Here is a 53,395-nt window from a genome sequence, read left to right as displayed (position 1 = left end):
AAGGGTCTTCTCATCAAGGCTCGCCATTGCTTGACTAGGGGGCTTTCGCCCCTAATTAGGGGCTTTCCCTACGGTGATTGAGCCTCCGCCTAATGACTTGAACCCATGGATTGTCCTCAAAGGGCATTGCCTCATTTTGGCTTGGCCTCTGGGGCTCTGGTGCACCAGAGGCACTTGGCACTGGAGCACTGGTGACACTAGGCACTGGTGCTCTGGAGGCTAGGTAGGCTTCCAATGCCTCATTCACAATATCACTCAAGTCCCTACCCTCATTGAGGGACTTTAGTACCAATGCCGTGTAGAGGCTTGGCTTGATATAGACTCGAAGAAGCCTGTAGCCGAGCTTCTTATAACCACGCTTGGGCATGCCCTCACCTTAACCACTAATGAGCTTAATTAGACTATCATTAAGGATCTCTGCGCCATTCCTCGAATTTCCTATCAAATTCCCTAATCAAGCCACCTACCTTATGATTAACATACTGAATATAGAGGTATGGGATTAAGGATATTAGTAAAATCAGTATTATAATAATGCCAAATATCATGAACTGAATTATTAGGTTTAACGGCTCATACGTTATTACAAGACGGGCTAAAAGGAGGAGTAGGAGAATATAGAGTAGTATTTCCGCTAGGAATATCATACCATCTACCCGCTCGCGAGCATTACGCCTTAACATTGATACATTAATGATTAAATCAATGAGGTCTCGATATAATTGAGCCAATTGTAGGAATTTATAGAATGGCCCTGACCTAATGGTGCTTGGGTCGTAATTAATATCCGCATCTTGAAGAAGTTGATATATTTTATCACTAACATCTAATGCATCCTTAATTATTACCGATAGATTTCTAATTATCCAATCAAGGGATATGATTATGAAACGGTTAGAAATATCCTGTATTTTAGGTATGGCCTTATTTAGGCGATTTTTATGCCATTGGGCTAATCGTGAAAGCCATTGTGTGAATTCCTGGAGGACATTGCTAATGGGCACGTTCATTGTAATTATAGCCTCATGATCTTATCCTTAATCACGCTCTTTACCGTGTAGTTTTGGTATTTCCTATACACGTACTCGAGGAGTGCAATCATTGGCGCGTCCTTCCACGTACCCACAATATTTATCGCCCTCAACCAACTGCGGGGTCGAAAACCAATGGCGTCAAACACCCTATGCATCGCCCCCTTTGCCTCGTGCTTCCCCGCGCTCGTTAATTCATAAACCACCCTGGTTGCCTCATGAGCAATGGGTTGGGTAGCATTGCCGGCATTAGAAGGTAGGATAGCTCGATAGGCTCCTCCCACGTATTGATTAATCCCTCATCACTGAGCCTCCTAACGGCATCCTCAATATCCCTTGAGTACGGCCCATACTTGCCCGGCTCAAAGGCTATGCCCTTGACCCCAGCCTCCATTACGAGGAGGAAGGCAATCTTCTGAAGCCTAGTGGCACCCCTAAGTTGCCCACCCGCCTGGTCGAGTATGAATAGTACCAAGTCCTCAGCAATATTACGGGCGGTAGTTCTAGCCATATTCTACTCATACTCTATACCCACAGGTTTATAATTTATACCTCATTAACAAAATAAAATTAAGTAGGGAACTCATGCCCTCACCTCGGGCATGATATTGAGAGACTCCCACTTGGCGATAGGTAGGCAAGGCATGGCCCACACTCATAAACCCCGGAATTATTAGTCGGCGTGATTACATAACCCTGGGGGCACTCTAGAGTATTATTAATGATTGGTGGTGACCAAGACCTAATGGCACTTGCCCAAGCCCTCGCCTGGGCAGTCCCAATGTAAATCATCATCATGTAGGCTAGGAAGCAATGGCAATCCCGAGGAATACGAGGCCGACAATTAGGCTAGGCTCTCCATTGCCCGGTTAGGGGCCTTCGCCCCTAATTAGGTTAGTACACCAACTGGCGGGCTTGGCGTGTGGACAATATAGATACAGTACCTATAGGGTGCTGGTACATTGCCAGCCCCGCATTGGTAGGGGTCTGGTGGTGGTACGGCTTGGCCATTGGCGAGGGCAATGGCTTGATGGGTTTTGGAGCCCAAGTCCACACGACCTCGACATAGTACTCATCACCACTCGTGTGTAGTACGGCAACCATTGTGGTCTCTGCCCTAGTCATTGCCATTATCCCGGCAATACTACCACTAATCCCCCTGGTAATCCCAATGAATAGTATCCCAAGGATTATTATTAGGGCCATACTAAGGACTACCCAGGGAATGAACTCACTAGGCATTTAATCACCTAATTGAGTTCGTACTATTCACTGCCGTTATTAATGCCTCGAGTAGGGCATTATTCTCGGCCATCGTTTGATTCACTGCCCTTAATTCCCAAGCCACTTGATTCATTAGGGCATTATTCATGACGAGCGTCTGGTTCAAGCCAATAAGGACTTGCCCAGTCTGGTTCAGGGCGTAGGCGTTGATTAGTGTTACATTACCCAGGTACTCGATAATGCCGAGAGTCCTATTCGCCAGGGTCGTATAATTCCTAGCCAGGGCATTGTACTGGCTGATGCAGAATATTGTGGTTGTCCTGTAGTACATGGCGATGTTGTAATTCGCAAGGCTTGAGGCCAAGCCTATAATGCTAGTACCCAGCTAGGATGGCTATTCCAATCACGAGCCATGCCCTTGCCCCATAGAGCTCCATACCACGGCTAAAGGCTAGGCCCTTTTAATTAGCCTCGCTATTACTGTGGATGGGCGTGAGGATGAGTATTTATGGGGTAATGTTTATAAGAAGCAAGTTCATATAGTAATGCCTCAGGTAATCCCTAAAGGGAATAGGAGCCCTGTAAACCTCGCCCTAGGGCGGAGAGGAGATCATCACTAGGTAGTTTTAATACTAACGGGCTCAAGGCAATCAATTGAGCCCGACTCAATAACACACCTTGCGTCAGCCCACATCCTCATTATTAGGGAGTAATCCTCTGGATTACCACCCAACTCCTCGAGGTAATTCCTAAACAAGGTAGGGAGTGGCCTTGTAAAGTCAGCCCTCTTTGGAACATGAACCTCCACGACCCTCTTATTCTCCATCCTCACGGTAATAATGAACTCCCTAACCAAGTAACCAGCCCTCCTAACCCCAAGCCTCTCGAGCCTGTCAATAAGCTCCTCGAGGCTACCAGCATGAAGGTTCGTAGCCCCACCGTGGCCACTCGTGACGGCCCTAACCCAGGCCCTGGCATCGCCAGGGTTTAAGACCTCATTAACGAAGACGAACTGGGCCCCAGTCCTCATGGCGTCAGCAATTAACTCGGCCTTGGTAATGGGCTTAGCCCCAAGGCCCGTACTGGCTCTAGTATTGAGGACGTTGAATGTCCTGATTGGTAGTACCTTGAACTCATCAACGTCCTGGACAGCCACGACCCTTACCCAGGGTGGGTAGGTATTCATTATAGCGGCTGTTAGTGTGGTCTTCCCACTACCCATTGGCCCGTAGACCAGGACTCCCCTTGGCTCCCCATCGATTGAGTAGGGCTTCACGCCTAGTGAAGCCAGGAGTATTTTACCGGCAGTCTCGGCATCAATCGTGCCACTGGCGATTAATCGGCCAGGTGCCAGGGCTTTTCTGGGTGCTTTCTGAAGGCTGTGGTGTTGATTGAGACTGGCTCTGCATGCATTGTTACCCTAAGCCTGAGGCCAGCGTCAGTGGCCATTCCCCTTGGGTTGTACATTGTGACTGAAGTCCTAGTCCTCTCGCTGGCCTTGTTTATAATGAAGGCATTGAATGTGAGGGCCTCCTCACTAGTACTAGCACTAGCCTCCCCAGTCAGGAGGCTTATGATTTTGGCAAGCCTAGTCCTCGGCTCGGCCAATTGGCACTTGTTGGGCGTGATGATTACTGGGTGGTAGGCGTCACCAAAGCCCCTGACCCTAATGAAGATTCTAGGCAATCCATCGGCATCGGGCGCGTCAATGGTTAAATCCTGCAATTCATCCCAGGCTAGTAATGGCGTGATTACTGAATACTCCAGCATGAACCTCCTGGTGATTTTCACCGCCTCATTGGCAAGTAGGTCAAGGTCAATGCCCCTCCTGGGCTTTGGTAATGCCCTCAGTATTAGCCTTGACTCACCCTCGAGCTTCTCCCAAGTGAGGCCTCGACTGAACCACTCGATTATTTTAGGCAAGTCAAGGCACTCGAGGTATTCTGGGTAGTTTAGGACATCCCTCAGGTAGAACCTAACACCCTCTGGTTGTTCAATATAGAGTATTTCAGTCGTCACCCCACTGGGCGTGACGACAGTGCCTAGGCTGTTGAGGCCCATTGCACTGGGCTTGTTCACCTTGAAGTCGAATGCCGTGTACATGGTAATCACCCTAAAGCGTGAAGAATGCATGTAATAAGAACCAGGCAATAATGCCAGTAATACCAGCCACTAGCGAAGCAGTCCTGTGGTCGAAGAGGCGTAGCCACTGGCGAAGCCGCTACCAATGATAGCGTAGTAAGCCTGTAGTGGTATGCCAGCGAGGGCCAGGCCGGAGTACTGGCTGGCCATGGTGAGGGCTTGGCTGGTTCCACTCGTGATTATGGTACCCATTATGTACCAGGTTAGAAAGCCACTGAAGCCGAGGCTAATACCGAGCATTAGGAGGGCGTAAACCATTACTAGGCGTTTAGTACTACTGACAGCCGTAATGTAGAGGCCAACTAGGGTATTAGCCCACGAGACGTACTTTGGAGCACCAAGCTCTTGGCGTCAATCCATAGTGGCCTTAAAAAGGCTTCAATTGGGCTTAGGTTCCTTAACGGCGTGGGGACTGGCTTGGTGAGGAGCTCGTTAAAGCTTGTAATGACCCTCAAGCCAACGCTTGAGGCTAGGCGATAGTCACTAATAGTCCTGGGTAGTACGGTCAAGCCGTAAGCCAATAAGCCAAGGGCCAGGGCGAGGTTCGGGTAGCCGGTATAAGCCATTACCAGGCCAAGCCTAAGCCGGCAAAGATGCCGATAATATCGAGTAGTGTGAGGCTTAGCCAGTGGTCCTTTGGGGTTAGGAACCAGAGGGTGAAGCCAATCATTCCCATCCCGAGGATTGTCGTGGGCCCAATCTGGCTAGGCCGAGGCCGGAGAAGACTATGAAGACTATGCTAATCATTGAAATAGCCTCCGCAAGGGCTGGGAGTAGGTCAGTATAGGTTTGAATATCATGATTAACCATATTAAAGAGCATTTGGAAGTACGCGTCTGGACTAGCCCCACCCTCCATTGTTTTGGCAGTCCACACCAGGCTAGCCTCTTAATGGCTCTTGAGAATGCTTCCCAGGCGGGGCATTGAGTATTACTTCAGCGTACTTCTCGTACTTCGTGCCCTTAGTAGCCTCGTACCAGCCTAGGATTGGGGCTTTCAAGGCAAAGCGTAGGTCATCAATGAGGCTGGACATTGGGTCTTGGTAGATTGGGCTTAGCCTCGGCATTACCTACCCACCGCAATGTCAATGAGTGGCCTTAGCCACTCGGGGCATGAGTCCCTAATGTCCCTCAGTAGGGCTATAATGGCCTGCTGGTTACTAGCGTACTTAGTAATGTACTCGAGGGCAATCGCCCTCGGGTCGTTCCCGAGGACTGCCCTGACGACGTGGACTAATTCGTTAATGTCTACTGCCGACTTCACGTACTCCCTATCCTTAGCCTCGCCAATCGCGAGGAGTTGGGAGTAGAGCCTGTACCTGGCTACAATATTATCACCAACAACCTCCTCCTGGCTCGGCATTGGCATTGGCGCTTGGGGCTGGGGTTTTGCCTTTAGTAAGTCCCCGAAGCCTGGCCTTTGGCTTGTACTCACGGGCTTGCCTGGCTATAGGCCTTTTAATTAGGCCCATGCCCCTTGACGGGCATACTAATTTAAGGGCCAAGTGGCATTAGTGATTAGCATGAGTGGGGAATTCGAAAGCCAGGCCTGGGGTGGTTAATCCTACTCACCATACTCAACCTACTCCCAATCATCCTAGCCACAACACCCCTTGGCGCCATCCTATTCAAGCTAGAAGTGGGGTTATGGCACTATATATTGGCTGAATTCCACCCAATAATCCTACCAAGCCCTGGCCTAATTAATTGGTGAGCCAATTACGCCCTAATGAGCTTGATAGGGCCTTTTATATTGAGTTCATAATATTCGCAAGCCTAGTCATTATAAGGCATGCCCTTACGGGTAGCCTCAACGCCTACGCCCTACTAGCCCTTGTGGGGCTAGCCCTCGGTATTTACTACCTCATACGCCCACCGAGGAATGGGTATGAGGGGTGGTGGGCGTTAATCCTACGCCTCGAAATCATACTAGCCACTATCGGCATCATAACCGAGGCATTACTACTCATAACAATCCTATAAGCCAAGTGAGGATTAGGACTTGATGGAGTGCGAGTTAGTACTGGTAAGGGCTAGGCAAGTCCTCGAGGACTACCTAAAAGCCTCGAGGATGGGGACTACGAGCATGCTGAACAAGCCCTTGAAGTATTGGCTAGGCTACTAATTAAGGGGCATTGAACAAGCCAATCGTGTACAGGGGAATCCTAGTAAGCGCCAGGGGTAGGGAATTGGCAGAGAGTGATTTAAAGAACCTCATTGCCCAAGCCAACTACCCACTCAACGTGCAGAAGACCTCGCACGTCGCATATTCATCCTAGAGCCGAAGCATGGCCAAGCCTGGGCCGTAACGGCATTCCTAATAGCCCTTAGGGCTGGCGTGATTGAAATGGGGCCAATAACACTAGCCAGGCCCTTCAACACAAGCATCGACCTGGGAAGGACGAAGATTGACCAAGCCCGTTATTACGGGCTTGGGGATGCCTTGAATGCCGCCATACCCAAGTTGCTAGCCGACCTACCCAGGGATTCGAGGAGGATTAGGGTCAGGGCTAGGGCTCATGGACTTGGCTTTGGTAATGAGTTGCGGGCCGAAGCCAAGGCCATTATCGAGGGGCTTGGCTTCCTGCATAGTTCTCGCTCAAGCCTCATACTCAATGTTGAGCCGTGAGGACTAGCTCCACTATAAAACTCCTCATTGGCCTGTTCCCAAGGTGGTTAATGGTTAGGTACAAGGCGAGTAGGTACCTCAGGGATGCAGAGGTTGTTAAGCCTAGGAAGCCCACTACTGGTGGCTTCATCCCAAGGCTCATTAATCCTAATTAAGCCAAGCCCCAAGCCTCAAATGAGCCTATGGCTCAAGCCCAATCCCAAGCCCAAGCCCAACAAGCCGAAATTAGGCGAGTAAGCCTTGGGGTCGAGTGGCTTGATATTGCCATGCAAGGTGGTGTGCCGAGAGGCAATTGGCTCCTGGTAACTGGGGAGCCTGGGACTGGTAAGTCAATTCTCGCAATACAATCGGCTGGGGCAAATGTGGATGCAATGCCAGTGGTCTACGTCTCCACGGAGACTAGGTTCAAGGACGTTATACTACAGGCTAGCCAATTCAATATTGACCTGAGCGACGCGGTCAGCCTTGCCGATGTATTGGCTGGTAAGGTCAAGGATGTTAAGACGAACCTCGTAGTCATAGACCTCTTTGGGCTTGCCAAGGAGTATAGGGAGCTCCTCAGGAGTGAGGAGGACAATAAGGCTAGGGCAAAGTCCCCACTTGATATGGATGTCGTGATAGCCTCGATTGAGAGGGCTTATGATGTCTTGGGCGTGAGTGAGGAGGGTAGGGTCACAAAGGACGTACTAGTCATCATCGACTCCCTAGCCCCAATGTGGGCCCATGCTCCCGCAATGGCTAGGTTGATTACGTATAGGCTCAGGCAGAGGCTGTATAGGAGTAATGTGACTGTAATAATGACTAACCAATTCGCGCCAACGACCGGGGAGACCTTTGGTTTTGGTGCTGAGCATATTGCTGATGCAATAATCCACATGTGGATTGAGGAGCCAGAGAGGAAGAAGGAGATTGAGAGGTGGCTCATTATTAAGAAGGCTAGACTAACGAATCATTATAGGAAGGCCATGAGGTACGAGATTGAGCCTGGTAGGGGATTAACGCTTTTGGAGCCTAGTATTGATGAATTGAGGAAGTCCTCAAGCCCCGCCCTTGGCGGGGCTCCTTAATGCCTTTAACACAATTGCCAGGACTGTATTAATGAAGGTTAGCAAGTCATTAATATCAGCAGTACTGAAGTACTTCATCCCAGCCATGGTCAATAACGGCTCGGGCTTAATTGTGAATCGGAACGTCATGAATAACGAGTCGAATGTTAGGATGTACTGGCCATTAAACTCCTTCAATTCAATGGTTATAGAATTATTATCACCAATCACCACCTTCACGTACTCGAAGGAATCATCACCAATTCTAGCGTCAATGTGGATTGGTATAGTCGTAGTCATATTGAATTTATACTTCTTCTGCTGTTCCTGTTGAGCCTCCATAAGGCTTGATTAAGGGCTTGGGAAGCCCCTAATTAGCCCAAGCCCAAGCCAAGCCCAATGGTCGAGTGCAGGCTTGAAAGGCTCGATGAGGAAGCAAGGAGGCTCCATTACGAAGCCTTGATTAGGATTACCAAGGCCTGGCTCCTTGATAGTGAAGTGAGGCTTGGTGAAATTAGGCAGGAGCTTGGGATAGGGACTAATAGGTTCGACCGAATACTCGATAGGATGGAGTATTGCGAGGACTTAAGGTGGATAAAGTGCGTGAGGGGCTCGGGCGGTAGGTTCAGGACTAGGTGCATGCCCACCCTAAGGGGCCTCGACGAGCTCGCGAGGCTCGGCCTACTGGCCCAGGTTCACGAAATCCTCACCCATTCGACGAGCTCGGGAGCGCCTCAAGGGGACTTGGCCTACTGGCCCAAGTCCTCGAACTACCATACCCACCAGAGTTAAGGGCTAGGTTTAATAAGCTAGCCCAATGCATTAAACAAGCCCTCACGAGCGGGCTTGTGGATTCCTGCACAATCACTGCCAGTGGCCTACTGTTGGTGATGGTAAATGTGAGTATGGGTATAGCGTTAAAGGCATTCCTCAAGGCTCTTGAGGACTGGGCCACTAGGCGTGAGGCTCCGCCCAGCGGGGCTAAATCCACGGGCTTAGTACCTTGATTATGACCAGTAACGCCAATGCGAGCACTAATAGTGTGTCGGCTAGGACTAGGACTGTGATGAGCTAGTGTTGAAGGGCACATCCCTGGGCAGTGTTAGGTAACTACCGAGTATCAGCAATACGAGTGTTGTCAATATTGGCGCAGTAACGATTAGGTAATTCGTGAAGGTCTCCATCGGCTTTATGAGGCCCATGATCACTAGGAATAGTGTCAATACTGCGACGCCAATACCGGTGATGTAGTACACCCAGGAAAACGGCCTATGAAATGAGCTAAGTGTGATGTAGTGATTATAAGTTATGGGCACTGCATTGGGGCCTATTTCAAGCGAGAACGCGAAACTCTTTGGTGTTGAGACCAGGATTTCCCATTTACTTATTGCGGGATTCTTGCGGAATATTTTATTCAATTCGCTCTTCATGTCTTCCACCTTGAAATCCATGTGTTCCTCATCAAGCAAGGCCCACACGTACTGCATCTGCGCATTCGGTGGTGCATTGAGTGTGGTTATTGAATCTTCAATCATGTAGCAAGATACGGCAGTAATGAAGCCACTATTTCCCCCAATGCCTGGGTAGGTGTATATGTGGGTTTGTGCACAATGGGTTTACGTAAATGAAACCTAACAGTGTAATACTTACCTGCATCAACATGCACCTCTATGCATACATAATTACTACTTGGGCTGAGCCCCAGTACATTCTGGATGAAGTCACCGGGTAGTATACTTAGAGCCTCATTGCCTGGGCCTGCAACCCTCTCAATCAATACGTGGCCGCCGTCTAACTTGGCGAGGTAGGTGCCACTATTATTACGCACCCTCTCGAAGCACACATAATCAGCGGGTTTATCACACTTGAATGTTAGGATGAGTTCCTCAAGGAATTCGCGGGTTCTAACCCTAATAAAGCGTTGAATGCGTTCAACAATGGGCATGCAACTTCCAAGCCCAGAGGCCGTACTATTCAAACACTCACCCCAGCACTGGAGGATTCCTCTAGGTATTTCTTAGCCTCCTTATAGAGCTTCTTATATGGGCCCCACATGAATAATTTATATGCCAACCTCTCCTCTGGATTATTACTCCTCCTCCATGACTCGATAACCCTCACGCACTCCTCAACATCCTCCCTCCTATTATTTAGGAGCGCGTACTTCAAGAATTCATACATCCTGGCAACCGCGGCATCGTAGGAATACGCAATAACCCCATGCGGAAGCCTAATGGGTTCTGCAGAAGCCTTGGCCCCAGGCATGTACAAGTACAGTACAGGGCAGGGGTATTTAAATCTAATCAACAACTACCCCTGCCAGGCAGGGGCATACTTATTGCCCCATTCCCCGCATCCCACGAATCCCTGACGAGCATTACTTATTAATACTACCACTAATACCCAAACCCCAGGTGATAGGCATGGGCCTCCTAAGGACAATAGGCCTAGTCCTCCTCGTAATATTCGTAATCCTACCTGCCCCGTTCCCCGCATCCCAGCATCCTAATCACTGGTCATCTCCTGTCGGCGCATGCCCCATTCTTGGGGCATCACTGGTCAGTCCCCACGGGGCTGGGTCCAGGCGGGGCGACAACCCCACCTGGGCTAGTGGTACTGTTGAATCGGGGTTAATAAGCCTTTCTGCAGAAAGACTTATTAACTTCTGTGGTTTGCTCTAAGACGTGTCTGCAGTAATTTACCTGGAGGGTACCGTAATAGCGGGTGGTAAGGAGGAAATTAGAATCTACGTGAAGAAGAGGTACTGGGATAAACTGAGGCCCCTGATTGGGAAGGAGGTAAAGCTCCTCATGGTGGTTGAGGATGCCCCACAGGACGCTACTCATTAAGAGGCCCTTGAGCTCTTTCAGCCAAGAGGAGCGTGAAGCCTTGGTTAGGGCCTTGAATAGGGTTGATGCATTGGGCAATCTATGGGCTAGGGGCTTCGAGGTATACCCGCCCGATTTAAGTCCTAAATTTGCCCATAACTTTAGGTATTTCAGGAGTGAAATTAGCTTCGATAATGGTGTTGCTAAGCCAAGGAGGTGGCTTGCCAGGGTTCACGCAATCTTCGACGTTGGTGTTGGCAGTGGTAAAAGGCCTGAAGCATTAGTAATTGACTTGGTTAAAGGCGTGTTGAGGCTCAGGGGCATTATCAAGGGCAGGGCAATTGTGATAAGCCTCACTGATGGTGAGGTCAAGTACATTAGGAGTAGGCTTAGTGAGAACGCTAAGCCGAAATTGGCCAATGCATGGACTGATGGTGAATACCTCTACATTGCCATTGTTTTCGAGCGTGAAGTCGAGCCAATCCAGCCCAGTGGTTACACCCTGGTGATTGATGTTAATTCATGGAGGCATGGGATTGCATACGCAATCATTAATAAGAATGGGAGGATTGCCGAATTCTCCAGCTAAGGCCAAGCCTGAGGTTGATCGACACGCTCTATAATGAGTCAGTTAGGCTCGAGCGTAAGTACGGAGCCCTCAAGAGGCTCGGGCTTCACAAGTCCATTGAGGGTAAGAAATTACGAAAGAGAATAAAAGCATTAAGACGCAAACTATTTGCTTACCTTAGGGACTTCGCTCAGAAGTCAGCCCATGAATTGGTTCAGAAGGCACTAACCTTAAGGGCTAGGGTCATTATTGATGACGTTATTGAGGAGTCTAGGCGTGAATTGCTTGAGGAAAATCTGTCAAATGGTTTGTCCAAGGTCTACATGTTATACCTAAGGAGATTTATCAACCTCCTAACTAACCAATTAGAGTGGTATGGTATTCCCTACGAATTCAGGAGATTACCGAGCACCATATGCCCAGTCTGTGGAAGTGAATTAAAACAATTACCCAACAGAGTAATGCTTTGTGAGCATTGTGGATTCAAGGCAGATAGGACTTAGTCCCAATAATGTGGGTGTTGAAGGAGCTACCTCAAGCCCTGGGTTGGCCAAAAGGCATTTAAATTAGTCTTGTAAAGAGGGAATAGCGGGGTGGGCTGGCCCCCATCGGCCTAGTGGCCAGTCATCACGGGTCAGCTCTGCACCCTTTCACTCACGCGGGCCTAGCCCCACCCCGCTTGCCATCAATGAGGCATTGCCTGGCTTATAAATTCAGTACCATTAATTTAAGCAAACGAGATAAGTCAGGGAGTGAACCCAGGGCTTGGCACAAAGGGCGTTTGGTTGACCGGCTCGGGCCAGGAGACAACGGCCTTGCCATTACTCCAGTAAATCCATGCATTGTATACTGCCTCCTCAGTATTTGCCGTATTGGGATTTACCCACTGTGGTGGGAGGTTCCTCGCAACCACAGTGAAGGCAGTGCTCGGGCTGGTAGCCAGGTAGTGCCATTCCAGTAGTAGAGGCTAGTACAATATTGGCGTTCGTGAAGTTCACCCACTCACCATTACCGTACCCACCAACTACGAGTTGAGTACCTAGGTTAGGCACAATCGTGGCATTACCCACTGGGTATTGGTAGTACCAGTTAATGGATTGACCATTGAGGGAGTAGCCGAAGTAGGCGATACCATTGGTGACCTTTATAATGAGCCAGGCGCAGGTGACCTGGGCTGGGGCGCTATAGAGGGAGAGTAAGTGTGATTGGCAGGTTATCACGCCATTACTCTCGGTGGTGCAGTCCCAGCTCGGTGGCGACCAAGTGGCCTCTACAAAGCCCGTGAAGCCTTGATAGGTTTGGTACACGTCTTGGAGCCAGTACCCATTACTCAACTCAGCGTTGAGTTGGATTGAGTATGCACTTGGTATTGCCGTGTTCACACAATAGTAGCCGGCGAGGGCAGTTGTGTTTGGCCCGAGGTATACCAGGCCGGCTGGGTAGTCCTGGGACAGGGCTAGGCCAGTGGTTGGGTATTGTGGTGATTGTGGGCTCGTTTGATTAGTGGCTTGGGTTTGGTGCGTGTGGGTTACTAGGAATAGTACTCCAGCCCCAATTACGAGGGCCAGAGGCAGGATTACGAATATTACGAGGAGGACTAGGCCTATTGCCTTTAGGAGCTTCATTGTTGATCCCCAGTACTTGGCAGGCCCAAGCCTTAAATAAGTATTCCAGCCAAGGGCTGAGTGGGCAATCGTTAGATTTATCACTCGTTGGCCATTAGGTTCCTCACACGAGGGGAAAGGAGGGAAAAAGAGGGGATTTTGATTTTGAACGCCCCTGGCCTAGGCCAGGGGTGCTTACCAGCCGAGGTTTATCGGCGATGGCGTTGGGTATAGGTTGCCGGGCATCAACAGGTCGTTGAAGTACTGGGCGATTGGGTTATTCGGCGCCTGAGTATTATCGATGTACCATATCGTCTGCCCGCCAGGCGAGCCGCTGTAGGTCGTCACGTAAGTCCCCTCAATCGTCGTTGGGGCTCCCGCCTCCACTTGTACCGTCTGGTACGAGCCGTAGACGCCGTAGGTCTGCGACTGTTGGCCAAGCGATTGCCCGGCGTTCGCCATTGCTTGGCCAGCGCCGTAGAGCCACTGCCCAGCAGCCTCGAGCCCACCACCGAGGGCACTACCTAACGCGGAGGTAGTGAGGGTAGCGAGCCCGCCAACGCCCTTAATGATGTAGTAGTCGGCCAGGCCTAGGTAACTGAGTACTGGGTTGCTCTGCGTGTTCTGTATTATCCAATTACTATCATCCTGGGTTGCGCTTATAATATTATTAGTGAGTCCCTGGGACTGCGTGATGAGCCACTGGCCAGCATTGTAAGTATTAGCACCAACCAACTTCAATGTATCGCCACCACCATCGAGCACTGCCGCCGCGTAGAAGCCAGTGCCCTTTATCAAGTCGGGTATGAAGCCTCCAGCCCAATTGTAGAAGGGTACATTAACAGTACCTGGATTTGGCGGTGCACCACCGCCGCTGCCTCCACTACCGTAGGTGAAGTAGGCTGTGGGTGGTTGGGTTGGTATTGTGAGTGTTATGTTTTGCTTCACTATTTGTGTGAATGATTGGGTGTTGGTGCTTGTGCTGGTGCTCGTGCTTGTGCTTGTGCTGGTCCTGCTTGTCCAGCCGACTATCTTGGGCACGAGCTTGGCAGTGACCTGTAGGCCGAAGCCCGTGTAGTTGAAGACTGCCGTCACGGCTGGTATGAATATGGCGTGGCTCCATTGGTTGGGGTTGTTATGGCTTGCCTCAAAGCCACTTGTTGGTATTAGGAGGCTTGGGTTCACGCCACAGAGGCCGTTTTGGCACATGCCCCTTGGCGTTTGCCAGGTGAGTAGGTACTCCGTGAAGTACTGTATTATTGGGTAGTAGTAGTTGGTGATTGTCCTTGTTATGGTGTTGGTTATAGTGTTCGTGACTACGTAGGTGTTCACTGGCGTCTTGACTTGGTAATTCTGTTTTTGTGGCGTGGTGGTCACGTGATTATTTATTGCGTAGTACGTGACCTTGTAACCATTACTGGTTGGGTCCACATTATAGACCGTCTCCCCAGTTTGAGTATTGTACTTGGCGACAGAGACACTATTGGTTCCGGCATGGACGGTGATTGAGTAGCCACCGTATAGGCTCCTTATCATGATTGCCAAGCCTGGCTTGGCTACTATGCTAGTGCCAGCGTTAGTATTATCGCCATTAGTCCTATTGTCCTTCGGAGCCGTAGGTCGTGGGTTCAAATCCCACCGGGGCCGCCACGGTATTTTGCTTATTTTTATAAAAGCCATTTAAAAAGACCAAGGATCTTCAATGAATTAACCATAAGTAGTCGATTCATAAAGTACTATGGCTCTATGATTAACTTTTAGTATAATCATGTTAGCATTTAATCAGTACTGTCAATGTTCAGCACTGGAGATTAGAGTTATATTCTCTTAATAATCCTTCGGCTTCGTCTTTTAAGTCTGTTATCCATTCGGTTCTCAATGCCCTTAGATACTCACGGCTCGAAAACCCGGTTTCAATATTTCGATTCCTAATCCTGCAGAACTCCCTAACGCCCTCAATTATTTCCTCATGCCCAGATCTTGGACTATCCATGCCATTAATCGTCTTCCTCGGCGCTTCAGACCATGGATCGATACATCCATTTAGAGCGTACTAAAACCCTGGCTATGGTATCAATCCTGACACCAACCTTAACCGAGTCATTATTGGTAACACTCCTCCAGTGGCAAGTCTGTACAGTGTCTCGATACCGTCCAAAGTGCATTAATTAAAACGCAGAGTCCCATTGAGTCAATCACGGCCTTAAGACCTCAGTCACGGCTGCCTAATAGACTAGAGTCTAATATTCTGATTTAACGTAATCCTCCTCACCAGGTATTCTTATCTACCCTGAGCACTTAATTTCAGGTGAAAAGTACCTTATTTCTATTCAAATTTAATCAATACATTACCTACATAAATTTTGATTCGCATTTACTATTTTAACTATGGAAGTTATAGACCTTATAATTTTCGTAATTACATTCATGGTATTCTCATTAAGAGTGCCGCAATCCTTTAGATAAATATACATTCTCGATTCCTCATCGACCTTGAAAGACCTAATATTACTGGCCATAGCTACACAGCAGGGAGTCCTCGTCTCTTCATCCGCAATTATTATACTATCGCCATTAATAATACCAGGGTTTGAATTCAATACTAACGGGTGCTCACTTAGGCAATTACATAGTCTTGAACAATCCTCAACAAATATTAACCAACAATTCATACAGGTTAATTTTCAGGAAAGAAAGAGAAAAATGATTTTAATTTTATGGGTTAATTTTGATGCCGTTGTTTTGTTAGGTTATTATGTTTCCTTGTTCGTCTACTTTGGCTATTACCTTCCTCACGGTCTTTCCGTCTGGCGTCTTGAACAACGCCATCACAAAGCCCTTCCTACCCTTAGGCTGAACCTTCCAAACCTTCGTAGGCCTCAACCTCCTACCCTCAACCTCATATTCCTTCTTTGCCAGGTCCTCTAGTGTGACCATATTGGTCAATAAGTTCATTGATTCGGGAGTATTTAAAAACATCGCTTGGGAATGCAACGGACGAATATATCGGTCTCAATACGCTAAATCTCACATAATTTCTTTACTAATATCAAATTTTATGATAATTATGCCAAGTTGAGATTAAACAATATCAAGCAGGGAGGTATATTAATAATACGTGAGTTAATACGATTATTCATTTAAATATGTTATTATTCAAATTTATTCGCTTAAATAATTCCACGCCTCCTGCTTCATCAACTATTTCACCACCGCTTATAAGTGCTGTGCCTAATTCACTGGCTATCTTCTTAACGATATCTTTACTTAATGCTCCACCATCATCACTGAGCATCTCGACAATTACCAGCGCTGGCGGTATTTCAGCCATTTTTGAAAGTATTAGGGACAATTCAGTATGTCCAAATCTGCGTCCAATTCTACCCAAGAGGATTGGTACATGTCCTGGTGCGTAGAACTCCTCATAGAAGACCTTACGGGCATCCATTACCTTACCCTCACTAATCATCTTAATCACATCGGCAAGTCTCGTGATTGTTAATGCCCTATCCCTATCCCTAATGCCCGTTGTTGTCTTCACGTGGTTAACGTATATTGAGAATGCTGGGTCATCACCATAGCCAGGCCTCTTCACTAACCCGTTAAAGCCTATTTTGCGTAATACATCGCTCATAAAGTCAAGACCTAATTGCCTACCTATCGAGTCCTCAGTCACAAAGCATATCAAACCACCGGCATTTTTCCTCATCCAGGTAATTACTGATGGTGTTACGTGGTCAGCCCTTATCACTGCGTCGACCTCATTCTCCCTATTGTCAGAATCATGAATGAATATTATCCTACCCTGCCTAAGTAACTCTAATGCCTTCTCGATCATATGCTCCTTAAACCTAGAGTTTAAGTTAATAAATTTAACTTTAAATCTAGGTTTATGAAACTTAATGCATTAATATGCTTATCTGAGACCATATAATTAATGGTTAGGGCATTAATCCTGGCTGGCGGCTTTGGAAAGAGACTTCAACCATTAACACTAGACAGACCAAAACCACTCATTGAGGTTGGTGGTAAACCAATACTTCAGTGGCAAGTTGAGTGGCTTAGTAGGCAGGGCGTTAAAGATATAGTTCTTGCCGTTGGTTACCTAAGGACTAAGGTCTTCGAGGTAATGGGTGATGGCTCCAGGTTCAGTGTTAGGTTATTCTATAGTGTTGAGGAGGAGCCCCTTGGTACAGGTGGTGCCATTAAGAATGCCATGAAGTTCCTTGAGGATGAGGTATTTATAGTACTTAATGGCGATATAATAACGAACCTATCGATTAAGCCATTAATAGAGCAGTTGAATGGTAATGTCATCTCAACGATAGCCCTCGTCCCCATGAGGAGCCCCTATGGGATTGTCCATGTTGACCATGAGGCTTCATAACGGAGTTCAGGGAGAAGCCATTGCTTGATTACTTAATAAACGCGGGTGTCTACGCCTTCACCAAGGACATCTTTAAGTACCTGCCTGAAAAGGGTGATATTGAGGTCACGGCATTCCCAAAGCTGGCGAGTGAGAGGAGGATTAGGGGCGTTATCTATAGGGATGTTTATTGGAAGTCCGTTGACACTGTTAAGGATGTTGAGGAGGTTGAGAAGGTAATAAGTGAGGTTTACGCCTAAACAGCGGGTGTTTTTAGGGCCTTTAATACCCTGACCTCCTTAATAACTGTGTATGGGTATTGACCATTCTCATCCTTCTCATACTTCTTAACCATATCCCAAACAGTTAATAGACCGACGCCTACGGCGAAGACGGCCTCCATTGCGGAGCCCGTGTTCGACATGTTGCGTGTGTCCACGGTAATCTCAACGCCATCCTCAATAACCTTGACATCGGTGTTAACGTAGGTTATGTAGTTAAGGTGCACGAGGGTAATACCTCCCAAGTCTTCTTGGTGGCCATTATCGACGCTGCCTTAGCCACGGTCACCACATCGCCTTTCTCCACCCTACCCTGCCTAATCAATTCAATAGTGTCCTCCCTAAGCTTTATGAAGCCCTTGGCCGATGCTTCGCCGTAATACGTGGGCTCGGTGGTAACGTCAAACATGGTTACAACAGGCGCGCCACCCGCATTATCCTCAAAATCACCTAGTGATAGGCCTACCCTATCCTCAGACTTAACCTTACTAACGACCTTAATGTCGAACATGCCATCAACACGACTAAAGCCGCAGGTCTGTACCTGCTTACCCATGAAGTTTGTGACCCACTCAGGCGTGCACGTCCTACTGCACCCCTTTATTGTATTCCAGGCAGCGAGTAGGCCGGTGAATAGGCCGAATAGTGTGTCCATCTCAATGCCGGTCTGGGCCTTTGTCCTGGCAAGAACGGCCATCCTAATACCATCCTTCTCATAGCGTACCCTAGCCTCGATATAGGTGATGGGTACTGGGTGGAGTAATGGTACGTACTTCCATGCAGTCTTCGTGGCATTTATTGCCGCTACCTTAGCTATGGCCGCCGCATTACCAAGACCACTGACCCCGGTCTTCATTAACTCGTTCATTGTGTCCTCATCAACCCTCAGGAAACCCGTGGCGATGGCCTCCCTGTATACGGGCTCCTTACTCGTAATATCAATCATCCTAACAGACATAACAAGGCATTATTAAACCTACGCCTATTTAAGCTACCCTCCTCAATGCATTAATTATTAACCTATAAACATCATCAACAACAAGCCTCAACTCCCTATCAGCATTAATAACTGGGTAATTATACATGGACGCACGCCTCAGTAGGATCTCCCTAACCCTACTAAGGAATTCCTTATCGACCTCGAAAACCTCAAGCTCACGCCTACTACTCAACCTGCTCACCACGGTATCAACAGGCGCGTCGAGAATTATTGTTAGGTCAGATTTGGGTACGAACCTATGAAGCTCCATCAACCACTCCTGTGGTAACCCCATAGCCCCCTGATACGCCAGTGTTGATTCCATGTAACGCTCAGTAATGACCAGGTAACCCTTGTCAAGCATTGGCTTAATCTCTCCATAGTAATGCTGAACTCTATCTGCCGTGAAGAGAAGGGCGTATATCGATGAATGAACCACGTTTGTCCTTGGCTTGAGAAGCCAATCCCTTATTAACCTGCCAATGGGTGATTGACTGGCTCAGCCGTGGTATACACCCTATAACCATCATTTTCCAACTTCTTCCTTAGTGCAGTTATTACAGTTGATTTACCGACACCATCTATGCCTTCAATAGCTACAAACATAGGCGTCCCTAAACAATTATTAGAAGGAATCACTTAAATAATTCATCCTAAGCAAGTAATAGATCGGCTATATTTAATATACTCGGCATCATTTATAACACATCGGCGGCTAAAATTCTAGATTTATTGCAGCTGCAATTCAATTACATAAACATGACTGCACTGCATTAATTCCTTCGCATCACTCGTCATTGTTAGTATGGGTTTTATCATCGCCGGTGCAATGCCTCTGATGTCAATTTATTAAGGGGAGGGGCAATTGATCGGGAGAAATCTTTATTAATAGCTGTTAATATTACGTGGTAATGAAGTCGAGTATCAACGTGGCAATAGCTGGTGTTGGTAATACGGCGTCAGCTTCGTCCAAGGACTTAAGTACTGCGAGGTTGAACCCAATCCTGTGGGACTTATATTCCCACGTATTGGGCCTTACGAACCAAGGGATATAAGGATTGTCGCGGCCTTTGATGTTGATTCGCGTAAGGTTGGTAAGGACATCGGTGAGGCGATATTTACGGAACCAAACAATGCGATTAGAGTAATTGAGGTTGGTAAACTAGGTGTTACTGTAAGGGCTGGCCCTCTACTTGATGGCATCGCCGAACAATTAAAGAACGCCTTTATACCAATTATCGAGGGTTCCGTTGAGGATGTTGTTAGGGAATTGGAGAGCACCAATGCGCATGTTCTCATTAATTACTTACCAACAGGTGCTCAAAAGGCCAGTGAGGCCTACGCAGAGGCAGCGCTGAGAAGTAGGACTGCCTTCGTGAATGCCATGCCCTCAGTAATAGCAACATCGAAGGAATGGCAGGATAAATTCGAAAAAGCCAAACTACCACTTGCTGGTGATGATGTCCAGAACCAACTAGGAGCCACGGTACTTCACAAAACCATAATTAGGCTACTGGCCTTAAGGGGCGTTAAGATAGAGGCACGTACCAACTAAACGTTGGCGGCACACCAGACTTCCTAAACCTAATGTACAGGAAGGGACAGAAGGAGAAGACGAAGACCGAGGCCGTGAAAAAGATGGCTGAGGGTGAGGACTTCGACGCATACATATCGCCGGTAGCTACATAAGGTTCCTCGGCAGTAGGAAGATCGCACACATGTTCATCGAGGCCCGCGGATTCGCAAATGTACCAATCAGGATAAAAGTTGACCTGGAGTCTACGACCCATTCAACAACGCCGGCATGATGATTGACATAGTCAGGACAGTAAAGCTAGCACTAGATAGGGAAATTAGTGGGCCTCTCATCAGTCTATCAGCCTGGGCCTTTAAGAATCCACCAGTTCACGCGCCACCCGACGTGGCATACCAATGGCTCGTGGAATTCATCGAAGGCAAAAGAACTAGATAGAAAGTATAATCAATTCTCTCTCCATATTATAGCCTTAAGTATCTTACTTAATGATGAACGTATGTAACGATCTATCGTGGACTTCGAAAGACCAAGTTCTTTAGATAACTCATCCATACTTATTGATCGTGGTATGTTGAAAAAGCCTCGTTCAAAGGCATACCTAAGCACCCTATACTCACTTGCGTTTAAAAATACATCAAGTCTTGATGTATTTGCCGCAATTAAATCCTCAATTTTTAAAATCTTAAGATTTTTATTAGCGATTTTGCCATAATTAGTAACTTCCTTAAGAAATTGATCAATAGATTCACGATTAAAAGCTAAGAAACCCCAGCGCTCAACACCATTAGTATAGTACGCATAAACCTCAAGAAGCCCAAGCTCCTGAGCCAGAAAACGAGTAGATAAATCTATATTACCTTTAACAATAACCTTAACATACTTAGGATAACCCGGGTTTATACCTATAAAATATATTATATCAATACCATGTTTACGTAATGAATTAAAGACCTGCCTTAAGTCATCCTTACGATTAATCCTCAATGTGGCGACCTCGACGACCTCGCCCCTAGAATAATCAAAACCGGCCTGCGTAACCCTATAGACCCAATCAAAATCTGTAAGATTTGCCGTCCAATCAATTTCATGAACATAGCTCAAATCTAACAATATTAAATTATGATTGATATTTCTCATAACATTGATAACGCGTAATCCCTAATTATTAAGTTTTTCTTCCATTTTACATAATTAACATAATTTTTTTTATAATTATCATACAACATGTTGCATAGATGCTTTATAATCATAGCACATTTTAATTAAATTGTATGAGTTCGTGGGATGTGATAAAAAGGTTTGACGAGGCAAGGTTAACTTTAGTTCACTATAGATGGACTGTTTTATCTGCAATGGGTGATTTCTTAGATGCAGGAGCGATAGTCGCTGGTGCGGTATCCACGATATACTGGATCTCAACATTTCATTTAACGTCACTTTTACTAGGAATCATTGCTGCGTTCAGCCCTAACGCATTTGCAGCATTTGTTGGAGCAATAATAGCAGGGCCTCTTGGCGATAGATATGGTAGAAAAACAATCTACACGTACGACCTACTTGCCTACTTCGTAGGTGCATTAATAATGGCTGCAGCCGTTAATTATATAATGCTTTTAATAGGATATATAATTGTAGGTATTGCTGTTGGTCTCGATGTACCTACATCTTGGTCGTTAATAGCAGAATATGCACCAAAGTATAAAAGAGGGTTTTTAATGGCATTTACCAACGTCTTTTGGTATATAGGACCCATAGTCATGCTCCTATTAGGTATAGCCCTTGAGCCTTATGGAGCATTAACCTTTAGGGTTGTTTTTGGCGTGTTGGCTGCTGTCGCAATAATAACCTGGATCCTTAGAAGAGGCCTAGTTGAATCACCTAGGTGGAGTTTAGTAGCTGGCAAGACAAACATAGTTCAAGAAGCTTTAAAGCAGCTTGGCGAACAAACAACCACGCAAGCAAATATTCATCAGGACGCGCAGCCTCAACAATCTCAATATAAGTATAGGTGGAGCGACATCTTTAAATATAAGAAGGGTTTAGCATTCATAATACCAATTTATATATTCTGGGGTGTACCAGCGGGAACATTTGGATTCTTCCTGCCTTACTTCTTTAAGGATATTGGATTCACAACAACCGCAATGGCTTATGTAGGTCAGATACTGTGGTTTATAACCGCAATAATAGGTGTAGTAGCTGTTTATATGCCACTATCCGATAAACTAAATAGGAACGTGATGTACGCAGTAGCTGCCGCCATATGCGCCGTATCATTTGCGGTACCCATATTCCTACCATTTAGTATATTATGGGTCGCATTACTTAACGTAATAGGATTCGGATTTGGACATGGTATGTGGCTTTGGCCGCAGACAAGGGTTTGGTCGACTGAATTATTCCCAACTGAAATAAGGAACAGTGCCCAGGGCTTTGCATGGTCTTGGATGAGGTTTGCCCTAGGTGTATGGAGTCTAATAGTACCAACTTTAATAAATATAATTGGATATAAAGCCATCGCTGCGGTGGCTACGGCATTCTTTATACTAAATATAATAGTAGGCTATTTATATGGACCTAAGTCACAGGGCAAATCATTAGAAGAAGTTCTGAGAGATTTCTATGGAGGCAAAATTCCATAAATAGATTAATAAAGTAATTTAAAAATTATTCTTAAAAATTGATAAATTTAAATTTCAATTATTTATATCTAACATGTTGCAGTCATGATTTATAAGGTACTTTATATCTTAAATTAAATGTGAAAGTAAAGGCGGCAATACTTCAGGAATTCGGTAAGCCGTTGAAGATAGGTTATGTAGATATTCCGGAACCGGGTGACGATGAATCAGTACTTATTAAAATCATAGGTGCTGGTATGTGTAAAACAGACATAAGGTTGTGGAAAGGTGAGGAACCCAGAGAGGGATTTAGAGCACCCTTCGTTCTTGGTCACGAAAATGCAGGTATTGTAGAAGCTATTGGTAAAAGGGTTAAGGGAATAAGCCTGGCGATAAGGTCCTTGTTTATGCGATATGGGCTGATTTAAATTGTAAATATTGTCGCATTGATAAGTGTATGGCGTGTAAAGGTCATGCTATTCCAGGTCAGTCATATTATTATGGTGGATACGCTGAGTATTTATACGTACCTAATTACAGGTACTTAGTTAAGATAGATATTGACCCAATAGAAGCTGCGCCCTTGACTGATGCAGGTCTAACCTCATACTCGGCAGTGAAAAAGGCGCTGCCTTACCTAAAACCGGATTCTGTAGTTATTGTTTATGGTGTTGGTGGGCTGGCTTCGTATGCAATTCAGTTTCTTAAGCACTTAGTACCCTATGTAAAAATAGTAGCTGTCTCTAGGAGTGATAGTAGCTTAAGTGGCTATGGAGTTAGGGCTCATTATGCCGTACATCCCAGTGATGCTGGTAAAGTAATTAGAGATTTAAATCCGGATGGTGCAGCCGTAATGCTCGATTTCGTGGGTAATGAGGATTCTGCAAAAATGATACCTTTATTAGAACCAGGCGGTGCCGTAATACTCGTCGGCATGGAGGGTAAGTCTTATCCAATACCCGTGTTTGAAACTACGGTTTGGCAGTACGTAGTTATTGGTAGTAATTATGGCTCCATAAGTGAGATGGAGGAAATGGTTAAATTCGTGAAGGAACACGGAATAAGGTCTTACATAGAGAAGGTACCTCTTGAGGAAGATGCTGTTAATAATGCTTTAAATAGATTAGCGGAGGGTAAAATATTAGGCAGATTTGTGATAACGCCGTAGGTGACCAACATGGGTGTTAGACGATTTTGGCTTGCTAAGGTTGGAGATCATGGCGAAGTTCCCGGACCCGAGGTTTATTGGATGCAGTGGTTTGATAGGTGGGTTAGGCTTTCCTTCTATTCATTAATTATCGACACGGATGATGGATACGTATTAGTTGGTACGGGCCTTGTTAGGGATTTAACGCTTAGAAATAAGTTCCTTAGGGAGTGGGCTGGTAGTGATAGATGTCGCTTCACAGTTAGTGATAATGAGAGAATTGAGAATGTTCTTAAGAGGCTGAATTTAAAGCCAGATGATATTGCGCACGTGGTAATAACGCCTGTTCAGGATTACACTGTGGGCAATATAGACCTATTTAGGAAGGCGAGGATTTATTTCTCGAGGAGGGGTTGGTTCGAGGATGTGGTTAACCCAAGACCATCACCATTCCTCAATAGGGACATTTACCTGCCAGGTATGTTAGGGAGTATTTGTTCGAGGAGGCTTGGAATAGGATTGTCCTCTTAAATGATGAGGACGTTGTAGTCCCCAGCGTTAGAGTAAAGTGGACTGGGTGTCACCATAGGAGTTCCATGGCTATAATACTCGAGACTAAGGATGGCGTTGTCAGTTACACGGATGCCGCGTTCACCATGAGAAACATAACCGAGAATGTACCCATTGGAATAGCTGAAGACATTTATGAATGCCTTGACGCCTATGAATACCTGAAGAGAATTAGTAAATACATAATACCAGCCTACGACCCAGAAAACGTAAATAGATACAAACAATGGGTCATTTAATATTCAAAATCACTTAATCCTCACTAATTCAATCTTTCTATTAAGCTCAACCCCAAAGCCAGGTCTTCTACTAAGTCTAATTCTTCCATTCTCCGGAACCGGTTCATTAAGTAATAGTGGACTAAATTGTGGAATTATCTCTGTGGCGTCTGGAGATACAACGAGGTATTCAGCAAATGGGCTATTAACCCTGGTTATTATAAAGTGATAACCATATACACTTGAACCGTGTGGTATTACGTATGTGCCATACGCTTCAGCAAGAGCTGATATCTTTATCATTGGCGTTATACCACCGACCCAGGTTATGTCTGGTTGAATGACATTGACCTTACCAACCTCAAGAAGCATTCTAAAGCCGTGAAGTGTTGATTCATGCTCACCACTAGCTAGTAATGTTGGTGGTAATATCTGAGCAAGAGCACCGTACGACCAATAATCATCTGGTATAAATGGCTCCTCAATCCAGTAAAGACCATATGGCTTTAGTTCATTTACGAGCCTCATCGCATACGGTAGATCGAGACTCATCCAACAATCATACATAAGTAAAAAATCATCGCCAAGCTGCTCTCTCCACTCCTTAAATATCTTCACATTTTCCCTCAATCCCTCTATACCATCAGCAGGTCCATGCTTAAGTGGTAACTTACCACCTATGAAACCTTTCCTCTTTGCAATATCGGGTCGAGGACCTGTGGCATAAAACACTATTTCATCCCTGACAGGGCCACCAAGTAAGTCATAAACAGGTAACCCTCTAACCTTACCTGCCAAATCCCATAGCGCAAGATCAACCGCGGATATGGCATTCATAACGAGCCCTCTTCTTCCATAAAATATCGTTGCCTTAAACATCTGATCCCAAGTCTTTTCTATTTCACCAACATACTTACCAACAACAAACCTCTTCAGGTGATTCTCTACTATCCAAGCCGCTGGATAGCCGCCAGTGCTCACGCCAAAACCTACCTCACCCCTTGAATCCTCAACCTCAACAACGAGCGAACCAAGTACATTTAAGCCCCATGATGCTCTACTAGCTCTATACTCTGGGTATATTGATATTGGCGTTGCTATGTAACCGAGTATCCAGTGATTAGTTGATTGATCATGGTAATCAGCACCACCGCCTTTAACGACGTAAGCTCTAACATCCTTAATTCTAAAAGTTTCAACCTCACCATCACCCATGCCTACTCACCTGGTGTGAGCATTATCTTGACGTATTTCGTGTACGTCCCTGTTAACTCCTCAAAGGATTCTTGGCCATGCTCAAGAGGCCTAATATCAATCCAACCCTCACGCGGATCAAAAAGCCCCTGCTCTAATAAATTAACTGCCTTCCTGAAATCCTCATCTGTGTATGAGAAGGAACCCTTTATTTCAATCTCATTCCTAACTATTACATTACCTGGTATCCTAACTTCATTATCATGTAAACCAACGAAAATAATCCTACCACCCTACGTACCGCGTTTATTGCTAATCGTCTCGTAATTTCGGAACCAACAGCATCAATAACCACATCAACACCCTCAGGGTATAACTCCCTAATTTCCTTTAATGCCTCATCACCGCTCTTTTCGACAAGTATTGCGGCTCCAAACCTACGAGCCCACTCAAGCCTGTTTTTATTAATTTCAACAACCGTTAAGTCCCTAATACCGCCAGCTGATAGAAGCTTTATTGCGAAGGCACCAACAGGCCCAGCCCCAAGAACCAAGACTGAGTCACCAAGAGCTGCACCCGATAATCTGACAGCCTTAATGATGTCGCTACTGGCTCAGCTAATGCACCCCTAATGGGATCGGTTACTGGGTATAAATTGTCATATGGCGCTAATACGTACTCAGCATATGCACCTGGATAATCAATGCCTATTATCTTCCTCTCAACACATAGATTCTTAAGACCCATCTTACAATACCTACAATGACCGCAACCAACAATTGGATTCACGGAAAACAACTTACCAACCACATCCTTAGGAACGCCAGGGCCTACGTCCTCAACAACGCCCGTAAATTCATGCCCCATTATTAACGGTGGTTTACGCAATTCGTTTAATCCTAAGAAACCAGACACGTCAGAACCACATATACCAGTATACTTTACCTTAAGAAGAACCCAACCAGGACCTGGCCTAGGCTTTTCAACGTCTTTAATCTCCATCCGTCTAATTGCAGTCCAAACAAGCGCTCTCATTGTAATTAAAAATACGTGTTAGGTAAATAAGTACATATACGCACATGTTGCATAATCGAACTATTAACGTCTTTTATAAAATTACGTATCTTTATCATTCATAAGGGTAAATTAAATCACATCATTAATGCATAGAATGGTATATGCACATCCTTAAGTGGTCCCTTAACAACTATACCATCTTCGGCTGTATCTCAACCTCTAATATCGTTGGTTGCACCGCTTGCCACCTCATCTTCCTAATGAATAGGTACCTCTTGAAGTCGCCCTCAGTTGTTTGGGCTAGTCCCATCACAAATACGCCAGCTGCTAAAAACTCCTCAACCCCATACCTGGAGATCACCTTGGCCCCCGTCGGTATTTCCGTAGTTATTATTGTGGTTACGCCGACCTCCTTCTCAATGCCCATCACCAACGCCCTAATGTACTCCCTAAGTACTTGTACGTCCTTCTCGAGCGTGACCAACGGCGCTATTGGGTCGATAACAAGCCTCTGAGCGTTTAGGGTCTTTGAATAATCAGCTATTGTGTAGACCAGAGACTTAGCTATGGTGATTGGGTCCTTCTCCCTAATCTTCTCGATAATGTCCATCTCGGGTATTAGGATCTCCATATAACCATTTTCCCTGAGCGCCTCAAGGTCCCAACCAAACCTCCTAACACCATTCATTAATTGGTCATACGTCTCATCAACCGATACATAAATGCCAGGCTCACCATACTTATAAATACCATTTATTAGAAATGATAATGAGAGTAGGGTCTTACCTGTTCCTGTCTCACCACTTATTAAGTATGTCCTACCCCTAATTAACCCACCACCGAGTACCTCGTCAAGCCCAGGGATTCCCGTTGGCACCAAATCGTAGTATAATGACATCGAACAAATAACATAGTTTAAGTAATATAAAGATTGCGGACAAGCAACATTTTAAGTTAATCAAGGCGCTGGGGAACCGGCCTTACTTAAGCTCTATCACGTATTTACTGAATATGCTTCTAAACTTCTCCGTAGTTATTATAGGCCTGCCGTTAACCTCAATGGGTTCCCTAGCGGCGGCACCTTTAGGTAATTCGGCAACCTCTGGGCGTATCTCTCCTCGAACGTAGGTACGTTTGGATTAACCAGGAATATACCAATTGGTATCCTACCATCACTCTCGTAGGACTTAGCCAGTGCCTGGGCGGCCTTCTGCGGAAGCTCCTCAGGCTCTTAACCATTGGGTCCCAACCCTCCTCCTGCAGGTCATAAACCCTCTTGTTGTAGTAATCATACGTGTGTATGTTGTCATAAGTCACACAGGGCTGTAGGACATCAATGAACGCGGCGCCCTTATGGAGTATTGCCTTCTTTATCAACTCCTTTAGGTGCTGAACCCTCGCAGCGTAACCCCTGGCTATGAATGTATAACCAGCGGCAATGGCAAGGCCTATTGGGTTAACTGCATCCTGTATGTTAGGCTTAGGAAGCGCCTTGGGCTGCAGGTTCCTAGCCAATGTCGGGCTTGCCTGTCCCTTCGTTAAGCCGTAGACCGTGTTGTCATGCATTATGACGACCAGGTCCACATTCCTCCTACCCAGGGCCACGAAATGCGCAGCACCAATGCCCAGTAGGTCTCCATCACCCACATTAACAACCACCGTTAGGTCCGGGTTAGCGAGCTTAATGCCTTCGGCATATGGTAATGCCCTACCATGCAGCGTATGCACCCCCGTCACATTTATGAAGTGCGGCGTTTTACCCGAACAACCTATCCCGGAGACGACGACGGTCTTCTCAGGCTCAAGCTGTAAATCAGCAAAGGCCTGGTACATGGCCGAGAGTATTCCGTAATTACCACATCCAGGGCACCAATCAACCCAGACATTTGTCTTATAGTCATTTATCGTTAACTTTATCTTACGCTCCATAGCTCACCACCTCCCTCGTACTACCCCTCAATACGTTTTTCACGGCATTCACGAGCTCATGAACGTACATGGGCCTCCCCGTATACTTAACTATCGACTTATTGATCATGATGCCGGTATTCATAGCCACAAGCTTTGATGCCTGGGCCATGTAATTATGCTCCACGGCAATGAGGTTGTTAGCCCCAACCTCGTTGGCAAACTTCGTGAGTGAGTTTCTTGGGAATGGTATGAACATCCTAATGTGGTAGTAGCCAGCCCCTATCCCCTCCTCAGTCAACTCCTCAACAGCCTTAACAGCAACACCCTTCACAAACCCCCAACCGACCAGCAATATGTCTGGTCTATCGGGGCCGAAGTATGAGTACCTCCTCTCCTCGGGTATCTCCCTATCTATTATGTCGAGCTTACTCATCCTCTTATTCATCATCCTAACCCTATTGATTGGGTCCTCATTGATATGTCCATACTCATCATGCTCATCGCCCGTGTACCACATCACGTAATCGCCTAGGAATGCCCTCGGCGATATGGGACTTGACAAGTCAAACCTCTTATACTCCTTGAGACCCCTCGGCGCTAGTACACCCCTGGTTATCCTCACGTTGTCCAGGTTTGGCATCGGTATTGTGGCTATCGTATTTGCCAGGAACTTATCAACAAGGTGTATGACAGGTACTTGATAGGTTTCTGCATAGTTAAATGCATCTATTGCATCGTAGAATGCCTCCTCATGATCACCACTGGCAAGCACTATCCTCGGGTACTCACCATGTGATGCGAATACTGACGATAATAGGTCACTCTGACCACCCCTGGTTGGTTGCCCGGTACTCGGTCCACCCCTCTGGTAATACGTAACTACCACTGGTACTTCATTATGGCCGGCCCAACCGAGCCCCTCAACCATTAGGTCGAAACCTGGGCCGCTGGTTGCCACTGAACTCCTCACGCCCGTTAATGCGGCGCCTATTGCCGCATTAATTGCGGCTAGCTCGTCCTCAGTCTGGAAAATAATTATTGAACCCTCACCACCCAATGTCTCGTATTCCTCGAGTGTGAAACTCTCATCAGCAGCGGGTGTAATTGGGTAATATGCCTGGAACCTAACCCCAGCCACGACCTTCGCCATCGCTATTGCATCATTACCACTAGCCACGAGGATGCTCCTAACGCCTATTTTCGGAGGGTCAAGCTTGAGTTCTGAACCAAACTGGCCCTTGACGAGGTCGATCACGATATTCGCCATGGCCCTATTATGCCTATAGACATCCTCCCTCGTGAACCTCCTCCTAAGGCTGTAATCAATGCTTTCCTGGCTAATATCGGTTATCGCCGCAACGGCACCAACGAGTATCGTACTTATGTACCTAGAGGCTTGTGAGGGAACTATACCCTCACGCTTCTGAATCTCCATGAGCAACTCCTTAAAGCTAAGGGCAACGACACGCACCTTCCTATTACCCTGTAGGTACTTAACCACGGACTTCACCGTACCATCAAGACCAAGCCCCTTAAACTGCTCGCTTAACCTATCCCTCAACTCCCTCTCCATACTCGGTATACTTGCGTAATTAACGGAATCATCATCACTGTTATAGATGAGGTATCCACCATCCCTAAGATCATTGAAGTGCGTGAAGACCGTCTCGGCATCCATGGCCGCCACAATATCGACAGGGTATGTAAGGTGCTTAGGTAGTTCCGTAGCCGATACCGTGGCATGAACATAACTATGCCTACCCTTGATATTCGAGAAATACTCCCTATCGGAGATAATGCCATAACCAGACCACGCAAAAGCCCATGAGAGAATCTCGGACGTAGTCTCCAAACCACCACCCTGAGGACCACCGATTATGTACCTCAACTCATTCATCCCACATCACCCACTGCACTCACCATATTTATCAAGGAGCACAGCAAGATCCGATATAAAAAGAGTCCTTTAATTACCAGTTAGAATACAATTGTTAATTATTAATTATTTTAAATTGACATAGATAATTTAAAAATTATTAGCAAGAATATCCATCATTCAATAGATACTATTCCCTAAATCAGGAATTAATATCAAATAATTAATGAAAATTCCATAAAATATTGAAAAATTTCTTAATAAAAGTTTAAACACTTCCTCACTTTGTAAGTAATTAATGAGCGAGAGTGAGGAGGAGTTCGTACCCCATGCCATCCACATGTGGTTTGGTTATTATAAGGACCGCATAGTCCCGAAGGAGGAGGGTGCCAGGTATAGTCATTTCTCGAAGGATGCCGAGAATCGGTTAAGGGAGGCATTATCAACGTATGGTTGGGTTTACTGCATAGACTGTAAGCACTCAATCTTTGACCTTGAGGAGGCTCTTGAGCACTTAAGGAAGGGTCACGTATTGACTAACAGGTTCATGCTTGACGAGGTCGCGCCCGAGGAAGTGCCGATGGTCAGTTAAGGATGGCTCGCGCATTTCATCGAAAATCAAAATTATCCCTGAAAAGACCTGCATGCATTATCTAGTTCCTGCTTTAGTGATTCATCGCCAAGAACCTTAGCCACATTATTCAATAGGCTACATATGTCCTTTGCTGCGGCATCCCTTGATGTATATACTCATGACACCTTCAGGATCGGCGCCATTATATTGGTATTGATGAAGCGCCAACGCTATCAGGGACTCCCTCTCGAGACCGAGTAGTTTACCCATGTCGCGAATCATGGAGATGGGCATGTAGGCTATTACCTTATCAATATTCTTAACACTACCGCGAAGCTCCTCCCTCCTCTCACCAGCTAATACTGCGAGCAACGATTTAAACGCTTGAAACGCCTTACCAGCGGCGTTCCTAGTATAACCCTCAACCAACAACCTCAATGCCAACCTAGCCTCGGCTGAAGCCTCAGCCTCCTGGCCTCGATGTACGCCCGTAAATCCTTCCAAGGCTTACTAAGTTGTTCGGGCAGCATGAACCTACATCTAGGGTAGTGCCATCCCTCAATAAAAGCCTTATCATTAATTCTAATCGTTAAATGACCCGTACTTTTGATGAATGCTTATTGAATGTACGTATTTAAATATAGTTAAATATAAATCTAAACATTGATGAGCATCAAATGCCATCAAACTATTTAGGTTATTACGATATTAATTAACTAAGTCGTAAACAGTTATTGATCGATATGGCTAAGCGCAATTCGGTATGGCCTCGGGTTGTGCTTGTGGTTACGATACTCGTTTACGTGCCTACGGCGTTATGGCATGGTACACATTTACGCACTTACCACCAATACCTGCAGCCGTGGTTACTGAAAATGGTACTGTATTATTTACGTACAACGACGTGGTCATGGGAAAGTATTACTTCCAGAAGTACGGACTCATGGATTACGGCTCAATACTTGGTATGGGTAGTTATTTCGGTATTGACTTCATGTCATACACGCTGAGGATCTATGAGGATACAGCGGCGCATTACCTGGGCTTTGATGCTGTGCCCCAGGATAATGCGAGTGCTATGGCAATAATAAAGCAGGAGCTAATGCCAATCAAGGTGGATCCAACTCCCAAGGGGGATGTCGTTGTGGTTAGCAACGACTTCGCCCAGGGATTCTACAATGCTGTGAAGTTTTATTCTTGGATACTTGGACCGGCATCTGAGCAATTTAGGTTAAAGCCCGACCTAATAACTAACGAGACCGTGATTAAGGACTTGGTTGCCTACTTCACGTGGAGCTTTATGATTGCATTGCAGGGCTATACCAATGGCTTCCCATATATGCCAGGCTTAATTGAACCTACAGCTAACGTGACCTATGCCTCCTGGATCACGTTATTCACAATAATGCTCGTTGTAATGCCCATGGCAGGCTACGTAGTACTTAAGCTCATGGATTACTGGAATGAACCAAGGCTAAACATACAATTACCACCGCCCAACGACGCGCAAAGACTTACTTTACTTGCTTTCTTACTTGCCGGAATAGCCCTTGGTATTCAGGGACTTCTTGGTGCCTATACAATGCATTTATACGTAGATACATCATTATATGGCATAAACCTAGTACCAATACTACCCTTCAATGTTAGTAGGGCTCTTCACTATACATTAGCTGTACTTTGGATAGCTGTGACATGGATAGCCTTCTCGTTCTTTGTATTTCCTTACTTCGGACTAAACATAACTAGAAGGCAGGTACTTACGGTATTGGTTATCGGCGTATTAGTCTCCGTCGGCACCTTACTTGGCATATGGACTAGCTATCTTCAGTTGATACCATCACCGTGGTGGTTCATAATAGGTGCTCAGGGTAGGGACGTGACGACGCAAGGTACATTATGGCTTATATTAATAACGGCAATGCTGGGTTACGTATCATATCTATGGAATAAGGCTTCTAAAACCGCGCCCGACGTGTTGAAACCATTTGCCAAGATATTATCAATAGCCATTGCAGGCACTGCGGCAGGTGCCTTCATAGGTGCCTTACCGATAATTCAACCATGGCCCGACTTTCAGGTTGATGAATACTTTAGGTGGATGACAATACATGCCTTTGTTGAGGGCTTTTGGCCTCCTATCGTGGTTACCGTTATTGTGGTGCTCCTGGTGGTGGCAGGTTTGATACCACCTAAATTGGGTGTTGTGGTTAGCGGTATGGATGCAACTCTAGAGATAATAACCGGCATGATTGGGACTGCCCATCACTATTACTTTAATGGATTGCCCACATTTTGGATGTATGTTGGTGCCGTAATGAGCACACTTGAGGCGATACCCCTGGGCTTTGTCATAATATATGTAATATTGCTTTGGCGTAGAGGAGAGGTTAAGACTGAGTTTCAGAAGACCCTATTAACGTACGCTCTCGTGGCGGGGATAGGCGGTGGGATCGGGGTTGTTGCCTTCGGTGCTGGCCTCATAAACCTACCATTACTTAATTACTATTTACATGATGCCCAAACTACTATGGCGCATGCTCACCTGGCCTTTCCATTGGCTTATGGCCTGCCTAGCATATTGATGTGGGTGGTTGCCTTCACACTATCTGGTGGCTTTGATGATAAGGATCTTAGGTACATGAGGTGGGCAGCCATTATCATAGGCATTGGCTTCTATCTCCAGGCATTATTATCATTAGTACCCCTTGGCGTGCTTCAACTCATTTATGAACTTAAATATGGCTATTGGTTTATAAAAACTATAATAACGCCAAGCGGTCACCCCGGCTTCTGGGAATTACCACTGGCTGATGAGTTCGTCTGGCTTAGGATGATTGGCGACCTAGTAGCGGCATTTGGCTTTGCCATAGTCATATTTGGAATGCTCTTTAGATTTAGGAGAGCCCTTGGTAAACCAGTACTTAAGGCCTTGGGTATAGCCAACGTTTAAAGGTATAGGCCTTAGTAATGAATTTAAAATTAATGGCAATTTTGCACGATTATTGTAAAAGTATTTCGATTAAATAAATAATAATTCCTCTATGAACAATGCAATAATTGATGATTAAAGTTAGGGTTAAACGCGTCTATGACCAACCAGATCCTGGTGATGGCATTAGGGTGCTGGTTGATAGGCTTTGGCCCAGGGGCTTAAGTCGTGAAAAGGCTAAGATAGATGTATGGCTAAGGGACTTGGCGCCAAGCGATGAGTTAAGGCGTTGGTTTAATCATGACCCTGCTAAATGGAATGAATTCAGGCTTAGGTATTGGAGCGAGCTTGATAAAAACATCAGTGGCTTAAACGCGTTATTAGGTATTATACGCGGTAACGGTAACGTAACCATACTTTATGCCGCTAGGGATAGGTTGCACAATAATGCCGTGGCCCTCGCTGAGTACTTAAGGGCTAGGTATGGATTTGATTACGAAATTATTTAGGCTTACCCTCATCAATGGTAATGCCAACCTCCTCAAAGTAATGCGTCACAATCTTCTTAAGAGTTTTCCTAAGCAATTCGCTGACTGTCGATATTGACAAGCCAAGCTGCTTAGCCAATTCCTTAAGGTTAACCTCCCTATCGAAATACCCCATCTTATACGCAAGAAGTAGGACCTCTAACTGCCTTTCCGTGGGGCTCGGCATGGGTAACTGCTCCATATCAAGAACCCTAACCTTAACACCACTGGATCTCAACTGCCTAATGCTCACCCTTAACCGTTTAATGCCTGGCGAAAGCACCGCATAAATAATAGAATCTTCATTACCCGGCTTACCACTCTCCACGAGAAGTCCAGCCTTGCTCAACGCCTTACAGGCGCTGCAACTTGGTGCCGAGATCCACAGTGTCTCTTCATCAATTACGTTAACCTTAAGCCCATTCCTTCTTAAATAATTAAGTAAGTTTCGATCCACGGGCTTACTTAACTTAACCAGGTGTGTTGATACCTCATCACCCACGTTAACCCTAACTATGCTAAAGTCCAGGCTAAGCGCCTTGAGTGCGTTCTGAACCTTGCAATCACTTCTATGAGCCTCAAGGAATACCCTCAAAACCACAATACTCCGATGCTCCAGGATTAATAAAGCAGTAGTGTCCGTTCCCTTAATTTGCCAGTTATTGGATCAACCTCAAGCTCGAGAACCTCAAGTGTTGTTACACCTATCAAAACTTTATCGATTATATCAGACACAAGCACGGGAACAACCTCACCCCTACCCTCAATTTCCACCCAGGCCCTGGACCTATCAACCTCAATAACACCAGCCCCAGTCTCAACCCTCGACTTCCCTATAATGCTTAAGCCAAGTTCATTAGCCAACAACCTAGGTATTACCGTTAAAGTAGCCCCAGTATCGACCAAAGCCTTAACCTCAACCACCCTACTGAGATCGACATTACCGATCCTCACGTTAATCCACACATGACCCATCAGTAGAAATTCTGTGCCCCCATTAATAACCTTAAGGTATTAATAGCAGGGACCCAACCACGGAACCTTATTACCATACCCCTTCTCGGCATAGTTCTTCATCCACTCATCCTCAAACTTCTTCGGAATCTTCGGCCTCTTAACAATATCGTAATAGTCATATGGCTTAATATCGATTACTGGGGTCCCAGTCCACGTATCAAGGCCCTTGAGCCATAGGCGCGGTGGTTCAATTTTTACGAGCTCAAGCACCGATATACCTATCGGGTTGGGTCGAATCGGATACCTCGTGGCGAAAATACCGACCTCCTTATCCGTACCTTTCAATTTAACCCTCAGCCTTACCTCCCTTTGCTCATTAAATACGTAGATCAGTATTACGTGCGAATACTCATCCAAACCGCGAAGCCCATCGACGTACTCATCATAAACACGAACAACACCAATAAAGTCATACCTAGTCTCATACCTACCTCTATCCGGCTCATCAGGCCTTGGAAAACCCACCTCCACATAACCAATGGGTTTGAATACAAACTCAACCATTGAATTAACTAAGCGTAAACGGAGATAAACCTTTGTGAAAGATGACCTCGGTTAATTATTAAGGCATATATTTCCCTAAACACTTAATATGGCGTGGAATCTATAGCACATCCCTGGAAGGACCTAAATAAATACGTAGAGGCTAGAATTAAGGAGCGCTTTACGAATTCGAACTAGCCGAGAAGTTCCTGGAAAACGGTCTTTATAGGAATGCGGCCGGTAAGGCTTTCAGGGTTGGAAGGCAACCCTGGCAGTCTTGGCCGCGAATTCCCGTAATGAGTTGGCAAGCGAGTTTAAGGGTGTTATTAAGCTCCGGGAGAGGATTAGGGTTGAGGCTGTTGATTTTATCATAGCCGTAATGCCTACGACACGTATGAAGAAGGTTGCCGCATTGTTAAGGTCTAAGTATGGCAATGACGTGGTACTGCTGACAGAGTTGGCGCTTGATATTCATAAATTTCAGTACAATGGATTGGATAGGGAGGCGTTCTCAGCCGTTATTTGGATCTAGACATGGTTAGGCAGGACATTACCGCGATAATTGAGGGAGGTAGGAAGGTAATATCCTCGGTAATTGGGCGCTCAACGCCCTGACGCATCATTGAAATTGACCTTACCCGCGCCATCACCCCTCCTAATACTCCTAATAAGCAGCTCCCCGCGTCTTGAGAGCCTGTAATAGACGTGATGCTTACGAACCTCATTACTAAGCTTAAAACGGGCAACACTCCTCTTCAGGGTCTTACCTCCCTGACCCTCTCGATTAGGCCCATTGCCTCAAGCTTATCCAGTATCTGCAGCACCTCCTCAAGTGGTATCCCGGTATTAATGGCTATTGACTTTCCATAATCCACATTGGCCCTCTTCAGGTGCATGAGTACGGCAATGTCCTTGCCCGTAAGCTCATCCATAGGCGCAGTAGCATTGCTTATGGACATGGTTATTAAATTACCTCAGTCAAAAATTGGAAAGGCACGTATGAAGCAGTTGGTATTTAAAGCGCTTACAATTATTAATACCCGTGGGTATACCCAAGGAAATCCTCGATGCCGCAGAGAGATTGGGTATTGATATTACGGATATAATTCTAAATCAATTATACCTAAAAGACCCATCAGAAAGCATTAGGTTAAGGCTTGAATTAGCCAGGAAGTACCTAGCCGAGGCCGGTGAGTACATCAATAAGGGTGATGCTGTTCAGGCCTCGGGGAAGGCTTACAAGGCCGCTGAGGAGGCTGTCAAGGCCCTTGCCGAAAGGTTTAATGTGCCGGAAAACCAGCAGGCCATTAAGGAAGGTAGTTGGTACACGCACCTACTGCTTAAGGCTTGCTCGAGGTTATCCAAGACCCTCGGCGATTGGGTATTGGATGGTTGGAACGTGGGCTATTCATTACACGTATGGGGTTTTCATGAGGCCAAGTTGACTATTGAGGATGTGGAGCCATTAATCGAGAGGGTTCATAGAATGGTTGAAGAAACCGCCAAGGTGTTGGGCCAGGCTAATCAATGACCTACGTTTGAACCCTAACCACTCATTGAAAACGGCGCTCATAACATCCCACATATCTAGTTTTTAAACTTTGGTCATAAATCATTAACTGTGTCGCTTGACTTAAATGAGATCTCGAAGGCCAGGGCTAAGGAGGTCGTCGTTGAGGTGGAATTGGCTGAGGAATTCCTAAAGAGGGGTCTCTACAGGAATGCCGCGGGTAAGGCGTTTCAAGCTTGGAAGGCGTACTTATCATACCTGGCGTCGGGTAGTAGGGACTTGTTGATTAATGTGTTTAAGGGTAGGAAGAGGTTGAGGAGCGGTAAGGTGGTGGATTATGTTGACCTTGTCATAGCCGTAATGCCCATGGCCCTCATGAAGGCTGTTGCTCAATCATTGGCTATACGGCATGGGGGAGGATGTAGCCTGTTACACGGAGCTGGCGATAGACCTGCATGAGTATCAATATAATGGGCCTGACCCATTGGGTGTGTTGAGTAGGTACGTTAATGATGAAATGGCGCGGGTGGATATTGAGAAGTTGATCAAGTATCTCAGGGAAAGAGCTAAGGCACAATAATTAGGACTGTACACCTCCCGTACACTCATAACGCAAATAACTTTGTAAGGTGACTAAATTATTGGTAATTTATTGCAATTACAGTCATTAATAGGGTCAGGGCCTTAATGATGCTCCCAGTACATTAAACCTGAGGCGCCCGTAGATATACATAGGCATCATTGATTATGCTGCGAACAGGCCTAATAAAATGATACCGTCATATGTTAATTGCATTGGTGCTAAGAGACCGCTAAAGCATCATGGTGATGCTAAAGCCTTCTTTCTCCCCTTTCTTAATAATAACTGGTAGTTAGGGAAGTGTATTACCAATAATGGAGTAATGTTTATAGGTAGGAATTTATAATGTAGTAACGTGGGTAATTGGGTTACAGTATCAACTAAGGTTAGGAGAGAGATTCTTGAGAAGGCTAGGAGGTATGGTATTAATGTTTCTGAGGTTTTACGTAAAGCTCTCGAGGAGGAAGTAATGCGTAGGGAAAATGAGGAACTAATTGGATTGCTTAAGGAGGCTTCCAAGGAGCTTAGGAAAATTAGCGAGATTTATGGAGATGATTTCGTCGTAAGAAGTATACGTGCAGACCGTGACTCAGGATGAGCCTCGTATTTGATGCAAGCGCCATTATCAGGCTGGTAGAGCTTAAACCAGATAAGGCAGTTAATGCCTTAAGGAATCAATACACCGTTGACTTAGCATATTATGAGATTGGTAATTACCTATGGAGAATTAGTAAGTTAACCGCTGTAAATGTAGAATTATTGCTTAAAGTATTTAATAATGTCATTAGATTCATGAATGTCGTACCAATAGGTCTAAATGGTGATGTCATTAACCTAGCTAGAAGAATGAACATAACCTATTATGATGCATCCTATGTTTATTTAACGATAAAACTTAATGCAAAGCTAGTAACCGAGGATAGGGAGTTAATAGCTAAGTTCCCTAATATAGCGATAAGCGTTGAAGAATTACAAGTATAGTCGTTAATAATGGCAATAATCATTAAAGAACCACTAAAACAATCGCTATTACTATTATTAATGCGCCAAGGAACTTGACAACGCTAAATTTCTCCCTACCCATGGCACTCGACATAAGCTGGGCTATTAATGGCATTGTGCCCGTCAGTATCACGGTAAGCCCAAGACCTATTAAATCCATTGAGAAGGCGAATAGGGCAACACCAAGGCCCAGGTCGAGTACGGCAATAATGGGCAGGTAACTACGTACCGTCCCTCTAATGGCCCCTGCAATGTTGTTTCCCATGAAATAATTAATCATAAGCAGTACAATACCTGCCGCCGCAACCCTCGTAAATGCTATGGAGATTGGGTTAAGCCCCGCGATATCGGCCACCTTAATCATTGACTGACCAGCAGCCCACGCGAGGGCTGCACCAAGGCCAAGAAATAGACCCTTAATCTCCCTCCTCGAGTTACCGCTACGGGATAGTAGGTAGACGCCGGGTATCAGTAGTATACTCGCAAGTAGTTTCGTGATGGTCAGTGGCTCTCCCAGGAACACTGCGAATAACACCGTCAGTGGTATGTAGGTGTAGGACACGGGAGCTGCGATTGAGACCCCTGAGTAATTGATTGAGAACAGGTATAGTGAGTCGCCAATGACTAGGGATAACAACCCGCTCAGAAAGCCCCATATAGCTCCGTAATTAAGCCCTAAAATTATTGCTGGGATCAGGAGTATTAGTGAGGCGTAGAACATCCTGAGGAAGTTTACGATCAACGGGTGCATTCTCTTCATGAAGTCTCCATACATTATCGATGCCCAGGCCCAGATAATGGCTGTTGATAGTGCGGGCAGGTCCTCAATAATCATAATGCCGGTGTAACTAGGTAATTGCGCTTTAAAGATTATTCCCTCTCAAGTCAGTCGGGCCCAAAGACTATGTTTATGTCCTTATCCGGCGACCTGAACGAGGCACAAGCCTGGTTAACTCACTCCTTATAGCATCAACACCAACCTTAACCACGAAGTTCCTAACCCCGCGAACACCAGACCTCCTATACATGTCAAGAAGTACTTGTACCGCGAGCTCCGCATCGCCTGGATCGACGGTGCCGATGACAAAGCCCAACGCGGTCGGTGAACCACCCATCGTTATTAATACCCTCGTCTTTGAACCGAATGGTTCAAGGCCTATATCCGCGATCCACGACATACCGCAATCGTGGGTACAACCGCTAATTCCAACCCTAACTGGCTCATTCAACTTACTTAGGTGAACATGTATTTTGCGGCCGAGCCCGGTGGTGTCTATTAGGCCTGGTGGGCATAATTCATTACCTAGGCATGCAACCGTTATCGGTCCCTCAGGATACATGGGCCCTGGATCCCTGACCTCATAATTGCTCAATTCCTCAATCCTATCAACCTCCTCGCGGATTGGTATGTATACGCTTTGATTATTGAACAGCAGTACATAGCCAAACCCATACCTATCAGCCACATTGGCCAGCTTAACCAATTCATCGGCGGTAGCCAGCCGGTTGGGTATGGAATCTTTACAATCCTTGATTTAATGAACCTGGGCGTTAAATCAGGCGGCTTGGGCAATTTGGGCTTTACCTCCCTGGCTATCGCCAATACCTCCTCCCTAACCTTATCAAGGCCACGCAACCTAACAACCCACTTAAACCCCCTCCTCTCGCCAGACCTCCTAAAGACCTCAGCAACGCCCACGCAGATTGGAAGTAAATCCTCAGCATCTACGTCAGTGAAGGCAAGTCTTGCACTAAATGCGTGCTCACCAATACCACCGCCCAGGTATATGTCGAATTTACCATTGGGTTTAGCCACAATACCGATATCCTGGGCCACGGGCACGGCGCACGCCCTCTCACAGGCCGATATTGAGATCTTGATCCTATGCGGAAGCAATGGCTGCTCATACTCGCTCCTATACCTAAAGTAATCACCTATGAATGTTGATAGAGCCTCAGCATTAATATGTGCGTACGGGCAGAATTGCGATGCGCATGGTATTGGGTTCCTAACCGAATTACCGCAGGAGTCCCTTGGATCAAGACCAACCTCCTTAAGCTTAGCCACAACTTCATCAAAAAGCCTGAAATCAACCTTGAAGATTTCTATATCACCCCTAGTACCGAGCATTGCCCTACCATCACCATAGGTCCTACTGATCTCGGCAATAACCCTCAATTGGTTCGAGAACCACTTACTTGGGTCACGACCAACACCCTGCCTAATCCTTATTGAGACCCAGGGATTATCACCACGATTCTTATAAATGCCCTCATGCCTCCTCGGATAAACCACCTTATAAACATCGGAATACCTGAACGAAGACACGGTAAAGCAGCGTCCATGCATTATTTAAGCCTTTATTATGTAGATAGGGGACAATACTTAAGCGGGTGGTGGTTTCGAGAAAGAGAAATATGCCTAAATGCCCTTTTCGCGTGGTGCGTACTCCTTAATCCTGGTTATATACTCGTCATCGAGTACGGACTTGCTACTAACTTGCAGTGGATTACCGAGTGAACCAAGAACTTTAATATACTCGAGAGCCCTATCCTAGTCTCGGGTAGGAAGGGCTCAGTTACGGAACCCATGGCAAGCATTGTACCGCCAGGCCCAAGTACTACATATGGGTTCAACGTCAATGCGTAGAGCAACTCCTTATCACTTAATGGGTATGGTTGTACTTTATGCGGAAATCCCATGTCATAGATGTAGCAGTAGGTGCATGAGTATGTGCATCCAATTCCCGTGTGTATCGTCATACCGCACGGTCTCGGATACCTCCTCGCATGTGGATCCTTCCTAGCCCTCTCGATTGATTCAGGGCTTAATTCATTCTCTAATTCATTCCTCAGTTTTTCCTTAAATTCCAGGTACTTAATTAAGTCCATTTACGGCGGATATTAATCATAATCTCTGTATTAAATCCTTACAGGTGCTCGGCAGCGATTCTGTACACTGGGTCGGAAATCCTGTAGTAATCATCCACCTTCTCAATAATGCCCAGGTTCACTAGGTTACTTAGTAATTCGGAGATCGTTGCGGCATTTATCTCTTTACCCTCATAATCCTCAAGCCTACGCTTGACCAATCTCCATGGCATCGGCTCCCTAGCCAGTGCTCTTAATATTACCGAGTACCTATTACTCCTGAGTGAGGTTGCCAAGTTCCGTAACTCGCTTAACGCAAGTTGAACGGTATCCTTCATAATCTCATCAAAGTCCGCAGAACTCCTCATTGCGTATGTATAGCCGAAATACGTTAACCAGCCAATAATCCCATCAAATGCTTCCACAGCCTTCTCAAGGACATCCCTAGGGCAATTAATGCCTAATTGGTTGAAACCACGCTCGAGAAAGTCCATTGACTCGTCCAGGCTTAACTTCCTCGTCTTAACCTCCATGTACGCCCTACCAAAGAGTGGTGCCTTAGGGTCGTGAAGCCCAGGAAAGTCGTAGAGGAGGCTGACCTGTGAACTTGAGAGGACGAGCATTATGTTCGTTAGGTTATCAAAGACGCAGGTAAACAACCTATCAAACCTAAGCCAATTAACCTTTCCTCAACTCCTGCGCTTCATCAATCGCAATTATCACTGGCTCGCCAATGTCATTTAACCTAATAAGCAAGTCAGTAATACCGTTGTATTAAGATAATATTAAGTGGTCGTAAATTGCGACCAGGAGGATCCCTATATCGTCTTACCAGGCGGGTTTCTTTTAACTTGAACCTATTGCTTTGTTGCCCTGAAGAATACCTAATCCTAACTATGTTCCCTCTGTTCTCTGATTGAGAATATTAATAGCCATAGGAAGAATAGGGCGGTTATTAGGAAGATGACCAAACCAGCCACGTCCCTATGAAGTGATAAGTTTATTGGCCTAATGAACCTTATGAATGCCATGAGCCTATCGTCACTATTAAACCAACTATTGCGGTTACCGCATCACTATTTAGCTTAATGCCCAACCCACGTAACCCTAACCTATACGTATCTAGCGTTTTCACGACCACGAGCAAATGACCATCACGGACAGCTTTAATTCCTTCCTTACAGCCTAAGAGCACTTAACGATCAATGTATGCCAGTCCTACTATAATACGCCACCTCCTTTTCCCAGCAATATCCCACTTCTGCCAATGTGTTTAATAGCGTACTCGTTATCAATAACTCATTCCCCGACCGACATAGCCATTAAATTAGCACTTACTAACCTCCATAGTGAGAAGCCATTATCCACAATTTAAGTATGGTTATGTAATCACCATCCCTTAATGAATTTTCCTTATAATTCAATTCATTAGTTAACAACGTACCAAAATCTTCCAGCTTACAATTAAATAACAATGAAGTTGACGTTAATAGAGTAACAGTAGGATGTGGCCGCTCCGGAGGAGTGATTTTTCATCGGGCCGTGGGCTCCACGGCTCTCGAATCCTCCCTCCATATTTCTAATAATCCATGCCTTAATTAACCTTACTCAACTCATTCTAATTTTAACATGAAGCGATGCCACATGCTTTATCAGAATTCCTTATAAATCATTAACCTGGACTATTCTTGATGATTGTACTAATTACTGGCGTTAGTTCATCGCCAGGATACAAAACAGCCATTAGCCTAGCTAATAGGTATGAGGTTGTCGGCACTTATAATGAGCATACCATTAACATACCTGGCATTACCATGGTTAAGGCTGACATAACGAGGGATTCAACCAGGTTAATTAATGATTATAGGCCTGACGTGGTTATTCACATGGCCGCGATAGGCAATGTTGATCAGTGCGAGGAACAATTGGAGCTTTGTTATAGGGTTAATGTAGTGGCAAGTAGGGAATTGCTCATGGCGGCCTATAGGGTTGGCACCGCCATTTATTACCTATCCACGGACTACGTATTCGATGGCGAGAGGGGCATGTACTCGGAGGATGATGCGCCAAGGCCCATTAATTACTACGGATTAACGAAACTCCTCGCGGAGGAAATCACGAGAGCCTTAGGCGGCTCCATAGTCAGGGTTGCTTGGATCTACGGCACCGGGCCTGGAAGGCCGAACTTCGGCAAGACCGTGGTTGAGAAGTTAATGAGGGGTGAGGCGGTCACTGCAATAACTGATCAATGGTCGTCACCCACATTGAATACGATAATTGGTGAGGCCTTTGCAAAGTTACTTGATGCTAAATTCAATGGTGTGATACACGTAGTTGGACCAAGATTAAGCAGATACGAATTCGCAAGAGCCATAGCTAGGCACTTTGGGTTTAGTGAGGAATTGATAAAGCCAATAAGACTCACTGACGTAAATTACAGGGCTAGAAGGCCCAAAGACAGTAGCCTAAACAATAGGAAAGCGGTTGAGTTGCTAGGAATACCGCTTAACGACATAGACTACGCATTATCAATATTCAAGAGAGAACTGGAGTCTGAAAAAAGCCGTAGCGAAGCCATAATCCATGAAGAAAAGCTTTAAATCGCAGTTAATGGCCTATTGACCCGCCGGGGTGGCCGAGCCAGGTCCAAGGCGCAGGTCCGCGGATTCCGCGGTGCGAAACTTGAGATCCTGTCCCCGCAAGGGGGCCCGGGTTCAAATCCCGGCCCCGGCACCACGTTCGTTGCTTCCACGTCGAGTTTACGCTTTGGTAATGGCATTAGTATTGCCGTGAATGTCTGTTTTTACGTAATTATTATGATAATTAATTATAGACCATTGATAAGCATGTTAATAATTGCTTAGTTAGTTCTCTTATTATTTCTAGTTCAATTTCTTGATTATACCATATATTGTTTATATTTCTACTCTAGCCATTGGCGATGTATGCCCCATTTCATTGAGGGTAGTGAGATTGGTAAGCTCTTAAGTAGGATAGTTAACACCACAATTAATCAAATACCACCACAAGCCAAGTTTAGTGATAGTGATATCATGGTAATTATGAAGTATAGGCCGTTGCTCGAGTCGATGACTGAGGATATCGTTAAGGGTTTCTATGACACGTTATTTTCCCACAGCCCCACAGCCGCTGTTTTTCAACCTGGCGAGAGGCCGCTGAGGGAAAAGACGCTCAGGGATTGGTGGATTAGGACTTTGAATGGGCCGTTTAATGAGGATTATTGGCTGTGGCAGGCCTACGTGGGCATTATTCATTATAGAAGGAATGTTACGCCGCCCATGTTCATGGGCATGTGGGCCTGGATAATAGACAACGTAATTAGGAAGGTACAGGTAAGCCCCGAACTAGTCTCGGCCTTGGTCAAGCTTGGTGCCACTCAGTCATCGCTTATGGTTGGTGGTTACTACGATATAGTGCAGTACGCGTTAAGTAGGGTCGATATTAGTGGTGATTTACTTAGGAACTTGGTTATTTCTATTATTGAGGAATTGGCATCCGGCATTAGGAAGTGAGTTAATTAAAAATCATCTTTAGGCCAGGTTATACTTACCGTTTTTAATGTAGCTATTGATGGAATTACGTGGTTGAGAAACTAATTTTTACTTGGCGGTTACACGGTTTGGTTACACAGAGGGTTTTTATCCAGGAAACCGGATCTACGCTTCGTGATTGGCATGAGTAGGACTTGGATTTGGATTGCGGTTGGTATCGCCATCGGCTTAGTGGTTAGTCTGGGTTTGGTTTATGCAATTATGCCTTATTACTACAATAATTACTACTATGGTAATTACCCCGGCGCCTTGCCTATAGGTCCTAGTGCGAGTAATTACTATGGTGGTTATACCTATAGTACATACTCAATAAGTAAGGTTATTAAGGAGGTTATGGAAGTACCGAGTTATGCCCATGTTTACCCTAGTAACAACACCATAGTATTTACCAGTAAGGATATTAATCTATTAGTTGTAGCGATGATGGGGGATGATGCGGAGAGGATGTTTAACGAAACACCACCATCATACGCTCATGGCGATGTCTTCGTTATCTACGGGCTCATAGACCCAACACTGGTTATACCGGCTGGGGCTGTCGTGCATGCAACCTTCGTTAACCTCGATGATGATATGTATCATAACTTCGTGATTACGACCGTGCCGCCCCCATATCCATACAATGTAATGCCGTATATAGCATGTACGGTGGTATGGGCCCACAAATGATGCTCTACATGAGGTGGTTACCACCAGCCAACTATAACGCTGGTTATGCCTATGGTTATGAATACACATTCACGATCACCGCACCAGGTACGTATTGGTACTTATGCACCTATCCAGGGCATGCGGAGGAGGGTATGTATGGGGAGGTAATTGCCGTGGGTAATGGCTTAAGCACGTCGGCATACCCCTATCCCACTGTTCAATATTCAGGTACGTACTATGGACCTGGTTGGATGGGCGGTATGATGGGGTGGTGGTAATGCCTTGTCCATGCATGTGGAATTGGTGGGGCTGGGGTTTTGGTCCGTGGTTCGGCTTTGGATTGCTTGGATGGATAATTGGTGCCCTAATCGCCATATTATTTTTAATATTCATAATACTCGTAATAGTTTGGATAATTAGGAATTTAGTGAGGACCTCATCAAGCAGTAATCATCAACGTGAAAGTCATGAGCATGGTTCATGCCATGGCTAAAACGTAAAGAGCATTACCTATTGCTCTTAAAATCCTTAAGTTTCACTATGTTCCTACCTTTAACCTTAATAACCTCGACTAAGCCCTTCTCCTCAAGCCTACGTACTATCCTCCAGGCCTGAACCTTTGACAAACCTAGGTCCTTCATTATTTGGTACTGAAAAACCTCACCCCCAGACTTAATTACGTACTCAAGGACCTCACGTTCAGCCTTAGGCAATAGCCTTAAGACCTTACTATAATAATCATTGGAATAGCCCGTCACGGAATCACCCTTCACCGCAGTCTCCTGCATCGCAGCGTAACTCAACCCTTGGGTATTCCCTGCTGATCTTATGAGGATTATTGGCGTAACTACTGTAATTATGCCCACAGTTAGTAACGCTAAAGGTAGGAATAATGGGTAGTACATCATCATTCCGCACATCATTCCCATGCAATGGTAATAAGCCATATAATTAATCATGACTAATGCACCATAGAATAAATATGCACTTACGCCTAATATGATTGCACCTATTATGATTAATACATTACGTAATGCGTTATGGTCTCCACCCATTATTGTTTATTTAATACCGTAATTAATAAATCCTTTTAGGCTATTCACTCCTCGATGACTGTATTCCTTAGGGTGCCTATTTTCTCGATTTCCGCCTCAACGAAGTCGCCATTTCTTAGGAACTTACCCTTTGGGAAGCCAACTCCTGATGGTGTTCCTGTGCTTATGTAGTCGCCGGGCTTGAGCGTAATGCCCTGGGATGCCCAGTGGATTAGTTCGGGTATTTTGAATATTAGGTTCTTCGTGTTGTCATCCTGCTCCACATTACCATTGACCCTGAGCACTAGCCTGAGGTTGTGTGGGTCCTGTACCTCGTCCCTAGTCACGATGTAGGGACCCACCGGCGTTGATGAGTCCATGCTCTTGCCGTATATCCAGTCCATCCCGTAGGGCTCCTTACTCGGAAATTGCCAATCACGCATTGACACGTCATTGAGTATTAAGTAGCCGAAGACGTAATCAAGCGCCCTATTAACGTCTATGTACTTACCCCTCCTACCAATGATTAGGGCTAACTCCACCTCCCAATCAACCTGTTTGGAGACCCTGGGCTTGAGTATTGGTTGATTATGGCCAATGAGTGCGTTGGGGAATTTTGGGAAGAAGTATGGCCTATCTAGTGGTTTTGCCTGGCTCTCCTCACCATGAGCCCTGTAATTAACGGCGACGCATAAAATCTTCTCGGGATTTGACACTGGCGGTAGCAGGTTATTGCGTTTGGATCCCTAAATAATGCCGTGTCGCCACTCCTCAATGCCTTATTCACTAAGTCCCTAACCATTGCTAGGGCAGGCTCATCACTACCTATGAGGGATTTCATGTCGTAGAGGAAGCTCGGCGCCTCTGTCGTTTCGTAAATGCTCATGTAGGCGCTTGGTAGGTCTAGGACCCCTTTTTCAGTATATACGCCAACCCTAACTGAGTTATTCCATGAGAAGGATAGGAGCTTCACGTCGAATGAATAGTTAATGGTAATTTAAATATCACTACTAACCTGTTTACTGTTCTCTCCATCCACCCTTTAGTAGGTATTCCTCAATCGCCATTGCCGCGTCAATGCCATTCTTCAGTGCCTTGCCTATTAGGCTTGGTCCCGTGGCCACATCACCAGCTGCGAAAACGCCCCTCCTCGTTGTCCTGTGCTTCTGATCGATGTCTATCGTACCATGTGAAGTTAACTTAATGCCGCAACAACCGTCCTTGAATGGCGGCGTTGGTATTTCACCAACAGCGGCTATCACCATGTCCATATCCATTGTGTACTCACTGCCCGGCACCGGCTCTGGCGCAGGCCTACCGCTCTTGTCAGGTTTGCCGAGTTTCATCTTGATCAATTTAACGGCCTCTACGTGGTCCTTGCCAAGTACTTCGGTTATGCCAACAAGCTCCACGAACTTTATGCCCCTCTTTATCAAACCTTGTATCTCCACCTTACCCGCGGGCGCCTCGTTTATAGTCCTCCTGTAGAGTACGTAAACCTCCTTCGCACCCTGTCTCTGTGCCTCTATGGCTGCGTCGACCGCCGTCAGCCCAGCACCAATGACAGCCACCTTCTCGCCCGTTGGGTAAATAATTGACTTAGGTAGGTAACCCAGCTCGCTCGTGTAGATCCTATATAGATAGTCAAGGGCTAGGTAAACACCCTTTAGATTCTCGCCGGGCACGCCGAGGTTTCTTGATTTCCAAGTTCCCGTGGCTATCAACACAGCATTATAATTATTGATTAAATTCTCAAGGTGAACCTTGCTTTCCGCGAAGTCATCTCCATCGACATGCTCCTCCTCATCGGCAATCACCTTAGTCTTCAGTATGAAGTTGACGCCTAGCTCAATCAGCTCCTTAACACCGGCCCTAACGTTCTTCTTGGGAACCCTGTAATCCGGAATTCCAAAGATCATTAATCCACCAGGCTCCGGCAACTTATCATAAACATCAACCTGAAAACCCCTGCATATTAAGTAACCAGCCGCACCAAGACCAGCTGGTCCAGCACCAATTATGGCAACCTTCTCACTACGTCTCTCAATCTTCTGACCTGGAGAACACTTAAGTGCGAACTTCACGGGTGACCTGGCATGAACCATTATATAAACCTTTCCTAATGCTTAATTCAAGCGTAATTTTACGATATATTAATTCTAAATAATTAATAATTATAAAGATTCTTATGTCAATAATAATGTGGATATTCTAAAGCATTAATCTTATAAAAGTATAATCTATAAATATATAAAATACAATAATATATCTATAGTTATATATTAATTTAAGAACGACCTACTCGCCATCCCGTAAATAAACAATGGGGCTATTCTTAGGAACCCTAAGTAATCTGATCATTGGCCCGCATTTGGCCCTGAATAGGAATAATACCCTTAGCTTTAGTTCGCTTTCTAGGTAAGCCTCGAAATTACCAACACCCTTAGATATTATCAGTTCGTGACTGCCTAATTCACGCCATAAGCCTCTATTATAAAATGGTGGGTACCTGTTGCCGGTGGAGACAACCTTTACTTTATCGCCTAGTAACCTCTTTACATAATCCGCCGTTACGTCAACCTCATAGGGCAGGCCCCTGGCGTATACAGTGACTCTGAGCCCCAGGTCTACCAACTTCCTAATTAACAACATATCCACTTGAAACTCTCCTGAATTATCAACTACGTAACCCACATCCTTAATACTACCCAACATCTTAGTTAGGTTCTCCCTCGATATGTTAAGCCAAACAGCCTCTTCCAGGAGTTTATTCACGAAGTCGTTAATATCGAAATGGTAATCTCTCATTGGAACATCCACGGAATTCGCAGCCGCGGCTATTTCAAAGTACCTACTTATATCATTACCTGCATCATTAATTATCCTACTTATTATCAGCGATGCAGTGTCTTCAAGCTCCTTCTTCTCATTAGCGTGAGGATCATCATTGTTTAGTATCTTCGTTATTAATTCAAAGGATTCTATGAAGAGTGGCGTTCTACCCCTCGGTATCAAGCTAGATATATGCATTGATATCTGGGTGTACGTATTAACATCATCAATTCCGAACTTCTTTATCTCCTGCATCCTGGACTCCAGAGCACAGAGTATGCACTCGGGGGTCTCTATATATAGCATTGAGACTCAGTAATTAGGGACTTATTAAGTAATCTGTCTAATAATTACTCTATATCTTCCTTCAGATCACGTATCAATACCGACATAGTTTTTAATCTCCCACTACCGCTGTTAGTTGAGACATGGGCATTGATGAGCTATTAAGGGAACTGAGGGAGGATAGGGTTCATGGGGCTTCCTGGTACTTCCTGAGGGGCATTGAGGTAATTAGGTCTGCGGTTGAACAGGGGCTCGGTCCTGATGACATTAGGGTATTGCTTAATGAATTAAGGAGTGTTAGGCTTGGAATGGCCTCTATCATAAACTTAACCGACATAGTTGACCATGCACTGGGTGTCGGTTTAGACCTCAATAATGTTATTGCTAAATTGAAGTATTGGCACGAAACATCGTCTAAGCACTTAATGACCCAACTGGATAGATTCCCCGTTATGTGCGGATCAAAGGTGATTACTATTAGTTACAGCTCAGCAGTTAATATGGCCTTATCGAGATGGAGCAAGTGCATTGATACGTTGTATATAATGGAGTCCAGGCCGGGCAATGAGATTCCCCAAGCCATTAAGGATTACTCGAAATATGTAAGTAATATAGTTCCGATTCCAGACTCTGCAATTGCGTACTTCATGAGGAATGTTAATTACGTGATCTCTGGGGCGGATGGACTGTATAGCGATGGTTACTTCATTAATAAGGTTGGCACAGAGACCTTATTCGTTATTGCACGTAGGTTTGATGTGAATACCATAGTCATCGCGGAGTCTTACAAGGCCGTGGTAGGCGGCATTGAGGAGGTTTATATGGTAGATTTCAGTATTGGCGGACTAAGTACGCAGGTCCCATTATTTGATAAGGTATCTCTTGATTTGATCAGTTACTTAATAACCGACCTCAAGATTGTTAAGAAACCGAAACCTGAGGATATTGAGAACTTAAGGGAGCTCTTTATTAATAATATTCTCAATCCAAGTGAATAAAAATGAGTGTCTTTCAATGCTTACGGTGTGATGAGTGCTGTTACTTTGACAATGAGGATAGAGGACCAATACTGTTTGAGGATGAGCTGGCCAGAATAAGGACCCTGGCTAGGGCTAGGGGCTTTGATATTAAGTACCGTGAATTAAACATTAATGGGGTTAAGGTATATAGGTGGTTGATAAGGGGCTATTGTCCATTCTATGATAGGGAGGGTAGGTCATGCACAATACATGCGGTGAAGCCCCTGGCCTGTAGGATGTATCCATTACTGTATAATCCGAATACTGGCGAGGTATTGATATCGAAGGAATGCAAATGGGTTAATGATGCTTTGGATTCCGGTGAGGACCTTGGGCTTGATAATTTCCCTGAGGAATCGAAGGCACTTGAGGAGGTGCTAGCACGGTTATATAAAGTCAGGATTAAGATTCATAGGTAGTAAATACTTATAATTGACTTGAGTTTATGAGTTCGTTGGATGAGTGAATTACCTGCAATTGAAGGTGGAAAACCAATTAGGTCCACACCTCTTCGTTTTAGACCTTGGATAACCGATGAAGATATCAAGCTCGTTGTTGACACTCTTAAAACAGGGCAGTTATCGGCCATTGGTGGTAAATGGAATACAATGCTTGAACAGGAATTAACAAAGTACTTAAGCGCTAAGTACGCTGTAACCGTCTCCAACGGCACAACCGCGCTTCACGTAGCACTCAAGGCGATTGGTGTTGGTCCAGGCGATGAGGTTATTACGACACCATTCACCTTCGCCGCATCAGCGACAACCATACTTCACTCAAACGCAATACCCATATTCGCAGATATTGATAAGGAAACGTTAAATATTGACCCGGCATTAATCGAGGACGCCATTACTGACAGGACTAAGGCGATAGTCGTTGTCCACTTGGCCGGTTATCCGGCGGAAATGGACGAGATAATGAAGATTGCGAGTGAAAGGGGGTTGTACGTTATTGAGGATACTGCCCAAGCCCTCGGAGCCATCTACAGAGGTAGGATGGTGGGTTCCATAGGTCATGTCGGCACATTGAGCTTTTACCCTACTAAAACAATAACCACCGGTGAAGGTGGCGCAGTGATTACAAATAATGAGGAGGTAGCCAATAGGGCTAGGTTATTAAGGAGCCATGGTGAGACCGGGAAGTATTACTATGAGTTGTTGGGTTATAATTATAGAATGACGGAGTTCCAGGCCGCGCTTGGTTATTCACAGTTAAGGAGGATTGAGGAGATAATTAGGCGTAAGGAGACATTTGCTAAGGCGCTTATGGAGGAGTTGCAGGATATTGAGAATGACCTTATTCAATTCCCGCGTCCAAAGCCATACATCAGGCACGCATGGCACTTATTCCAAATACTCCTGAACCTAGAGAGACTCAGGGTTAGTAGGGATAGGGTTGTTGAAGCATTAAGAGCTGAAGGTATCGAGGCGGCCACTGTTGCATATCCAATACCACTTCATAAAGAACCTATTATAATTAATATGGTGGGGCATGGTAGGGGCTGCCCATGGACTTGCCCATACTATGGAAGGAAGGCTGTGTATAAACCATTACGAAATGCTGAGTGGGCTGCTGAACGCGTATTAACGATTTTAATCGGCCCATTATATACCACGGAAGACGCCGTTGATACTGCAAAGGCTATAAAGAAAATACTTAATTACTACAAAAGGTAAAACCCGTTTTGTTTTTGGTTTTTGTTCTTTGTTGGGTTA

General features: G+C 45.5%; 76 protein-coding genes, 1 tRNA gene and 9 pseudogenes (1 of these 86 cut by a window edge). 36 read left to right on the top strand and 50 right to left on the bottom strand.

Going from position 1 to position 53,395, the window contains the following annotated elements:
• The 15 genes from JCM16159_RS09575 to JCM16159_RS09510 form a co-directional block, all read right to left on the bottom strand.
• A protein-coding gene (locus tag JCM16159_RS09575; protein ID WP_054857675.1) for a hypothetical protein crosses the window boundary here: on the bottom strand, positions 1–27 show its 5' end (the start). It extends 450 nt beyond the left edge of the window; the window shows 27 of its 477 coding nt (coding positions 1–27); its start codon is at positions 25–27; its stop codon lies off the left edge, out of view.
• A 28-nt stretch (positions 28–55) separates the two neighbouring features.
• Positions 56–367: a hypothetical protein gene (locus tag JCM16159_RS09570; RefSeq protein ID WP_054857674.1), complete on the bottom strand. Its 312-nt coding sequence runs from the start codon at positions 365–367 to the stop codon at positions 56–58.
• A 40-nt stretch (positions 368–407) separates the two neighbouring features.
• The gene (locus tag JCM16159_RS09565; protein ID WP_054857673.1) at positions 408–1,010 is read right to left on the bottom strand and encodes a hypothetical protein; all 603 of its coding nucleotides are present in this window, start codon (positions 1,008–1,010) and stop codon (positions 408–410) included.
• Positions 1,011–1,015: 5 nt separating this feature from the next.
• Entirely contained in the window at positions 1,016–1,237 is a 222-nt protein-coding gene (locus JCM16159_RS09560) for a hypothetical protein (RefSeq protein ID WP_054857672.1), read from the bottom strand.
• Positions 1,222–1,542, bottom strand: a complete 321-nt coding sequence (locus JCM16159_RS09555) for a hypothetical protein (protein ID WP_054857671.1) — start codon at positions 1,540–1,542, stop codon at positions 1,222–1,224. The genes JCM16159_RS09560 and JCM16159_RS09555 overlap by 16 nt, the downstream gene beginning before the upstream one ends.
• Before the next feature lie 80 nt (positions 1,543–1,622).
• Positions 1,623–1,829, bottom strand: coding sequence for a hypothetical protein (locus tag JCM16159_RS09550; RefSeq protein ID WP_054857670.1), 207 nt, complete (start codon positions 1,827–1,829; stop codon positions 1,623–1,625).
• 96 nt (positions 1,830–1,925) lie between these two features.
• Positions 1,926–2,273, bottom strand: a complete 348-nt coding sequence (locus JCM16159_RS09545; RefSeq protein WP_054857669.1) for a hypothetical protein — start codon at positions 2,271–2,273, stop codon at positions 1,926–1,928.
• Positions 2,274–2,277: 4 nt separating this feature from the next.
• Positions 2,278–2,619, bottom strand: a complete 342-nt coding sequence (locus JCM16159_RS09540) for a hypothetical protein (protein WP_054857668.1) — start codon at positions 2,617–2,619, stop codon at positions 2,278–2,280.
• A 252-nt stretch (positions 2,620–2,871) separates the two neighbouring features.
• A complete protein-coding gene (locus JCM16159_RS09535; RefSeq protein WP_054857667.1) occupies positions 2,872–3,531 on the bottom strand; it encodes an ATPase, T2SS/T4P/T4SS family in 660 nt (219 codons plus the stop codon).
• 59 nt (positions 3,532–3,590) lie between these two features.
• Positions 3,591–4,358: a hypothetical protein gene (locus JCM16159_RS09530; protein WP_243666522.1), complete on the bottom strand. Its 768-nt coding sequence runs from the start codon at positions 4,356–4,358 to the stop codon at positions 3,591–3,593.
• Between the two features lie 69 nt (positions 4,359–4,427).
• Positions 4,428–4,655 carry a hypothetical protein gene (locus JCM16159_RS16695; protein ID WP_243666521.1) on the bottom strand — a complete coding sequence of 76 codons (228 nt, stop codon included), beginning with the start codon at positions 4,653–4,655 and terminating at the stop codon, positions 4,428–4,430.
• A gap of 44 nt (positions 4,656–4,699) precedes the next feature.
• Positions 4,700–4,963, bottom strand: coding sequence for a hypothetical protein (locus JCM16159_RS09525; RefSeq protein WP_054857665.1), 264 nt, complete (start codon positions 4,961–4,963; stop codon positions 4,700–4,702).
• Between the two features lie 100 nt (positions 4,964–5,063).
• Entirely contained in the window at positions 5,064–5,273 is a 210-nt protein-coding gene (locus tag JCM16159_RS09520) for a hypothetical protein (protein WP_054857664.1), read from the bottom strand.
• Positions 5,274–5,277: 4 nt separating this feature from the next.
• Entirely contained in the window at positions 5,278–5,463 is a 186-nt protein-coding gene (locus tag JCM16159_RS09515; protein WP_054857663.1) for a hypothetical protein, read from the bottom strand.
• Positions 5,463–5,831, bottom strand: a complete 369-nt coding sequence (locus JCM16159_RS09510; protein ID WP_054857662.1) for a hypothetical protein — start codon at positions 5,829–5,831, stop codon at positions 5,463–5,465. The genes JCM16159_RS09515 and JCM16159_RS09510 overlap by 1 nt, the downstream gene beginning before the upstream one ends.
• Positions 5,832–6,106: 275 nt before the next feature.
• Between JCM16159_RS09510 and JCM16159_RS09505 the strand changes: the two genes are divergently transcribed.
• The 5 genes from JCM16159_RS09505 (at position 6,107) to JCM16159_RS09495 (ending at position 8,092) form a co-directional block, all read left to right on the top strand.
• Positions 6,107–6,379, top strand: a complete 273-nt coding sequence (locus JCM16159_RS09505) for a hypothetical protein (RefSeq protein WP_054857661.1) — start codon at positions 6,107–6,109, stop codon at positions 6,377–6,379.
• 152 nt (positions 6,380–6,531) lie between these two features.
• On the top strand, positions 6,532–6,675 hold the full coding sequence (locus JCM16159_RS16690; protein WP_243666520.1) for a hypothetical protein: 144 nt from the start codon (positions 6,532–6,534) through the stop codon (positions 6,673–6,675).
• Between the two features lie 59 nt (positions 6,676–6,734).
• Positions 6,735–7,025, top strand: coding sequence for a hypothetical protein (locus JCM16159_RS09500; protein WP_243666519.1), 291 nt, complete (start codon positions 6,735–6,737; stop codon positions 7,023–7,025).
• Positions 7,022–7,180 (top strand): hypothetical protein, encoded by a 159-nt coding sequence (locus JCM16159_RS16685; protein ID WP_243666518.1) that lies wholly within the window; start codon positions 7,022–7,024, stop codon positions 7,178–7,180. Before JCM16159_RS09500 ends, JCM16159_RS16685 begins: the two co-directional genes overlap by 4 nt.
• Positions 7,181–7,207: 27 nt before the next feature.
• Entirely contained in the window at positions 7,208–8,092 is an 885-nt protein-coding gene (locus JCM16159_RS09495) for an ATPase domain-containing protein (RefSeq protein ID WP_054857659.1), read from the top strand.
• Here the strand turns inward: JCM16159_RS09495 and JCM16159_RS09490 are convergent.
• A complete protein-coding gene (locus tag JCM16159_RS09490) occupies positions 8,063–8,413 on the bottom strand; it encodes a hypothetical protein (protein WP_054857658.1) in 351 nt (116 codons plus the stop codon). The two genes, JCM16159_RS09495 and JCM16159_RS09490, sit on opposite strands and share 30 nt — an antisense overlap.
• A 57-nt stretch (positions 8,414–8,470) precedes the next feature.
• On the opposite strand from JCM16159_RS09490, the gene JCM16159_RS09485 reads away from it, so the two are divergent.
• Positions 8,471–8,863 (top strand): hypothetical protein, encoded by a 393-nt coding sequence (locus JCM16159_RS09485; protein ID WP_054857657.1) that lies wholly within the window; start codon positions 8,471–8,473, stop codon positions 8,861–8,863.
• 56 nt (positions 8,864–8,919) lie between these two features.
• Positions 8,920–9,078, top strand: a complete 159-nt coding sequence (locus tag JCM16159_RS16680) for a hypothetical protein (protein ID WP_243666517.1) — start codon at positions 8,920–8,922, stop codon at positions 9,076–9,078.
• Positions 9,079–9,126: 48 nt separating this feature from the next.
• Here JCM16159_RS16680 and JCM16159_RS09480 read toward each other — a convergent pair whose 3' ends face one another.
• Genes JCM16159_RS09480 through JCM16159_RS09470 form a run of 3 tightly spaced genes read right to left on the bottom strand, consistent with a single transcriptional unit; the run spans position 9,127 to position 10,336 of the window.
• On the bottom strand, positions 9,127–9,606 hold the full coding sequence (locus JCM16159_RS09480; RefSeq protein WP_054857656.1) for a hypothetical protein: 480 nt from the start codon (positions 9,604–9,606) through the stop codon (positions 9,127–9,129).
• Complete coding sequence (locus JCM16159_RS09475) at positions 9,603–10,049, bottom strand: hypothetical protein (protein WP_243666516.1); 447 nt, start codon at positions 10,047–10,049, stop codon at positions 9,603–9,605. The genes JCM16159_RS09480 and JCM16159_RS09475 overlap by 4 nt, the downstream gene beginning before the upstream one ends.
• The gene (locus JCM16159_RS09470) at positions 10,046–10,336 is read right to left on the bottom strand and encodes a hypothetical protein (RefSeq protein WP_054857654.1); all 291 of its coding nucleotides are present in this window, start codon (positions 10,334–10,336) and stop codon (positions 10,046–10,048) included. The genes JCM16159_RS09475 and JCM16159_RS09470 overlap by 4 nt, the downstream gene beginning before the upstream one ends.
• Positions 10,337–10,485: 149 nt before the next feature.
• On the opposite strand from JCM16159_RS09470, the gene JCM16159_RS16675 reads away from it, so the two are divergent.
• Genes JCM16159_RS16675 through JCM16159_RS09460 form a run of 4 tightly spaced genes read left to right on the top strand, consistent with a single transcriptional unit; the run spans position 10,486 to position 11,970 of the window.
• Complete coding sequence (locus tag JCM16159_RS16675; RefSeq protein WP_243666515.1) at positions 10,486–10,752, top strand: hypothetical protein; 267 nt, start codon at positions 10,486–10,488, stop codon at positions 10,750–10,752.
• 3 nt (positions 10,753–10,755) lie between these two features.
• Entirely contained in the window at positions 10,756–10,920 is a 165-nt protein-coding gene (locus JCM16159_RS16670) for a hypothetical protein (protein ID WP_243666514.1), read from the top strand.
• The gene (locus JCM16159_RS09465; protein WP_243666513.1) at positions 10,895–11,488 is read left to right on the top strand and encodes a hypothetical protein; all 594 of its coding nucleotides are present in this window, start codon (positions 10,895–10,897) and stop codon (positions 11,486–11,488) included. The genes JCM16159_RS16670 and JCM16159_RS09465 overlap by 26 nt, the downstream gene beginning before the upstream one ends.
• A 14-nt stretch (positions 11,489–11,502) precedes the next feature.
• The gene (locus JCM16159_RS09460; RefSeq protein WP_054857652.1) at positions 11,503–11,970 is read left to right on the top strand and encodes a zinc ribbon domain-containing protein; all 468 of its coding nucleotides are present in this window, start codon (positions 11,503–11,505) and stop codon (positions 11,968–11,970) included.
• A 354-nt stretch (positions 11,971–12,324) separates the two neighbouring features.
• Here the strand turns inward: JCM16159_RS09460 and JCM16159_RS09455 are convergent, their stop codons facing one another.
• The 5 genes from JCM16159_RS09455 to JCM16159_RS09435 form a co-directional block, all read right to left on the bottom strand.
• Positions 12,325–13,176 carry a hypothetical protein gene (locus JCM16159_RS09455; RefSeq protein WP_054857651.1) on the bottom strand — a complete coding sequence of 284 codons (852 nt, stop codon included), beginning with the start codon at positions 13,174–13,176 and terminating at the stop codon, positions 12,325–12,327.
• A gap of 90 nt (positions 13,177–13,266) precedes the next feature.
• Positions 13,267–14,703 carry a hypothetical protein gene (locus JCM16159_RS09450; protein WP_054857650.1) on the bottom strand — a complete coding sequence of 479 codons (1,437 nt, stop codon included), beginning with the start codon at positions 14,701–14,703 and terminating at the stop codon, positions 13,267–13,269.
• 166 nt (positions 14,704–14,869) lie between these two features.
• Positions 14,870–15,064, bottom strand: coding sequence for a hypothetical protein (locus JCM16159_RS16665; protein ID WP_243666512.1), 195 nt, complete (start codon positions 15,062–15,064; stop codon positions 14,870–14,872).
• 752 nt (positions 15,065–15,816) lie between these two features.
• Positions 15,817–16,008, bottom strand: coding sequence for a chromatin protein Cren7 (locus JCM16159_RS09440; protein WP_054857712.1), 192 nt, complete (start codon positions 16,006–16,008; stop codon positions 15,817–15,819).
• Positions 16,009–16,207: 199 nt separating this feature from the next.
• A complete protein-coding gene (locus tag JCM16159_RS09435) occupies positions 16,208–16,909 on the bottom strand; it encodes a 3,4-dihydroxy-2-butanone-4-phosphate synthase (RefSeq protein ID WP_054857648.1) in 702 nt (233 codons plus the stop codon).
• A 99-nt stretch (positions 16,910–17,008) separates the two neighbouring features.
• On the opposite strand from JCM16159_RS09435, the pseudogene JCM16159_RS09430 reads away from it, so the two are divergent.
• A pseudogene (locus tag JCM16159_RS09430) lies at positions 17,009–17,697 on the top strand (NDP-sugar synthase).
• On the opposite strand, the pseudogene JCM16159_RS09425 reads toward JCM16159_RS09430, so the two are convergent.
• Together JCM16159_RS09425 and tmk are read right to left on the bottom strand one after the other, a co-directional pair.
• A pseudogene (locus tag JCM16159_RS09425) lies at positions 17,694–18,664 on the bottom strand (cyclic pyranopterin monophosphate synthase MoaC). The pseudogenes JCM16159_RS09430 and JCM16159_RS09425 sit on opposite strands and share 4 nt — an antisense overlap.
• A 40-nt stretch (positions 18,665–18,704) precedes the next feature.
• Positions 18,705–19,303, bottom strand: a pseudogene (gene tmk / locus JCM16159_RS09420) (dTMP kinase).
• Positions 19,304–19,608: 305 nt separating this feature from the next.
• Here tmk and JCM16159_RS09415 point away from each other — a divergent pair.
• Positions 19,609–20,669, top strand: a pseudogene (locus JCM16159_RS09415) (inositol-3-phosphate synthase).
• A gap of 9 nt (positions 20,670–20,678) precedes the next feature.
• Here the strand turns inward: JCM16159_RS09415 and JCM16159_RS09410 are convergent.
• Complete coding sequence (locus tag JCM16159_RS09410; protein WP_054857647.1) at positions 20,679–21,371, bottom strand: helix-turn-helix domain-containing protein; 693 nt, start codon at positions 21,369–21,371, stop codon at positions 20,679–20,681.
• 134 nt (positions 21,372–21,505) lie between these two features.
• Between JCM16159_RS09410 and JCM16159_RS09405 the strand changes: the two genes are divergently transcribed.
• The 5 genes and pseudogenes from JCM16159_RS09405 (at position 21,506) to JCM16159_RS16655 (ending at position 24,811) form a co-directional block, all read left to right on the top strand.
• Positions 21,506–22,876: an MFS transporter gene (locus JCM16159_RS09405; protein WP_054857646.1), complete on the top strand. Its 1,371-nt coding sequence runs from the start codon at positions 21,506–21,508 to the stop codon at positions 22,874–22,876.
• A 236-nt stretch (positions 22,877–23,112) separates the two neighbouring features.
• A pseudogene (locus JCM16159_RS19245) lies at positions 23,113–23,348 on the top strand (alcohol dehydrogenase catalytic domain-containing protein); the annotation flags it as partial.
• Positions 23,349–23,471: 123 nt separating this feature from the next.
• Positions 23,472–24,023 carry a zinc-binding dehydrogenase gene (locus JCM16159_RS09395; protein ID WP_367834441.1) on the top strand — a complete coding sequence of 184 codons (552 nt, stop codon included), beginning with the start codon at positions 23,472–23,474 and terminating at the stop codon, positions 24,021–24,023.
• 9 nt (positions 24,024–24,032) lie between these two features.
• Positions 24,033–24,533 carry a hypothetical protein gene (locus tag JCM16159_RS16660; protein ID WP_243666511.1) on the top strand — a complete coding sequence of 167 codons (501 nt, stop codon included), beginning with the start codon at positions 24,033–24,035 and terminating at the stop codon, positions 24,531–24,533.
• The gene (locus tag JCM16159_RS16655; RefSeq protein WP_243666510.1) at positions 24,497–24,811 is read left to right on the top strand and encodes a hypothetical protein; all 315 of its coding nucleotides are present in this window, start codon (positions 24,497–24,499) and stop codon (positions 24,809–24,811) included. The genes JCM16159_RS16660 and JCM16159_RS16655 overlap by 37 nt, the downstream gene beginning before the upstream one ends.
• 9 nt (positions 24,812–24,820) lie before the next feature.
• Here the strand turns inward: JCM16159_RS16655 and rhmD are convergent, their stop codons facing one another.
• The 6 genes and pseudogenes from rhmD to JCM16159_RS09365 all read right to left on the bottom strand — a co-directional run bounded on the left by rhmD (position 24,821) and on the right by JCM16159_RS09365 (position 30,809).
• Positions 24,821–26,005: an L-rhamnonate dehydratase gene (gene rhmD, locus JCM16159_RS09385; RefSeq protein ID WP_054857643.1), complete on the bottom strand. Its 1,185-nt coding sequence runs from the start codon at positions 26,003–26,005 to the stop codon at positions 24,821–24,823.
• A gap of 211 nt (positions 26,006–26,216) precedes the next feature.
• Positions 26,217–26,537: a zinc-binding dehydrogenase gene (locus tag JCM16159_RS16650; protein ID WP_243666509.1), complete on the bottom strand. Its 321-nt coding sequence runs from the start codon at positions 26,535–26,537 to the stop codon at positions 26,217–26,219.
• Positions 26,498–27,019 (bottom strand): alcohol dehydrogenase catalytic domain-containing protein, encoded by a 522-nt coding sequence (locus JCM16159_RS16645; protein WP_243666508.1) that lies wholly within the window; start codon positions 27,017–27,019, stop codon positions 26,498–26,500. The genes JCM16159_RS16650 and JCM16159_RS16645 overlap by 40 nt, the downstream gene beginning before the upstream one ends.
• 116 nt (positions 27,020–27,135) lie before the next feature.
• Positions 27,136–27,899, bottom strand: a pseudogene (locus JCM16159_RS09375) (ATPase domain-containing protein).
• 82 nt (positions 27,900–27,981) lie between these two features.
• Positions 27,982–28,930: pseudogene (locus JCM16159_RS09370) on the bottom strand (2-oxoacid:ferredoxin oxidoreductase subunit beta).
• On the bottom strand, positions 28,920–30,809 hold the full coding sequence (locus JCM16159_RS09365; RefSeq protein WP_054857642.1) for a 2-oxoacid:ferredoxin oxidoreductase subunit alpha: 1,890 nt from the start codon (positions 30,807–30,809) through the stop codon (positions 28,920–28,922). The pseudogene JCM16159_RS09370 and the gene JCM16159_RS09365 overlap by 11 nt, the downstream one beginning before the upstream one ends.
• Positions 30,810–31,086: 277 nt before the next feature.
• Here JCM16159_RS09365 and JCM16159_RS09360 point away from each other — a divergent pair, with 277 nt between their 5' ends.
• Entirely contained in the window at positions 31,087–31,380 is a 294-nt protein-coding gene (locus JCM16159_RS09360; RefSeq protein WP_054857641.1) for a hypothetical protein, read from the top strand.
• A gap of 117 nt (positions 31,381–31,497) precedes the next feature.
• Here the strand turns inward: JCM16159_RS09360 and JCM16159_RS09355 are convergent, their stop codons facing one another.
• Positions 31,498–31,866, bottom strand: coding sequence for a PaREP1 family protein (locus JCM16159_RS09355; RefSeq protein WP_243666507.1), 369 nt, complete (start codon positions 31,864–31,866; stop codon positions 31,498–31,500).
• Between the two features lie 259 nt (positions 31,867–32,125).
• Here JCM16159_RS09355 and JCM16159_RS09350 point away from each other — a divergent pair, with 259 nt between their 5' ends.
• Together JCM16159_RS09350 and JCM16159_RS09345 are read left to right on the top strand one after the other, a co-directional pair.
• Positions 32,126–34,315: a cbb3-type cytochrome c oxidase subunit I gene (locus JCM16159_RS09350; RefSeq protein ID WP_367834435.1), complete on the top strand. Its 2,190-nt coding sequence runs from the start codon at positions 32,126–32,128 to the stop codon at positions 34,313–34,315.
• 110 nt (positions 34,316–34,425) lie between these two features.
• The gene (locus tag JCM16159_RS09345) at positions 34,426–34,803 is read left to right on the top strand and encodes a DUF488 domain-containing protein (RefSeq protein WP_054857640.1); all 378 of its coding nucleotides are present in this window, start codon (positions 34,426–34,428) and stop codon (positions 34,801–34,803) included.
• Here the strand turns inward: JCM16159_RS09345 and JCM16159_RS09340 are convergent.
• Genes JCM16159_RS09340 through tsaA form a run of 3 tightly spaced genes read right to left on the bottom strand, consistent with a single transcriptional unit; the run spans position 34,796 to position 36,342 of the window.
• Entirely contained in the window at positions 34,796–35,422 is a 627-nt protein-coding gene (locus JCM16159_RS09340; RefSeq protein WP_054857639.1) for a helix-turn-helix domain-containing protein, read from the bottom strand. The two genes, JCM16159_RS09345 and JCM16159_RS09340, sit on opposite strands and share 8 nt — an antisense overlap.
• Positions 35,423–35,442: 20 nt before the next feature.
• Positions 35,443–35,796: an aspartyl protease family protein gene (locus JCM16159_RS09335; RefSeq protein WP_054857638.1), complete on the bottom strand. Its 354-nt coding sequence runs from the start codon at positions 35,794–35,796 to the stop codon at positions 35,443–35,445.
• Between the two features lie 39 nt (positions 35,797–35,835).
• Positions 35,836–36,342 carry a tRNA (N6-threonylcarbamoyladenosine(37)-N6)-methyltransferase TrmO gene (tsaA, locus tag JCM16159_RS09330; protein ID WP_054857637.1) on the bottom strand — a complete coding sequence of 169 codons (507 nt, stop codon included), beginning with the start codon at positions 36,340–36,342 and terminating at the stop codon, positions 35,836–35,838.
• 188 nt (positions 36,343–36,530) lie between these two features.
• Between tsaA and JCM16159_RS19240 the strand changes: the two are divergent.
• Positions 36,531–36,853, top strand: a pseudogene (locus JCM16159_RS19240) (PaREP1 family protein).
• A 71-nt stretch (positions 36,854–36,924) separates the two neighbouring features.
• On the opposite strand, the gene JCM16159_RS19235 reads toward JCM16159_RS19240, so the two are convergent.
• Entirely contained in the window at positions 36,925–37,080 is a 156-nt protein-coding gene (locus JCM16159_RS19235) for a DUF2250 domain-containing protein (RefSeq protein WP_367834440.1), read from the bottom strand.
• Entirely contained in the window at positions 37,077–37,280 is a 204-nt protein-coding gene (locus JCM16159_RS19230; RefSeq protein WP_367834434.1) for a DUF2250 domain-containing protein, read from the bottom strand. The genes JCM16159_RS19235 and JCM16159_RS19230 overlap by 4 nt, the downstream gene beginning before the upstream one ends.
• An 89-nt stretch (positions 37,281–37,369) precedes the next feature.
• On the opposite strand from JCM16159_RS19230, the gene JCM16159_RS09315 reads away from it, so the two are divergent.
• The 5 genes from JCM16159_RS09315 to JCM16159_RS09300 all read left to right on the top strand — a co-directional run bounded on the left by JCM16159_RS09315 (position 37,370) and on the right by JCM16159_RS09300 (position 39,392).
• Entirely contained in the window at positions 37,370–37,852 is a 483-nt protein-coding gene (locus JCM16159_RS09315; protein WP_054857711.1) for a PaREP1 family protein, read from the top strand.
• Positions 37,853–37,942: 90 nt separating this feature from the next.
• Complete coding sequence (locus tag JCM16159_RS09310) at positions 37,943–38,290, top strand: PaREP1 family protein (protein WP_243666505.1); 348 nt, start codon at positions 37,943–37,945, stop codon at positions 38,288–38,290.
• Positions 38,241–38,411 carry a hypothetical protein gene (locus tag JCM16159_RS16640; protein ID WP_243666504.1) on the top strand — a complete coding sequence of 57 codons (171 nt, stop codon included), beginning with the start codon at positions 38,241–38,243 and terminating at the stop codon, positions 38,409–38,411. The genes JCM16159_RS09310 and JCM16159_RS16640 overlap by 50 nt, the downstream gene beginning before the upstream one ends.
• A 355-nt stretch (positions 38,412–38,766) precedes the next feature.
• Positions 38,767–39,009 (top strand): type II toxin-antitoxin system CcdA family antitoxin, encoded by a 243-nt coding sequence (locus JCM16159_RS09305; RefSeq protein WP_054857636.1) that lies wholly within the window; start codon positions 38,767–38,769, stop codon positions 39,007–39,009.
• Positions 39,006–39,392, top strand: coding sequence for a type II toxin-antitoxin system VapC family toxin (locus JCM16159_RS09300; RefSeq protein WP_054857635.1), 387 nt, complete (start codon positions 39,006–39,008; stop codon positions 39,390–39,392). The genes JCM16159_RS09305 and JCM16159_RS09300 overlap by 4 nt, the downstream gene beginning before the upstream one ends.
• A gap of 22 nt (positions 39,393–39,414) precedes the next feature.
• Here the strand turns inward: JCM16159_RS09300 and JCM16159_RS09295 are convergent, their stop codons facing one another.
• The 7 genes from JCM16159_RS09295 to JCM16159_RS19225 form a co-directional block, all read right to left on the bottom strand.
• Complete coding sequence (locus JCM16159_RS09295; RefSeq protein ID WP_054857634.1) at positions 39,415–40,248, bottom strand: DMT family transporter; 834 nt, start codon at positions 40,246–40,248, stop codon at positions 39,415–39,417.
• A gap of 73 nt (positions 40,249–40,321) precedes the next feature.
• Positions 40,322–40,879, bottom strand: coding sequence for a hypothetical protein (locus JCM16159_RS16635; protein WP_243666503.1), 558 nt, complete (start codon positions 40,877–40,879; stop codon positions 40,322–40,324).
• Positions 40,783–41,742, bottom strand: coding sequence for a hypothetical protein (locus tag JCM16159_RS09290; RefSeq protein WP_243666502.1), 960 nt, complete (start codon positions 41,740–41,742; stop codon positions 40,783–40,785). Before JCM16159_RS09290 ends, JCM16159_RS16635 begins: the two co-directional genes overlap by 97 nt.
• Before the next feature lie 134 nt (positions 41,743–41,876).
• Complete coding sequence (locus JCM16159_RS09285) at positions 41,877–42,305, bottom strand: hypothetical protein (protein WP_054857633.1); 429 nt, start codon at positions 42,303–42,305, stop codon at positions 41,877–41,879.
• Positions 42,306–42,343: 38 nt separating this feature from the next.
• A complete protein-coding gene (locus tag JCM16159_RS09280) occupies positions 42,344–42,943 on the bottom strand; it encodes an ATP-binding protein (protein WP_243666501.1) in 600 nt (199 codons plus the stop codon).
• Positions 42,944–43,174: 231 nt separating this feature from the next.
• Positions 43,175–43,315, bottom strand: coding sequence for a hypothetical protein (locus JCM16159_RS16630; RefSeq protein WP_243666500.1), 141 nt, complete (start codon positions 43,313–43,315; stop codon positions 43,175–43,177).
• Positions 43,303–43,425, bottom strand: a complete 123-nt coding sequence (locus JCM16159_RS19225; protein WP_367834433.1) for a hypothetical protein — start codon at positions 43,423–43,425, stop codon at positions 43,303–43,305. Before JCM16159_RS19225 ends, JCM16159_RS16630 begins: the two co-directional genes overlap by 13 nt.
• 550 nt (positions 43,426–43,975) lie before the next feature.
• On the opposite strand from JCM16159_RS19225, the gene JCM16159_RS09275 reads away from it, so the two are divergent.
• The 6 genes from JCM16159_RS09275 to JCM16159_RS09255 all read left to right on the top strand — a co-directional run bounded on the left by JCM16159_RS09275 (position 43,976) and on the right by JCM16159_RS09255 (position 47,000).
• Positions 43,976–44,884, top strand: coding sequence for an NAD(P)-dependent oxidoreductase (locus tag JCM16159_RS09275; protein WP_054857632.1), 909 nt, complete (start codon positions 43,976–43,978; stop codon positions 44,882–44,884).
• Between the two features lie 25 nt (positions 44,885–44,909).
• Positions 44,910–45,020, top strand: a tRNA-Ser gene (locus tag JCM16159_RS09270).
• A 209-nt stretch (positions 45,021–45,229) separates the two neighbouring features.
• Positions 45,230–45,817 (top strand): protoglobin domain-containing protein, encoded by a 588-nt coding sequence (locus JCM16159_RS09265; protein ID WP_054857631.1) that lies wholly within the window; start codon positions 45,230–45,232, stop codon positions 45,815–45,817.
• Between the two features lie 153 nt (positions 45,818–45,970).
• On the top strand, positions 45,971–46,525 hold the full coding sequence (locus JCM16159_RS09260) for a hypothetical protein (protein WP_243666499.1): 555 nt from the start codon (positions 45,971–45,973) through the stop codon (positions 46,523–46,525).
• Complete coding sequence (locus JCM16159_RS16625; RefSeq protein WP_243666498.1) at positions 46,522–46,785, top strand: plastocyanin/azurin family copper-binding protein; 264 nt, start codon at positions 46,522–46,524, stop codon at positions 46,783–46,785. Before JCM16159_RS09260 ends, JCM16159_RS16625 begins: the two co-directional genes overlap by 4 nt.
• The gene (locus tag JCM16159_RS09255; RefSeq protein ID WP_054857710.1) at positions 46,785–47,000 is read left to right on the top strand and encodes a hypothetical protein; all 216 of its coding nucleotides are present in this window, start codon (positions 46,785–46,787) and stop codon (positions 46,998–47,000) included. Before JCM16159_RS16625 ends, JCM16159_RS09255 begins: the two co-directional genes overlap by 1 nt.
• Positions 47,001–47,013: 13 nt before the next feature.
• Here JCM16159_RS09255 and JCM16159_RS09250 read toward each other — a convergent pair whose 3' ends face one another.
• The 4 genes and pseudogenes from JCM16159_RS09250 to JCM16159_RS09235 all read right to left on the bottom strand — a co-directional run bounded on the left by JCM16159_RS09250 (position 47,014) and on the right by JCM16159_RS09235 (position 50,679).
• Positions 47,014–47,418, bottom strand: a complete 405-nt coding sequence (locus JCM16159_RS09250) for a MarR family transcriptional regulator (RefSeq protein WP_243666497.1) — start codon at positions 47,416–47,418, stop codon at positions 47,014–47,016.
• Between the two features lie 188 nt (positions 47,419–47,606).
• Positions 47,607–48,514: pseudogene (locus tag JCM16159_RS09245) on the bottom strand (fumarylacetoacetate hydrolase family protein).
• 46 nt (positions 48,515–48,560) lie between these two features.
• Positions 48,561–49,625: an FAD-dependent oxidoreductase gene (locus JCM16159_RS09240; RefSeq protein WP_054857709.1), complete on the bottom strand. Its 1,065-nt coding sequence runs from the start codon at positions 49,623–49,625 to the stop codon at positions 48,561–48,563.
• Between the two features lie 214 nt (positions 49,626–49,839).
• Positions 49,840–50,679 (bottom strand): ARMT1-like domain-containing protein, encoded by an 840-nt coding sequence (locus JCM16159_RS09235; protein WP_054857629.1) that lies wholly within the window; start codon positions 50,677–50,679, stop codon positions 49,840–49,842.
• Positions 50,680–50,801: 122 nt separating this feature from the next.
• On the opposite strand from JCM16159_RS09235, the gene JCM16159_RS09230 reads away from it, so the two are divergent.
• From JCM16159_RS09230 to JCM16159_RS09220, 3 genes are read left to right on the top strand one after another with little or no spacing between them, the layout of a single operon-like run.
• Positions 50,802–51,656, top strand: coding sequence for an initiation factor 2B (locus tag JCM16159_RS09230; protein ID WP_054857628.1), 855 nt, complete (start codon positions 50,802–50,804; stop codon positions 51,654–51,656).
• A 2-nt stretch (positions 51,657–51,658) separates the two neighbouring features.
• Positions 51,659–52,096 (top strand): YkgJ family cysteine cluster protein, encoded by a 438-nt coding sequence (locus JCM16159_RS09225; RefSeq protein ID WP_054857627.1) that lies wholly within the window; start codon positions 51,659–51,661, stop codon positions 52,094–52,096.
• A 39-nt stretch (positions 52,097–52,135) separates the two neighbouring features.
• Positions 52,136–53,356 carry a DegT/DnrJ/EryC1/StrS aminotransferase family protein gene (locus JCM16159_RS09220; RefSeq protein ID WP_054857626.1) on the top strand — a complete coding sequence of 407 codons (1,221 nt, stop codon included), beginning with the start codon at positions 52,136–52,138 and terminating at the stop codon, positions 53,354–53,356.
• The last annotated feature ends 39 nt before the right edge of the window (positions 53,357–53,395 follow it).

The sequence above is a fragment of the Vulcanisaeta sp. JCM 16159 genome, from assembly GCF_001316265.1.
Lineage (GTDB): Archaea > Thermoproteota > Thermoprotei > Thermoproteales > Thermocladiaceae > Vulcanisaeta.
The sequence above is the reverse complement of the archived record's forward strand: the minus strand, read 5'-3'. Positions and strand labels throughout refer to the sequence as shown.

What these genes read in the sequence shown, in the direction of transcription:
- JCM16159_RS09295 (WP_054857634.1), bottom strand. Translation starts at nt 40,248, where the DNA reads ATGATTATTGAGGACCTGCCCGCACTATCAACAGCCATTATCTGGGCC.
- JCM16159_RS09490 (WP_054857658.1), bottom strand. Translation starts at nt 8,413, where the DNA reads ATGGAGGCTCAACAGGAACAGCAGAAGAAGTATAAATTCAATATGACT.
- JCM16159_RS09230 (WP_054857628.1), top strand. Translation starts at nt 50,802, where the DNA reads ATGGGCATTGATGAGCTATTAAGGGAACTGAGGGAGGATAGGGTTCAT.
- JCM16159_RS16695 (WP_243666521.1), bottom strand. Translation starts at nt 4,655, where the DNA reads ATGGTTTACGCCCTCCTAATGCTCGGTATTAGCCTCGGCTTCAGTGGC.
- JCM16159_RS09335 (WP_054857638.1), bottom strand. Translation starts at nt 35,796, where the DNA reads ATGGGTCATGTGTGGATTAACGTGAGGATCGGTAATGTCGATCTCAGT.
- JCM16159_RS09545 (WP_054857669.1), bottom strand. Translation starts at nt 2,273, where the DNA reads ATGCCTAGTGAGTTCATTCCCTGGGTAGTCCTTAGTATGGCCCTAATA.
- JCM16159_RS16640 (WP_243666504.1), top strand. Translation starts at nt 38,241, where the DNA reads ATGGGGGAGGATGTAGCCTGTTACACGGAGCTGGCGATAGACCTGCAT.
- JCM16159_RS19230 (WP_367834434.1), bottom strand. Translation starts at nt 37,280, where the DNA reads ATGTCCATAAGCAATGCTACTGCGCCTATGGATGAGCTTACGGGCAAG.
- tsaA (WP_054857637.1), bottom strand. Translation starts at nt 36,342, where the DNA reads ATGGTTGAGTTTGTATTCAAACCCATTGGTTATGTGGAGGTGGGTTTT.
- JCM16159_RS09495 (WP_054857659.1), top strand. Translation starts at nt 7,208, where the DNA reads ATGGCTCAAGCCCAATCCCAAGCCCAAGCCCAACAAGCCGAAATTAGG.
- JCM16159_RS09255 (WP_054857710.1), top strand. Translation starts at nt 46,785, where the DNA reads ATGCCTTGTCCATGCATGTGGAATTGGTGGGGCTGGGGTTTTGGTCCG.
- JCM16159_RS09285 (WP_054857633.1), bottom strand. Translation starts at nt 42,305, where the DNA reads ATGGACTTAATTAAGTACCTGGAATTTAAGGAAAAACTGAGGAATGAA.
- JCM16159_RS09360 (WP_054857641.1), top strand. Translation starts at nt 31,087, where the DNA reads ATGAGCGAGAGTGAGGAGGAGTTCGTACCCCATGCCATCCACATGTGG.
- JCM16159_RS09480 (WP_054857656.1), bottom strand. Translation starts at nt 9,606, where the DNA reads ATGATTGAAGATTCAATAACCACACTCAATGCACCACCGAATGCGCAG.
- JCM16159_RS09405 (WP_054857646.1), top strand. Translation starts at nt 21,506, where the DNA reads ATGAGTTCGTGGGATGTGATAAAAAGGTTTGACGAGGCAAGGTTAACT.
- JCM16159_RS09235 (WP_054857629.1), bottom strand. Translation starts at nt 50,679, where the DNA reads ATGCTATATATAGAGACCCCCGAGTGCATACTCTGTGCTCTGGAGTCC.
- JCM16159_RS09550 (WP_054857670.1), bottom strand. Translation starts at nt 1,829, where the DNA reads ATGATGATGATTTACATTGGGACTGCCCAGGCGAGGGCTTGGGCAAGT.
- JCM16159_RS16630 (WP_243666500.1), bottom strand. Translation starts at nt 43,315, where the DNA reads ATGGCATTCATAAGGTTCATTAGGCCAATAAACTTATCACTTCATAGG.
- JCM16159_RS09265 (WP_054857631.1), top strand. Translation starts at nt 45,230, where the DNA reads ATGCCCCATTTCATTGAGGGTAGTGAGATTGGTAAGCTCTTAAGTAGG.
- JCM16159_RS16660 (WP_243666511.1), top strand. Translation starts at nt 24,033, where the DNA reads ATGGGTGTTAGACGATTTTGGCTTGCTAAGGTTGGAGATCATGGCGAA.
- JCM16159_RS16665 (WP_243666512.1), bottom strand. Translation starts at nt 15,064, where the DNA reads ATGGATAGTCCAAGATCTGGGCATGAGGAAATAATTGAGGGCGTTAGG.
- JCM16159_RS09470 (WP_054857654.1), bottom strand. Translation starts at nt 10,336, where the DNA reads ATGCCTGGGGCCAAGGCTTCTGCAGAACCCATTAGGCTTCCGCATGGG.
- JCM16159_RS16645 (WP_243666508.1), bottom strand. Translation starts at nt 27,019, where the DNA reads ATGAGAGCGCTTGTTTGGACTGCAATTAGACGGATGGAGATTAAAGAC.
- JCM16159_RS09565 (WP_054857673.1), bottom strand. Translation starts at nt 1,010, where the DNA reads ATGAACGTGCCCATTAGCAATGTCCTCCAGGAATTCACACAATGGCTT.
- JCM16159_RS09220 (WP_054857626.1), top strand. Translation starts at nt 52,136, where the DNA reads ATGAGTGAATTACCTGCAATTGAAGGTGGAAAACCAATTAGGTCCACA.
- JCM16159_RS09350 (WP_367834435.1), top strand. Translation starts at nt 32,126, where the DNA reads ATGGCCTCGGGTTGTGCTTGTGGTTACGATACTCGTTTACGTGCCTAC.
- JCM16159_RS09225 (WP_054857627.1), top strand. Translation starts at nt 51,659, where the DNA reads ATGAGTGTCTTTCAATGCTTACGGTGTGATGAGTGCTGTTACTTTGAC.
- JCM16159_RS09345 (WP_054857640.1), top strand. Translation starts at nt 34,426, where the DNA reads ATGATTAAAGTTAGGGTTAAACGCGTCTATGACCAACCAGATCCTGGT.
- JCM16159_RS09485 (WP_054857657.1), top strand. Translation starts at nt 8,471, where the DNA reads ATGGTCGAGTGCAGGCTTGAAAGGCTCGATGAGGAAGCAAGGAGGCTC.
- JCM16159_RS09410 (WP_054857647.1), bottom strand. Translation starts at nt 21,371, where the DNA reads ATGAGAAATATCAATCATAATTTAATATTGTTAGATTTGAGCTATGTT.
- JCM16159_RS09275 (WP_054857632.1), top strand. Translation starts at nt 43,976, where the DNA reads ATGATTGTACTAATTACTGGCGTTAGTTCATCGCCAGGATACAAAACA.
- JCM16159_RS09300 (WP_054857635.1), top strand. Translation starts at nt 39,006, where the DNA reads ATGAGCCTCGTATTTGATGCAAGCGCCATTATCAGGCTGGTAGAGCTT.
- JCM16159_RS09555 (WP_054857671.1), bottom strand. Translation starts at nt 1,542, where the DNA reads ATGGCTAGAACTACCGCCCGTAATATTGCTGAGGACTTGGTACTATTC.
- JCM16159_RS09465 (WP_243666513.1), top strand. Translation starts at nt 10,895, where the DNA reads ATGCCCCACAGGACGCTACTCATTAAGAGGCCCTTGAGCTCTTTCAGC.
- JCM16159_RS09525 (WP_054857665.1), bottom strand. Translation starts at nt 4,963, where the DNA reads ATGGCTTATACCGGCTACCCGAACCTCGCCCTGGCCCTTGGCTTATTG.
- JCM16159_RS09440 (WP_054857712.1), bottom strand. Translation starts at nt 16,008, where the DNA reads ATGGTCACACTAGAGGACCTGGCAAAGAAGGAATATGAGGTTGAGGGT.
- JCM16159_RS09250 (WP_243666497.1), bottom strand. Translation starts at nt 47,418, where the DNA reads ATGATGATGTACTACCCATTATTCCTACCTTTAGCGTTACTAACTGTG.
- JCM16159_RS09365 (WP_054857642.1), bottom strand. Translation starts at nt 30,809, where the DNA reads ATGAATGAGTTGAGGTACATAATCGGTGGTCCTCAGGGTGGTGGTTTG.
- JCM16159_RS09530 (WP_243666522.1), bottom strand. Translation starts at nt 4,358, where the DNA reads ATGTACACGGCATTCGACTTCAAGGTGAACAAGCCCAGTGCAATGGGC.
- JCM16159_RS16625 (WP_243666498.1), top strand. Translation starts at nt 46,522, where the DNA reads ATGATGCTCTACATGAGGTGGTTACCACCAGCCAACTATAACGCTGGT.
- rhmD (WP_054857643.1), bottom strand. Translation starts at nt 26,005, where the DNA reads ATGGGTGATGGTGAGGTTGAAACTTTTAGAATTAAGGATGTTAGAGCT.
- JCM16159_RS09435 (WP_054857648.1), bottom strand. Translation starts at nt 16,909, where the DNA reads ATGATCGAGAAGGCATTAGAGTTACTTAGGCAGGGTAGGATAATATTC.
- JCM16159_RS09515 (WP_054857663.1), bottom strand. Translation starts at nt 5,463, where the DNA reads ATGCCGAGGCTAAGCCCAATCTACCAAGACCCAATGTCCAGCCTCATT.
- JCM16159_RS09570 (WP_054857674.1), bottom strand. Translation starts at nt 367, where the DNA reads ATGCCCAAGCGTGGTTATAAGAAGCTCGGCTACAGGCTTCTTCGAGTC.